General features: G+C 64.3%; 51 protein-coding genes (1 of these 51 running past the window's edge). 18 read left to right on the top strand and 33 right to left on the bottom strand.

Annotated elements, in window-relative coordinates; genetic code table 11:
• A protein-coding gene (locus ACQ4WL_RS26450) for a hypothetical protein (protein ID WP_436512550.1) crosses the window boundary here: on the top strand, positions 1-131 show its end. The gene continues 244 nt to the left of window position 1, outside the view; 131 of the gene's 375 nt are visible here — the last part of the coding sequence; its start codon lies beyond the left edge, outside the window; it ends in the stop codon at positions 129-131.
• On the opposite strand, the gene ACQ4WL_RS26445 is transcribed toward ACQ4WL_RS26450, so the two are convergent.
• On the bottom strand, positions 132-3,176 hold the full coding sequence (locus ACQ4WL_RS26445) for a sensor domain-containing diguanylate cyclase (RefSeq protein ID WP_436512548.1): 3,045 nt from the start codon (positions 3,174-3,176) through the stop codon (positions 132-134).
• 261 nt (positions 3,177-3,437) lie between these two features.
• Here ACQ4WL_RS26445 and ACQ4WL_RS26440 point away from each other — a divergent pair, with 261 nt between their 5' ends.
• The 5 genes from ACQ4WL_RS26440 to ACQ4WL_RS26420 all read left to right on the top strand — a co-directional run bounded on the left by ACQ4WL_RS26440 (position 3,438) and on the right by ACQ4WL_RS26420 (position 8,921).
• Complete coding sequence (locus tag ACQ4WL_RS26440) at positions 3,438-4,316, top strand: helix-turn-helix transcriptional regulator (protein ID WP_436512546.1); 879 nt, start codon at positions 3,438-3,440, stop codon at positions 4,314-4,316.
• Positions 4,317-4,429: 113 nt separating this feature from the next.
• Complete coding sequence (locus ACQ4WL_RS26435) at positions 4,430-6,544, top strand: TonB-dependent siderophore receptor (protein ID WP_436512544.1); 2,115 nt, start codon at positions 4,430-4,432, stop codon at positions 6,542-6,544.
• A 7-nt stretch (positions 6,545-6,551) separates the two neighbouring features.
• Positions 6,552-6,950 (top strand): cupin domain-containing protein, encoded by a 399-nt coding sequence (locus ACQ4WL_RS26430; protein ID WP_436512542.1) that lies wholly within the window; start codon positions 6,552-6,554, stop codon positions 6,948-6,950.
• Positions 6,947-8,191, top strand: coding sequence for a RhtX/FptX family siderophore transporter (locus ACQ4WL_RS26425; protein WP_436512540.1), 1,245 nt, complete (start codon positions 6,947-6,949; stop codon positions 8,189-8,191). Before ACQ4WL_RS26430 ends, ACQ4WL_RS26425 begins: the two co-directional genes overlap by 4 nt.
• Before the next feature lie 46 nt (positions 8,192-8,237).
• Complete coding sequence (locus ACQ4WL_RS26420; protein WP_436512538.1) at positions 8,238-8,921, top strand: helix-turn-helix domain-containing protein; 684 nt, start codon at positions 8,238-8,240, stop codon at positions 8,919-8,921.
• Here the strand turns inward: ACQ4WL_RS26420 and ACQ4WL_RS26415 are convergent.
• Complete coding sequence (locus tag ACQ4WL_RS26415) at positions 8,899-9,810, bottom strand: sterol desaturase family protein (RefSeq protein WP_436512536.1); 912 nt, start codon at positions 9,808-9,810, stop codon at positions 8,899-8,901. The two genes, ACQ4WL_RS26420 and ACQ4WL_RS26415, sit on opposite strands and share 23 nt — an antisense overlap.
• Before the next feature lie 81 nt (positions 9,811-9,891).
• Positions 9,892-10,605: a 7-cyano-7-deazaguanine synthase QueC gene (gene queC / locus ACQ4WL_RS26410; RefSeq protein ID WP_436512534.1), complete on the bottom strand. Its 714-nt coding sequence runs from the start codon at positions 10,603-10,605 to the stop codon at positions 9,892-9,894.
• A gap of 223 nt (positions 10,606-10,828) precedes the next feature.
• Here queC and ACQ4WL_RS26405 point away from each other — a divergent pair, with 223 nt between their 5' ends.
• Together ACQ4WL_RS26405 and ACQ4WL_RS26400 are read left to right on the top strand one after the other, a co-directional pair.
• Positions 10,829-12,748: an autotransporter assembly complex protein TamA gene (locus tag ACQ4WL_RS26405; RefSeq protein ID WP_436512532.1), complete on the top strand. Its 1,920-nt coding sequence runs from the start codon at positions 10,829-10,831 to the stop codon at positions 12,746-12,748.
• The gene (locus ACQ4WL_RS26400) at positions 12,748-17,172 is read left to right on the top strand and encodes a translocation/assembly module TamB domain-containing protein (protein WP_436512530.1); all 4,425 of its coding nucleotides are present in this window, start codon (positions 12,748-12,750) and stop codon (positions 17,170-17,172) included. Before ACQ4WL_RS26405 ends, ACQ4WL_RS26400 begins: the two co-directional genes overlap by 1 nt.
• Positions 17,173-17,286: 114 nt before the next feature.
• On the opposite strand, the gene ACQ4WL_RS26395 is transcribed toward ACQ4WL_RS26400, so the two are convergent.
• Together ACQ4WL_RS26395 and ACQ4WL_RS26390 are read right to left on the bottom strand one after the other, a co-directional pair.
• Positions 17,287-17,526 carry a hypothetical protein gene (locus ACQ4WL_RS26395; protein WP_034753464.1) on the bottom strand — a complete coding sequence of 80 codons (240 nt, stop codon included), beginning with the start codon at positions 17,524-17,526 and terminating at the stop codon, positions 17,287-17,289.
• 230 nt (positions 17,527-17,756) lie between these two features.
• Complete coding sequence (locus ACQ4WL_RS26390) at positions 17,757-20,252, bottom strand: alpha/beta hydrolase family protein (RefSeq protein ID WP_436512528.1); 2,496 nt, start codon at positions 20,250-20,252, stop codon at positions 17,757-17,759.
• A gap of 189 nt (positions 20,253-20,441) precedes the next feature.
• Between ACQ4WL_RS26390 and ACQ4WL_RS26385 the strand changes: the two genes are divergently transcribed.
• A complete protein-coding gene (locus ACQ4WL_RS26385) occupies positions 20,442-20,960 on the top strand; it encodes a CcdC protein domain-containing protein (RefSeq protein WP_436512526.1) in 519 nt (172 codons plus the stop codon).
• A 10-nt stretch (positions 20,961-20,970) separates the two neighbouring features.
• Here the strand turns inward: ACQ4WL_RS26385 and ACQ4WL_RS26380 are convergent, their stop codons facing one another.
• The 7 genes from ACQ4WL_RS26380 to ACQ4WL_RS26350 all read right to left on the bottom strand — a co-directional run bounded on the left by ACQ4WL_RS26380 (position 20,971) and on the right by ACQ4WL_RS26350 (position 29,858).
• Positions 20,971-21,744 (bottom strand): hypothetical protein, encoded by a 774-nt coding sequence (locus ACQ4WL_RS26380; RefSeq protein ID WP_436512524.1) that lies wholly within the window; start codon positions 21,742-21,744, stop codon positions 20,971-20,973.
• A gap of 39 nt (positions 21,745-21,783) precedes the next feature.
• Positions 21,784-22,803: a DUF4424 family protein gene (locus tag ACQ4WL_RS26375; RefSeq protein WP_436512522.1), complete on the bottom strand. Its 1,020-nt coding sequence runs from the start codon at positions 22,801-22,803 to the stop codon at positions 21,784-21,786.
• Entirely contained in the window at positions 22,803-25,634 is a 2,832-nt protein-coding gene (locus ACQ4WL_RS26370) for an ATP-binding protein (RefSeq protein ID WP_436512520.1), read from the bottom strand. Before ACQ4WL_RS26370 ends, ACQ4WL_RS26375 begins: the two co-directional genes overlap by 1 nt.
• 8 nt (positions 25,635-25,642) lie before the next feature.
• Positions 25,643-26,377 (bottom strand): hypothetical protein, encoded by a 735-nt coding sequence (locus ACQ4WL_RS26365; protein WP_436512518.1) that lies wholly within the window; start codon positions 26,375-26,377, stop codon positions 25,643-25,645.
• Positions 26,370-27,740 (bottom strand): hypothetical protein, encoded by a 1,371-nt coding sequence (locus ACQ4WL_RS26360; protein WP_436512564.1) that lies wholly within the window; start codon positions 27,738-27,740, stop codon positions 26,370-26,372. The genes ACQ4WL_RS26365 and ACQ4WL_RS26360 overlap by 8 nt, the downstream gene beginning before the upstream one ends.
• A 240-nt stretch (positions 27,741-27,980) precedes the next feature.
• On the bottom strand, positions 27,981-28,742 hold the full coding sequence (locus tag ACQ4WL_RS26355) for a DUF3108 domain-containing protein (protein WP_436512516.1): 762 nt from the start codon (positions 28,740-28,742) through the stop codon (positions 27,981-27,983).
• Positions 28,743-29,858: a DUF3108 domain-containing protein gene (locus ACQ4WL_RS26350; protein ID WP_436512514.1), complete on the bottom strand. Its 1,116-nt coding sequence runs from the start codon at positions 29,856-29,858 to the stop codon at positions 28,743-28,745.
• 149 nt (positions 29,859-30,007) lie between these two features.
• Between ACQ4WL_RS26350 and ACQ4WL_RS26345 the strand changes: the two genes are divergently transcribed.
• Complete coding sequence (locus ACQ4WL_RS26345) at positions 30,008-30,730, top strand: PhaM family polyhydroxyalkanoate granule multifunctional regulatory protein (protein ID WP_436512512.1); 723 nt, start codon at positions 30,008-30,010, stop codon at positions 30,728-30,730.
• Between the two features lie 21 nt (positions 30,731-30,751).
• On the opposite strand, the gene ACQ4WL_RS26340 is transcribed toward ACQ4WL_RS26345, so the two are convergent.
• The 6 genes from ACQ4WL_RS26340 to pdxR all read right to left on the bottom strand — a co-directional run bounded on the left by ACQ4WL_RS26340 (position 30,752) and on the right by pdxR (position 37,461).
• On the bottom strand, positions 30,752-30,967 hold the full coding sequence (locus ACQ4WL_RS26340; RefSeq protein ID WP_010394693.1) for a hypothetical protein: 216 nt from the start codon (positions 30,965-30,967) through the stop codon (positions 30,752-30,754).
• A 64-nt stretch (positions 30,968-31,031) separates the two neighbouring features.
• Positions 31,032-32,762, bottom strand: a complete 1,731-nt coding sequence (locus ACQ4WL_RS26335; protein WP_436512510.1) for a response regulator — start codon at positions 32,760-32,762, stop codon at positions 31,032-31,034.
• Between the two features lie 11 nt (positions 32,763-32,773).
• On the bottom strand, positions 32,774-33,493 hold the full coding sequence (locus ACQ4WL_RS26330) for a sensor histidine kinase (protein WP_436512508.1): 720 nt from the start codon (positions 33,491-33,493) through the stop codon (positions 32,774-32,776).
• 235 nt (positions 33,494-33,728) lie between these two features.
• The gene (gene mnmC1 / locus ACQ4WL_RS26325) at positions 33,729-35,357 is read right to left on the bottom strand and encodes an FAD-dependent 5-carboxymethylaminomethyl-2-thiouridine(34) oxidoreductase MnmC1 (protein WP_436512506.1); all 1,629 of its coding nucleotides are present in this window, start codon (positions 35,355-35,357) and stop codon (positions 33,729-33,731) included.
• The gene (locus ACQ4WL_RS26320; protein WP_436512562.1) at positions 35,357-35,920 is read right to left on the bottom strand and encodes a DNA-3-methyladenine glycosylase I; all 564 of its coding nucleotides are present in this window, start codon (positions 35,918-35,920) and stop codon (positions 35,357-35,359) included. The genes mnmC1 and ACQ4WL_RS26320 overlap by 1 nt, the downstream gene beginning before the upstream one ends.
• Positions 35,921-35,958: 38 nt before the next feature.
• Positions 35,959-37,461 (bottom strand): MocR-like pyridoxine biosynthesis transcription factor PdxR, encoded by a 1,503-nt coding sequence (gene pdxR, locus ACQ4WL_RS26315; RefSeq protein WP_436512504.1) that lies wholly within the window; start codon positions 37,459-37,461, stop codon positions 35,959-35,961.
• A gap of 106 nt (positions 37,462-37,567) precedes the next feature.
• On the opposite strand from pdxR, the gene ACQ4WL_RS26310 reads away from it, so the two are divergent.
• Together ACQ4WL_RS26310 and ACQ4WL_RS26305 are read left to right on the top strand one after the other, a co-directional pair.
• The gene (locus ACQ4WL_RS26310) at positions 37,568-38,029 is read left to right on the top strand and encodes an OsmC family protein (protein ID WP_436512502.1); all 462 of its coding nucleotides are present in this window, start codon (positions 37,568-37,570) and stop codon (positions 38,027-38,029) included.
• Complete coding sequence (locus tag ACQ4WL_RS26305; protein ID WP_436512500.1) at positions 38,030-38,683, top strand: FMN-binding negative transcriptional regulator; 654 nt, start codon at positions 38,030-38,032, stop codon at positions 38,681-38,683.
• On the opposite strand, the gene ACQ4WL_RS26300 is transcribed toward ACQ4WL_RS26305, so the two are convergent.
• The 6 genes from ACQ4WL_RS26300 to ACQ4WL_RS26275 form a co-directional block, all read right to left on the bottom strand.
• Positions 38,667-38,798, bottom strand: coding sequence for a hypothetical protein (locus ACQ4WL_RS26300; RefSeq protein WP_436512498.1), 132 nt, complete (start codon positions 38,796-38,798; stop codon positions 38,667-38,669). The two genes, ACQ4WL_RS26305 and ACQ4WL_RS26300, sit on opposite strands and share 17 nt — an antisense overlap.
• A 10-nt stretch (positions 38,799-38,808) precedes the next feature.
• Positions 38,809-38,940 (bottom strand): hypothetical protein, encoded by a 132-nt coding sequence (locus tag ACQ4WL_RS26295; RefSeq protein WP_436512496.1) that lies wholly within the window; start codon positions 38,938-38,940, stop codon positions 38,809-38,811.
• 10 nt (positions 38,941-38,950) lie between these two features.
• Positions 38,951-39,904: an AEC family transporter gene (locus ACQ4WL_RS26290; RefSeq protein ID WP_436512560.1), complete on the bottom strand. Its 954-nt coding sequence runs from the start codon at positions 39,902-39,904 to the stop codon at positions 38,951-38,953.
• Positions 39,905-39,997: 93 nt separating this feature from the next.
• Positions 39,998-40,435, bottom strand: coding sequence for a CHRD domain-containing protein (locus tag ACQ4WL_RS26285; RefSeq protein ID WP_436512494.1), 438 nt, complete (start codon positions 40,433-40,435; stop codon positions 39,998-40,000).
• 156 nt (positions 40,436-40,591) lie between these two features.
• Positions 40,592-41,149: a winged helix-turn-helix transcriptional regulator gene (locus tag ACQ4WL_RS26280; RefSeq protein ID WP_010394680.1), complete on the bottom strand. Its 558-nt coding sequence runs from the start codon at positions 41,147-41,149 to the stop codon at positions 40,592-40,594.
• 213 nt (positions 41,150-41,362) lie between these two features.
• On the bottom strand, positions 41,363-41,827 hold the full coding sequence (locus ACQ4WL_RS26275; protein ID WP_436512558.1) for a Csu type fimbrial protein: 465 nt from the start codon (positions 41,825-41,827) through the stop codon (positions 41,363-41,365).
• Between the two features lie 414 nt (positions 41,828-42,241).
• Here ACQ4WL_RS26275 and ACQ4WL_RS26270 point away from each other — a divergent pair, with 414 nt between their 5' ends.
• Positions 42,242-43,045 (top strand): response regulator transcription factor, encoded by an 804-nt coding sequence (locus ACQ4WL_RS26270; protein WP_436512492.1) that lies wholly within the window; start codon positions 42,242-42,244, stop codon positions 43,043-43,045.
• Here ACQ4WL_RS26270 and ACQ4WL_RS26265 read toward each other — a convergent pair.
• Complete coding sequence (locus tag ACQ4WL_RS26265) at positions 43,042-45,609, bottom strand: TonB-dependent receptor (protein ID WP_436512490.1); 2,568 nt, start codon at positions 45,607-45,609, stop codon at positions 43,042-43,044. The genes ACQ4WL_RS26270 and ACQ4WL_RS26265 overlap by 4 nt on opposite strands.
• A gap of 330 nt (positions 45,610-45,939) precedes the next feature.
• Positions 45,940-46,530 carry a nicotinamide riboside transporter PnuC gene (pnuC, locus tag ACQ4WL_RS26260; protein ID WP_436512488.1) on the bottom strand — a complete coding sequence of 197 codons (591 nt, stop codon included), beginning with the start codon at positions 46,528-46,530 and terminating at the stop codon, positions 45,940-45,942.
• 323 nt (positions 46,531-46,853) lie between these two features.
• Here pnuC and ACQ4WL_RS26255 point away from each other — a divergent pair, with 323 nt between their 5' ends.
• Positions 46,854-47,234, top strand: a complete 381-nt coding sequence (locus tag ACQ4WL_RS26255) for a substrate-binding periplasmic protein (RefSeq protein ID WP_436512556.1) — start codon at positions 46,854-46,856, stop codon at positions 47,232-47,234.
• A gap of 131 nt (positions 47,235-47,365) precedes the next feature.
• On the opposite strand, the gene ACQ4WL_RS26250 is transcribed toward ACQ4WL_RS26255, so the two are convergent.
• Positions 47,366-48,232, bottom strand: coding sequence for a pirin family protein (locus ACQ4WL_RS26250; protein WP_436512486.1), 867 nt, complete (start codon positions 48,230-48,232; stop codon positions 47,366-47,368).
• A gap of 118 nt (positions 48,233-48,350) precedes the next feature.
• On the opposite strand from ACQ4WL_RS26250, the gene ACQ4WL_RS26245 reads away from it, so the two are divergent.
• Entirely contained in the window at positions 48,351-49,256 is a 906-nt protein-coding gene (locus ACQ4WL_RS26245; protein WP_436512484.1) for a LysR family transcriptional regulator, read from the top strand.
• 46 nt (positions 49,257-49,302) lie between these two features.
• Positions 49,303-50,106, top strand: a complete 804-nt coding sequence (locus ACQ4WL_RS26240) for a metallophosphoesterase (protein WP_436512482.1) — start codon at positions 49,303-49,305, stop codon at positions 50,104-50,106.
• On the opposite strand, the gene ACQ4WL_RS26235 is transcribed toward ACQ4WL_RS26240, so the two are convergent.
• Both ACQ4WL_RS26235 and bla read right to left on the bottom strand, forming a co-directional pair.
• The gene (locus ACQ4WL_RS26235) at positions 50,103-50,276 is read right to left on the bottom strand and encodes a hypothetical protein (protein ID WP_436512480.1); all 174 of its coding nucleotides are present in this window, start codon (positions 50,274-50,276) and stop codon (positions 50,103-50,105) included. The genes ACQ4WL_RS26240 and ACQ4WL_RS26235 overlap by 4 nt on opposite strands.
• A gap of 19 nt (positions 50,277-50,295) precedes the next feature.
• A complete protein-coding gene (gene bla / locus ACQ4WL_RS26230; RefSeq protein ID WP_436512478.1) occupies positions 50,296-51,240 on the bottom strand; it encodes a subclass B3 metallo-beta-lactamase in 945 nt (314 codons plus the stop codon).
• A 140-nt stretch (positions 51,241-51,380) separates the two neighbouring features.
• Here bla and ACQ4WL_RS26225 point away from each other — a divergent pair, with 140 nt between their 5' ends.
• A complete protein-coding gene (locus tag ACQ4WL_RS26225; protein ID WP_436512476.1) occupies positions 51,381-52,196 on the top strand; it encodes a metallophosphoesterase family protein in 816 nt (271 codons plus the stop codon).
• On the opposite strand, the gene ACQ4WL_RS26220 is transcribed toward ACQ4WL_RS26225, so the two are convergent.
• Entirely contained in the window at positions 52,181-52,708 is a 528-nt protein-coding gene (locus ACQ4WL_RS26220; protein WP_436512474.1) for a dihydrofolate reductase family protein, read from the bottom strand. The two genes, ACQ4WL_RS26225 and ACQ4WL_RS26220, sit on opposite strands and share 16 nt — an antisense overlap.
• Before the next feature lie 41 nt (positions 52,709-52,749).
• On the opposite strand from ACQ4WL_RS26220, the gene ACQ4WL_RS26215 reads away from it, so the two are divergent.
• The gene (locus ACQ4WL_RS26215; protein ID WP_436512472.1) at positions 52,750-53,361 is read left to right on the top strand and encodes a TetR/AcrR family transcriptional regulator; all 612 of its coding nucleotides are present in this window, start codon (positions 52,750-52,752) and stop codon (positions 53,359-53,361) included.
• Here the strand turns inward: ACQ4WL_RS26215 and ACQ4WL_RS26210 are convergent.
• The 3 genes from ACQ4WL_RS26210 to ACQ4WL_RS26200 form a co-directional block, all read right to left on the bottom strand.
• A complete protein-coding gene (locus ACQ4WL_RS26210) occupies positions 53,345-54,022 on the bottom strand; it encodes a type 1 glutamine amidotransferase domain-containing protein (protein WP_436512470.1) in 678 nt (225 codons plus the stop codon). The two genes, ACQ4WL_RS26215 and ACQ4WL_RS26210, sit on opposite strands and share 17 nt — an antisense overlap.
• Positions 54,023-54,046: 24 nt before the next feature.
• Positions 54,047-55,204: an iron-containing alcohol dehydrogenase gene (locus ACQ4WL_RS26205; protein WP_436512468.1), complete on the bottom strand. Its 1,158-nt coding sequence runs from the start codon at positions 55,202-55,204 to the stop codon at positions 54,047-54,049.
• A gap of 82 nt (positions 55,205-55,286) precedes the next feature.
• A complete protein-coding gene (locus tag ACQ4WL_RS26200) occupies positions 55,287-55,895 on the bottom strand; it encodes a TetR/AcrR family transcriptional regulator (RefSeq protein ID WP_436512466.1) in 609 nt (202 codons plus the stop codon).
• Positions 55,896-56,132: the final 237 nt, after the last annotated feature.

The raw sequence follows: 56,132 nt of genomic DNA, 5'->3' as shown, positions 1-56,132 counted from the left end.
CCTTGTGCGTGGTACTGGCGCTGGCGCTGAGCACGCCCGTGCTGCTGCCGCTGCTGATACCCATCGCCATCGTCTGGTTGATCGTCAGCCGCAAGCACAAGCAGGCGCAAGCGCGTCAGCACAGCCTGTAATCACTGCGCCATGAACTTGCTGAGCACGCCGTCGCTAGCGCCGTCATTCTGTTCGATGCGGTTGCGCCCGCCCCGCTTGGCCCGATACAGCGCCTCGTCGGCGCGTGCCAGCACGGCTTCGGAATCGGCATCGGTACCGGCCATGGCGGCCATGCCGATGCTCACCGTGATGGTGATCAGGATGCCGCCATCGGTGGTCAGCGAACTTTCCGCCACGCGCCGGCGCAACCGTTCGGCAAACACGGCCGCCGCCGCCAGGTCGGTGCCCGGCAGCAAGATGGCGAATTCCTCGCCGCCCACGCGGCCCGGTACGTCGACCTTGCGCAGCGCCTGGCACATCAGCGCGCCCAGGTGCCGCAGCACGGTATCGCCCACCGCGTGGCCATACTCGTCGTTGACGCGCTTGAAGTGATCGATGTCGAGCATCAGCACGCTGGCGCAACTGGCCAGTTCGCGCTGCAGCCGTGCATGCTCGTTTTCCAGCGCCGCCATGAAGTGGCGCCGGTTCGGCAAGCCGGTCAAAAAATCGGTAGTGGCCAGCTGCAGCAATTCCGCGTTCATGCGCTTGCGCTCGGTGATATCGAGCGAAGACACCATGACAAAGTCCAGGCTGTCCGCATGGCCGGGCATCACCAGCAAGCTCAATTCATTTTGGCGCGCCGCACCATCGAGACGCACGAAGCTGCTCTCGCACTCGTACAGGTGGGCGCCACCAGCCAGCGCCAGCAGCGCATCGCCGAAACGGGGCAAGGCGCTGTCATCGAAATTCTGTGCCAGGCCCAGCGCGCCGCGGCGCTGGTCGTCCTCGTTGGCACGCACCTGCGCCAGTGCGGCGCCGTTCGCATCGATGATGCGCACCAGCCCCGCCAACTGCTGCAGCGCGTCTGGATTGGCCTGGAAGTAGGTGCCCAGGTCGTGCACGCCCGCTTGCTCAAGCGCATCGAGCGCGGCGCGCACGGCCGACCAGTCCTGTTCCCACAGGGCCACGGGCGCATGGTCGTACAGGCTGCGGAAACGCGCTTCGCCGGCGCGCAGGGCCAGCGCCACCTGTGCCTGTTCGATGGCCATGCCGGCCAGGTGCGCCGCCTCGCTCAGGCGTGCCAGATGCGCCGCGCCCGGTAAGGTGGGCTGGCGGTGATACGCCATCAGCACGCCAAGCAGCTTGCCCGAGCCGCCACGCACGGGCTCGGCCCAGCACGATTGCAGCTGAGCTCGCCACGCAAGTTCCATCGTCTCTTGCACATTGGCAGCGGCATGCAAGTCGCCCACGATTACGCGCTGGCCGTCGCGCAGCGCTTGCGCGGCGATGCCATGCACGCCCTGCAGGGTGTCGAGGTCATGGCCATGGCTGGACAGGTTGAAAAATGCGGGCAAGCTCGGCGCCGCGCCCAACACCAGGCGGTGGCGGCTTTCATCGAGCAGCAAGATGCTGCACAGCATGGCAGGATGGTCGGCTTGCACGCTCAGCACCACACTTTCCAGCACCCGTTCCAGCGGCGCGCCCGTGGCCAGCATTTCCAGCACCTGGCGCCGTGTGTGCTCGCGCCGCTCCATCTGGCTGCGCTCGCTGATATCGCGGAAGGTCCACAAGCGCGCCTGTTCGTTGCCCAGCTGCATGCTGCGCACATATTGCTCGACCACCCGTCCATCGCGCAGGTGCAGCACATCGCGCCGTTCGCGGTGGCCGTGCGGCGCGTGGGCGCGTGCCCCCAGGAAAGGCGCCGCCTGCTCCAGCTGGCTTTGCACATGGCGCACCAGCGCCGCGCCATCGGCTTGCCAGTCGAGCGCATCGGGCACTTGCCACAGGTCGCGGAAGCGCCGGTTCGAGGTGAAGATGTGGCCATCGATGTTGTCGACCAGAATGCCGTCGATGGTCGAATCGAGGATGCTGCGCAGCATGGCCTGGCTGCGCTGCGCTGCCTCGGCCATCGCCAGCACGCTCGCCTGGCCCTGCTCCAGCTGACCGGTCAGCTCGCTCGAGCGCGCCAGCGCCGCCTGGGCGCGGGTGCGGCCCGCCGCCAGCAGCCAGGCCGCCAGCGCCAGCACGACGCTGGCCAACACGCCAGTCAAGGCCACCAGGCGGGGCCGCGCCAGCAGTTCGCCATCGAAACCCGGCATGGTGCGCACGCGCAAGGTCCAGGCATGGCCGGCGATGCTGATCGCCTGCTGCGACAGCAGGCTGTCCGAGGCGGCAGACGACTGCGTGCCCGGCAAGCTGTCGTACATCAGGGCCGCCTCGGTCAGTTGCGCGCCATCATAGATTTCCAGGTCCAGCTGGCGCGCCCCCTCGCCGCCCACGCCCGCCATCAGGTCGCCCATGCGGAATGGCGCAAATACCCAGGCGCGCAAGGCGGCACGCCGCTGCTCCACGCTGGCATGCGGCAAGCCATTGTCATACACGGGCAGCACGACCAGGAAACCATGCGTCTGGGCGCTGCCACCATCTTGCAGCAGGTGGATCTTGCCCGTCATGGCGGCCTGGCCCGTGTCGCGCGCCTGTTCGAGCGCGGCGCGGCGCACGGGTTCGGACCAGATGTCATAGCCGAACGCCAGCAGGTTGCTTTCGCTTAAAGGTTCCAGATAAGTGATGGGCGCATGCCAGGCCCGCTGGCCCGGCGGACGCACGGCATAGCCGGGATAGCCCTCCGCGCGCACGCTCGCTTCGTGCCGCGCCAGCCCGGCACCGGGCAACAGCGGCAGGTAGCCGATGCCCTGGATGCCGGGGAAGTGCCGGTCCACCTGCTGCACCGCCAGATAGGCATGCAATTCGCTACGCGTGACGCCTTGCGAACTGGCATACAGTCCCTGCACACCGTGCAGCACCTGGATGTAGGTCTGCATGCGGACGACGATGTTGCCCATCAGTTGGCGCACGCGGAAGTCAAAATCGGCCTGCACCTGCTGTTCGCTGGCGTCGTGGGCATTGCGCCAGGCGCCATACGTCAGTCCCAGGCACATCGCCAGCACCAGCGCGGCCAGCACGCGCGGTCCCACCCAGTGCGACACTGACCGAGCAAACCACGACGTAGACGCGTGTGTAGGCATGACAGGCGGAAAAGCAGAACAGTTATCCAACCGCTACACGACCAGCAACATGACTGGCAGCGGGCTGCACGATTACCATCGGTATTCGATGAAAACGATAGTACGTTACAGCGAGCGCCCTTGCAATGCTGAATATTGTATTAAAAAGACTACAAATTGCGAGACTGCAACTGAGTTTTCCGAGCACAAAGTCGGCCCCATCGCAACTGATAATGATTCTCATTTATAATTACCATCCCGCTCTTCCTCCACGCCCCGACGATGCCCTCCCAGCCGCCCTCCCTCCATGACACTTCCTGGCAACTACCGCTGGCCACACCAAGGCTGGAACTCAGTGCGGGCACCCTGTCTTTTCCGGCGCCGGCGCACAGCATCGAACACAATGAGCCAGGGCTGAAACTGGTGCTGGTCCTGGGTGGCCAGCTCGATTATCAATTGCAAAGCGGCGGCGCCGTGAATGTCGAAGGTCCGGCCTTTCACATCAGCCTGAGCGACACGCCATTTTCCGTCAGCCACCGCTACGCTGCACGGCAACCGCTACAGTACCTGAGTGTGCGCATGCCGATGGAGGCCTTGCACGACACCTTCGGCACCGAGCTGGGGTCGCTGGCGCGGCGCATCGCCCCGGCCACGCGGCAAGCCATGGCAACGGCAAATGGACGCGCCTGCAAGGCCTTGCAGGCGCTGGGCCGGCAAATTATGCTGTGCCCGCTGACCGGGCCGCTGCGCCAGCTGTATTTGTCTGGCAAGGCGCTGGAACTGACGGCCGCCGTGATGAACGGCCTGGCCAGCACCGGCGCCCCGGCAGAGACGGCGCCCGGCACGCGCCAGCTGCGCTGCCTGCAGCAGGCGCGCGACATCTTGCTGCAGCGGCTGCACGCACCGCCGACCTTGCCGGAACTGGCGCGTCTGGCCGGCACCAACGCCAGCACCCTGAGCAAGGGCTTTCGCCAGCAGTTCGGCACCAGCGTCTTCGCCTACGTGCGCCAGCAGCGCCTGGAACTGGCCTACCGCATGCTCGCGTCCGGCAACATCAGCGTAGCCGACGCGGCGCACGCCTGCGGCTACACGGATTCGCATTTCAGCAAGGTGTTCCGCCTGCGCTATGGCGTTTCCCCCAGCGACCTGCGCTGCGCCTGACGCAATACGCGCAATCGCCAGGAAAACAGCGGCAATCCTTAACGCCCTGAAGATACCCTTCTTTACCATATTGAGATTGATTCTCAATACGAAAGGTCCGGTTTTTCATGGCAATGTTTCCACTCCCCCCACGCGGCGTCCGCTGGCCCCGGCATACCCTGCACGTCCTGGCCGCCTTCGGCTGCAGCCACCTGGCGCAGGCGGCCGAGGCGCCGGCACCTGAGGCCAGCCTGCCCGTCATCGCCGTCACGGCCACGCGCGAAGCGGGCGCCAGCATGGGCAAGACGGGCGCTTCGCTGAAGGAAACGCCGCAGTCGCTGAGTATCATCAGCCAGGAACGCATGCAGGAACAAAACCTGCAGACGCTCGACGACGTGCTGCAACAAGCGACGGGCACCACCGTGCAGCCGTTCCAGCTGCTGACCACGGCCTACTATGCGCGCGGCTTCAAGATCGATTCCTTCGAACAGGATGGCGTGCCCGTGCTGATGGGCAACATGGCCAGTCCGCAGCAAGACATGGCGATGCTGGAACGCGTGGAAATCCTGCGCGGCGCCAACGGCTTGCTGCATGGCAGCGGCAACCCTGCCGCCACCGTCAACCTGGTGGCCAAGCGGCCGCAAAAGACCTTCGCCGCGCAGGGCGCGCTGGCGGGCGGCAGCTGGGACCGCCGCCGGGGTGAAGCCGACATCGGCGGCCCCCTGAACGCCGCCGCCACGCTGCGCGCGCGCGTCGTCGCCACGCACGAGGAACGGGGATTTTTCTATGACGTGGCGCAGCAGAACAGCAGCAACCTGTATGGCGTGGCCGAGCTGGACCTGGCGCCGGGCAGTACGCTCAGCGTCGGTGCGCAGAAACAGCGCATCCGGTCGATCACCAACATGGCAGGCGTGCCGCGCTATGCGGACGGCGGCGACCTCGGCTTGCCCCGCTCGACCTATCTCGATGCGGCCTGGGACCAGTTCGACTGGGATACCCAGCGCGTCTTCGCCAGCCTGGAACAGCATTTTGCCAACGGCTGGCAAGCCAGGGTGCAAGCGAATCACCTGTCCGGCGACTCCTTCCTGAAATACGCAGGCGCGTATGGCGCCGCGCGCCGCGACCGGCACCCGTCCTCCAGCGTGATGGGCGCCGCCTACCGCTTCGACAATGGCCAGAACAGTGTGGATGCCTACGCCAGCGGCCCCTTCCGCCTGGGCGGACGCCAGCACGAGTTGTTGCTGGGCACCAACGTCCAGCACACGTCCAGCGAGCAGTTCTCGGCCAGCTTCCTGCCGCCGCCGAAGGGAACCTTTGACGTCTTCCACTGGAACCCTTACGCGCTGGCAGAACCGGCCACCAGCGCGTATGCCTCGCGCGGACCGACCAAGGTCAGCCAGTGGGGCGCCTACGCCATGGGGCGCTTCCAGGTGAGCGACGCGCTGACGGCCATCGCCGGCACGCGCCTGAGCCGCTGGAAACAGGAAACGCGCACGGCGCGCGTGGAACCGGACACCCAGCTGACGCCGTACGGCGGCCTGGTCTACGCCCTGTCGCCGCAATGGTCCGGCTATGGCAGCTACACGCAAGTGTTCCAGCCGCAAAGCCAGACCACCGTCGACGGCAAGACGCTCGATCCCGTGACGGGCAACAACCTGGAAGCTGGGATCAAGGGCGCGCTGGCGAATGGCAAGCTCGACGTTTCCCTGGCCGTGTACCAGATCCGCCAGAACAAGCGGGCCCAGGAAGACCCGAATTTCCCTTGCGCGGGCAACGTCTGCTATTACATCGCCGGCGGCGAAGTGCAAAGCCGGGGCCTGGAAGCGGAAGCGAACGGCCAGCTGACGCCCGAGCTGAACCTGTCCGCCGGCTACAGCTACAACACGACGCGCTACCTGAAGGACGCCGAATCGCAGGGCCAGCCGTTTGCCAGCTTCGCGCCCGCCCACATCCTGCGCGCGTGGGCCAACGCCACCCTGCCGTGGGCCGGACGCCGCCTGAGCGCCGGACTGGGCGTACAGGCGCAAAGCCGGTACAGCGTTACCTCGGGCGGCGTGACGCTGCGCCAGGGCGGCTATGCGCTGGCCAATGCCCGCCTGGGCTGGCGCATCGACCGCCATTTCACGGCCGCGCTCAATGTCAACAACCTGTTCGACAAACACTATTACCAGAGCCTGTCCGGCACGGCCTGGAACAACCGCTATGGCGAGCCGCGCAGCGTGATGCTGTCCCTGCGCGCCCAGTATTGAGGCCCCCATGAACGACGACAACTTCACCCTTTTCCCGCTCGACGGCCACCTGCTGGCCTTGCACGCCGATGCGCTGGCCCTGGCCATCCCCTACCATGCGCGCGGCAAGAGCCGCGCCGACTGGATCATCGGCGTCAAGCACGTCAGCGACGCCCAGTCCGTGCACGGCGACCATTGGGAACGCCACCCGCGCGGCGATGAAACCCTGTGCCTGCTCGAAGGCAGCATCGAACTGGTGCTGCAAGCGGATGACGGCGCGCAACGCCGCATCGCCTTGCAGGCGGGGCAAGCCTGCATCGTGGCGCGCGGCACCTGGCACCGGCTGAAAGTGCACGTCCCCGGACGCCTGCTGTTCATCACGCCCAGCATCGGCAGCGAACACCGCAAAGTGGGCGGTGCCGCATGAGGCCGGCACTGCAGCGGGCTCACCTGTGGCTGATGGTGGCGGCCCTGTACTTCACGCAGGGCGTGCCGCTGGGCCTGGCCATGGAAGCGCTGCCGGCCATGCTGCGCCGCGACGGCGCGCCACTCGACGCCCTGGCCTTTTTGCCGCTGGTGGGCTTGCCATGGGTCCTGAAATTTCTGTGGGCGACGCAGGTCGACAACCGCTGGAATGCTCGGTTGGGCCGGCGCCGCAGCTGGCTGCTGCCGATGCAGGCGCTGGCCACCGCCTGCCTGCTGGGCGCAGCCCTGCTGGGGCTGTCGGCCGCCACCGCACCGCTGATCGTCGCCCTGGCCGCTTGCGGTTCGCTGGCCAGCGCCACGCAGGACATCGCCACCGACGGCCTGCTGGCCGAACGCTTCGAGGGCGCCGCGCTGGGCCGCGCCAATGCCTTGCAGGTGGGCGGCACCATGGTGGGATTTTTCACGGGCGGCTCCGGGGTATTGATGCTGTCGGGCATGTTCGGCCAAGGCGTGGCGCTGCTGGCGCTGGCGGTGATCAGCACCGCCAGCCTGGCGCTCGTCGTGCTGTGGCGCGAAAATCCACTCGTGGCCGCGCTGCCCGCATCGGTCCTGGTCCCGGCTCCGGTATCGGCGCCGCGCCAGGCCAGCTTGCGCGGTTTTATTCGCCGCCCCGGTGCGCCGGCGCTGCTGGGCATCGCCTTTTTATCGTCGATGACGGCCGTGGCCGGCTATGGCCTGTCGAAACTGCTGCTGGTCGACGCCGGCTGGCCACTGGAAGAGGTCGGCAAGGTGGGCATGGCCGGCGGCATGATCACCGTGCTGCTGGGCTGCGGCGGTGGCGCCTGGCTGATCGGCCGCCATGGCCCGCAGCGCATCTTCCTGCTGGGCCTGTGCGCCTCGGCGGCCGCTGCCGGCCTGTGGCTGTGGCTCGCTGCCATGCCCGCGCCCCTGCCGTCCAGCCTGGTCTGGCTGGCGACGGCGCTGGGCTGCTTTGGCGCCGGCTGCGCGTCGGTATCGATGCTGACCATGGCGATGCAGTTTGCCCGTCAGAGCGGCCAGGCGGGCACGGACATGACGGCCGTGCAAAGCATGCGCGACGGCGGCGAAATCCTCACCTCGTCCACCTTGACGGGCGTGGCGGCCAGCGCCGGCTATGGCGGCAGTTTCACGCTCGGCATCGTCTGCGCGCTGCTGGCCATGTGGCTGGCGCGCCAGTTGGCGCAGCAAAGCCAGCTGGCCTGAGCGCGCTGCTGTACAGTACTGGCGATTGCAGACACAGGAGCATCGCTTGCACGACGACCGCTGGCAGGGAAGCTTATGGCTGGCGCCGGACTTTGCCATCCTGCATGGCGCAGTAGGCGCCACGGACAGCCACGCCCATTACGCGCACCAGCTGATGTTGAGCACGGGTGCGCCCTTCACGGCAGAGCTCGACGGCATCGTCTACACGGCGCGGCACTTGCTGATCGAGAGCCTGCACCCGCACGCCATCCTGAGCGCGCCAGCCCCCATGCTGACCATCTATGCGGAACCGCAACGCCTGGGCGGGCCGGCCTTGCTGGCGGCGGCCGGCAGCGCAGGCGCGCCCAGCCTGGACAGCCTGGCCGCCGCGCTGCAGGCACAGCCACGGGAAATCCTGGCCGACGCACGCGTGCAGCGCGCGCTGGACCAGGTCGATGCGCTGCTGTCGGGCAAGGTCAGCGCGGCCACCGTGGCCGAGGCGGCGCATTTGTCGCTGAGCCAGCTGGAACGCCTGTTCAACGCCCAGCTGGGCTTGCCCGTGCGGCGCCTCGTGCTGTGGCGCCGCTTGCGCCTGGCCATCCGCTATATTTTGCTCGGCAGCACCCTGACGGATGCGGCCCACGGCGCCGGCTTTGCCGATGCCGCGCATTTTTCGCGCACCATGCGCAGCCTGTTCGGCGTGCGCGCCGACCGCAGTTTGCGCCAGCTCAACGTGAGGCTGCTCGATTGAGTGCCTGCTTCAAGCCGGCCGGCAGCTCGGGCGCGCGCACGCCCTCTTCCGCGCGGAACGGTTCCAGCAGTTGTGCCCCATACGCGAGCGGGTAATCGGGACGGCTGCCGATGCCCAGGTCCTCGCCCCGCATGCGGTAGCCGGGTGCATCGAAGGCGGTGCCCAGCAAGCGATCCCAGCAAGTAAAGAACAGGCCGAAATTCACGTCGCCGGCCGTGCCGTATTTCATGTGGTGAAAACGGTGCAGGGGCGCCCAGGCAAACACGTGACGCAGCGGCCCCATGCGCATGTCGACATTCGCGTGCTGCAGCAACAACTGGATCGCCACGGCAAACGCCAGCACGGCCATGACACGCTCCGGTATGCCCAGCAGCAACAAGGGCAGCATGCCGCCCGCCGCTTCCAGCAGCAGGTGCAGCGGGTGCTTCATCCAGCCATTAAAACCGTACAGGCGCTGCACGCTGTGGTGCACGGCGTGCAGCTTCCACAGGAAATAATAGCGGTGGCTCAGGTAATGCACGAGCGTGATGCCGCAGTCGGCGATGAGGATCGCCAGCAGCAATTGCCCCCAGAACGGCAACTGGCCGGGCCAGAACGGCCCCAGCGCCAGGTGTCCTGCCAGCAGGGGAAAAGCAGCCAGCCCCAGCAGATACAGTGCTTCGTTGACGAGTGCGTGCAGGCTGTCGCGCCAACCATCGCCGTAATCGTGGTTCCACGCGCCGTCATACGGCAAATAGCGTTCGGCAAGAAAAGAAGTGAGCAGGGCCAGCAGCAGCAAGGGCGGCAAGACCCAGAGAGAATAGTGGCACACCGCCATCAGGTAACTGGCGGCGCCGATGAAGCCGGCCCAGAAGACGGGGCCGTACAGCGCGGCAAAGAGGGATTTCATGGCAAGGTGCTCCTGTGGCAAAAACCACAGCATGGCTTGCACTCCTGCCGCGCCGCTTGAAGAAACGGCGCAATCTGTTGTTTACTTGGCCGCCTTGCGCGCAGCGTATTGCTGGTAGCCATTGGCGCGCAGGGCGCAGGCGGGGCAAGTGCCGCAGCCATAGCCCCAGTCGTGCAGCTCGCCCCGCTCACCCAGATAGCAGGTGTGCGTACCGCTACGTATCAGGTCGACCAGCGGTTGGCCGCCCAGGTCTTCCGCCAGGTCCCAGCTTTGCGCCTTGTCCAGCCACATCAGGGGCGTTTCCAGTTTCAAACGCGTGTTCATGCCCAGGTTCAGGGCCACTTGCAGGGCCTTCATCGTGTCGTCGCGGCAATCCGGGTAGCCGGAAAAATCCGTCTCGCACATGCCACCCACGAGCACCGTCAGGCCGCGGCGATACGCCACGGTGGCGGCCACTGTCATGAACAGCAAGTTGCGCCCAGGCACGAAGGTGTTCGGCAAGCCGTTTTCCTGCATGACGATCTCGACGTTCTGCGTCATGGCCGTATCGGAAATGGCGGAAATCAAAGACAGGTCTATCATGTGATCCTGGCCCAGGCGGCTGTCCCACTCGGGCGACTGCTGGCGTATCTGCTCGAGCACGCCGGGACGCACCGTCAGTTCGATTGCATGCCGCTGGCCGTAATCAAAGCCGATGGTTTCCACGCGGCTATAGTGTTTCAAGGCCCAGGCCAGGCAGGTGGTGGAATCTTGTCCACCGCTAAAGAGCACCAGTGCGGAGTCCGTTGCTAGCATAATTTCTTTCTTTTCAGTTTTACTCTGTTGCAATCGTGCGCGAGGAAACGTAATTCCCAGCGCAAAAAATACTTATTCGTCCGCCATCAGTTTACCTATTCCGGTAACATGCAGTCAGCATTTACTCATCTGGAGCATCATGTTTTCTGCACGACCCATACGGCATACAGCTGCCGGCAAGGCGATACGACCACGAATTTTGGCACAAGTAGTGACAAAAGTAATGGGGCAACTGACACTGGCGGCCGCCGGCAGTGTCATCTTGATATGCCCGCTCGCCCAGGCCCGCGCGCAGGAAGCTACGCAAGAGCTCCCGCAAGACGCCGTTGCAGACACCCCCGTCAGCACGGAAGCGGCGCCCGCGCCGCTGCAGTACGAGGTCAAGGTCAACGCGCCCGGCGGTCTCGATGAGTTGCTCGAAAAAAACCTGGACCTGGAACGTTTCCGCGGCAACCCGCGCATGGACCGCGAACAATTGCAGCGCCTCGTGCGTGATACGCCTGAGCAAGCCAGGAACCTCGTCGCCACGGCCGGTTATTACACGCCCGTCGTCACGGTGCGCGTCGATACGACGGGCGCCAGGCCCGTCGTCATCGTCGACGTCGATCCGGGCGCACTGGTGACCATCGACAAGGTCGAGCTGGAATTGCGCGGCTTCGATCCCACGCCGCCGCTGGCCGCTTCCGAAGCGTATGATACGGAAGCGCTCAAGCGCAGCTGGCCGCTGAAAACGGGCAGCGTGTTTCGCCAGGCCGACTGGGAAGCGGCCAAGCGCGCGCTGCTGCGCGAAGTGGTGCAGACGCGCTATCCGCGCGCCCAGCTGGTCGATACGCAAGCCGTGGTCGATCCGGAAACGCACAAGGTCTCGCTCCTGGTGGTGCTCGACAGCGGCCCCGAGCTGCGCTTCGGCGAACTGCGCATTGAAGGCTTGAAACGCTACGATGCCAGCATCATCCGCAACCTCGACAAGATACGTCCGGGCGACTACTACAGCGAATCGGCGTTGCAATCGTTGCAGGCGCGCCTGCAGGACACGGGCTACTTTGCCAGCGTGGAAGTGAGCGCCGACATGAGCAGCATCCTCAGCGAGCAGATCGCAGCGGGCCAGGAAAGCCAGCAAGCCGAGGCCGAAGCTGCCAGCGCCGGTGCCGCCACCGCAACCAAACCCGTCAACCGCGGCCCCGCGCCGCTGCTGCCGCTGGTCGTGCGCGTAACGGAAAACAAGCAGCAGAACGTCAGCGCCGGTCTCGGTTTCAGTACGAATACGGGGAATCGCGCCCAGCTCAACTATGACAACCTGAATGTGTGGGGCACGCGCTTCAAGAGCGCGATCACCATGGAAACGAAGAAACAGACGGCGCACGCCAACTTCTATTTCCCCACCACCGAACGCGGCTACAACGACAGCGCGGGCGCCTCGTTCGAGCGCAGCGACATTTCCAACGAAATCACGGCCGTCACCACCATCTCGGCCAAGCGCAACTGGGGCGGCACCAAACTCGAACGCAGCCTGACGTTCGAGTTCCTCAGCGAAGACAAGACTGTCGTCGGCCTGGAACAGACGCGCAGCAAGAGCTTGCCCCTGACCTATGCCATCACCAAGCGCAGCCTCGACAGCCTGCTGTTCCCCACCAAGGGCTATGTCATCAATGCCCAGGTGGGCGGCGCCCTGCTGCCCGTGCTGACGGACGAGCGCTTCGTGCGCGTGGCCGGCAAGGCCGTGTATTACCGTCCGCTCGGTGAAAAAGGCGAGCTGATCGTGCGCGGCGAAATGGGCGCGCTCGGTTCGAAGGAAAAACGCGGCGTGCCGGCCGTCTATCTGTTCCGCGCGGGCGGCGACCAGTCGGTGCGCGGCTATGCCTACCAGGAGCTGGGCGTCAAGGAAGGCGACGCCACCGTCGGCGGGCGCTACATGGCCACCGCCAGCGCCGAGTACCAGTACTGGTTCAAGCCGAAATGGGCGATTGCAGCCTTCTATGACGCCGGTAACGCGGCCGATACCGTCAAGGCGCTGACACCGAAATCGGGCTATGGCCTGGGCGGGCGCTACAAGAGCCCCGTCGGCCCCATCAATGTCGACGTCGCGTATGGCCACGCCGTCCAAGCTTACCGTTTGCACTTTTCTCTGGGATTCACTTTCTGATGTCCGATATGACTACCGAGGCGCCAAACGCCGTCCCTCCACCGCCAGCGAACAAACCGCGCCGGGCGTTGCGCTACCTCCTGATCGCCGTCGCCAGCCTGGCCGTGCTGCTGGGCGGCGCCTTCTGGTTCCTGGGCCGCGAATCGACCTTGCAGATGCTGGTGCAAAAAGTGGCCAGCGCCAGCGGCGGCGAGATCGCAGTGTCAGGCGTGTCCGGCTCGCTGTACAAGCGCATGCACCTGGGCCACGTCAGCTACCGCAGCAAGACGCAGCACATCACGGCCGACAACATCGACATCAACTGGTCGCCGTTCCAGTTCTTCTCGGAAGGCATCGCCATCAGCGAACTGCACGTGGCCAGCCTGTCCGTGGCAAGCACGGCGCCCTCCGACGAACCATCGACGATGCCCACCAGCCTGGCTTCGCCCTTCAAGATCGGCATTGCCGACGCGCGCCTGGACAAGGTGACCTTGGTCAGCGCGGGCGGCAACACGGTGTTTGAAAAGATCCATTTCAGCTTGTCGGGCGACAAGACGCAATGGCAGCTGGAAGACGCCTCGGCCTTGACGCCGTTCGGCCAGGCCACCGCCAGCGCGACGATGGCCGCCACGCAGCCGTTCAAGCTGTCAGGCAAGGCCGGCTTGACGCAGCTCAACGCCGCCGCCGGTGAAAAACCCGCTGCCCTCGTTTTGCAACTGGGTGGCGACTTGAACGTGCTGAACGTGACGGCCAAGGGCAGCGCGGGCGCGGCCACGGCCGACGCCCAGCTGGCGCTGGCGCCGTTCGACCCCGTCATCATCCTGCGCTCGGCCAGCATCCGTGGCCGCAACATCAATCCGGGCAAGTTTGACGCCACCCTGCCGCAGGCGGACCTGAGCCTGGAACTCGACGCCGCTATCGATACGCGGCCCAACGCGCAAACGGTGTCGGGCAAGCTGGCCATCCTCAACCACGCCACGCCGGGCCCCATCGACCAGCAAAAGCTGCCGCTGCGCCAGTTCGAGGCGCGCCTGGGCGGCACCCTGACGGCCACCACGCTGGAATCGGCCATCATCGATTTCGGCAACGCGGGCAAGTTCACGGGCAGCGGCAAGCTCAACCGCGACGCCGCCGACGCACCCATCGGCACGGCGCAACTGACCTTGCACACGGACAAGATCGACTTGCAGCACATTTACAGCAGTATCAACAGCACCAAGATCGTCGGCGACATCGTGCTCGACAGCGACGGCAAGACGCAAACCCTGCGCGCCAAACTGGGCGAAGCCAAGCTGCGCCTGGACGTGGAAGCGACGCTCGCCGATTCGCTCGTGCAATTGCGCAAGGCAACCTTGCAAGCAGGCAAAAGCAGCGTCAACGCGACGGGCCAGATCAGCCTGAAGGACGAGCAGCCATTCAAGGCCGTGGCCAGCACCAGCCGCTTGAACCCGGCCGACTTCGGCGCCTTCCCCGTGGCCGACCTGAACCTCGACGTGCGCGCCTATGGTCACGTGGCGCCAACATGGCTGGCGAATGCGGACTTCACCGTGCGCCCCAGCAAGCTGCTCGACCAGCCCCTGTCCGGCAAGGGCAAGCTGACGGCCGATGCGGACCATTTCAGCGGCATCGACGTGCAACTGGCGCTGGGCAAGAATAATCTCACGGCCAAGGGCAACTTTGGCGGCGCCGGCGAAAAACTCCACTGGAATGTCGATGCGCGCCAGCTCTCTGCCCTGCAGAGCGACTTGCTGGGCGCCGTGCAAGCCAGCGGCGTGGTGCAGGGCACCCTGCAACAGCCGCGCACGACGTTCGTTGCCGATGCAAAGGGATTGGGTCTCAGCAGCGGCAAGCGCCCTGCGCCGGACAGCGCCATCCACGCCAGCGGCGACGTGGGCTTGACGGGGCCGAAGCAGGCAGCGGAATTGAAAATGACGGGTTCCCTGCAAAAGATCAACCCGGCCGCCTTTGGTACATCACTACCCAACGGCAACGTGAATGCGGATTTCACCGGCAGCGGCCGCTTGAGCGGCGACTGGCAGGTGGCCCTGAACCTGGGTCTGCGCGAATCGACCCTGCAAAACGCGCCGCTGGCCGGTTACGCCAAGTTGTCGGCCAACGCGAAACGGGTCGACAGCGTCGATGCGGAATTGCGCCTGGGGCCGAACAGCCTGCTGGCCAAGGGCGCGCTCGGTGGCGCCACCGACAAACTGACGTGGAAACTCGACGCGCCGCAACTGTCGACTCTCGGTCCCCGCTTTGCCGGCGTGCTGCACGCGGCCGGCTCCGTCTCGGGCAAGATGGACGCGCCCGCCGCGCAACTGACGCTCGACGGCCGTGACCTGACCTTCTTTGGCGACCAGCAATTGAAGTCCATCAAAGGCAGCGCCAGCGTGGGCGCCGGCCAGGGCGCGCTCGCCCCCATGGTCAGCAGCCTGGACATCACGGGCTACAGCACGCCCACCTTCAAGCTGGCCAGCGCCCGCCTGGGCACGACGGGCACGCGCGGCAGCCATAACGTCAGTTTGACGGCGCGCAATGACGATTTCGATGCCACCGTGCAAATCCGCGGCAGCCAGAGCGGCTCCAACTGGACAGGCATGATCGACAGCCTGCAAAACAAGGGCCGCTATGCGCTGGTGCTGCAAGCGCCCGTGCCCGTCAAAGTGGCGGGCCCTGCCGGCAGCGGCGTGGCGGGCCTGGGCCAGCCCGAGCAGATCAGCGTGGGCAATACCGTCATCAAATTGCCAGCAGGCAGCATCAGCATGCAAAGCCTGGTCAAGAACGGCCCCCGCTGGACCAGTTCCGGCCAGGCGGCCGGCGTGGCGCTGACCTATCTGGCGCAAGTGATCCCCGCGCTGCAGGCCAATGCGCGCAGCGACCTGACCCTGGGCGCGCAATGGTCGCTCGACATGCAAGTGCCGACGGCGAAACAGAAAGACCCTTCCCTGGCCGGCATGCTGCACCTCTACCGCGAAAAAGGCGACGTGACGGTGGGCGTGGAACAGCCGCTGGCGCTGGGACTGCGCACCCTCGATGCGCGCATCGACGTGGCCAACCAGCAGCTGCGCCTGGCCGTCAAACTCGATGGCGCCCGTGCGGGCCAAAGCGACATCAATGCCACCGTGCAAATGCTGGGCGGGCGCATCAGCAACGACAGCGCCCTCTCCCTGACGGGCACCACCAATATCGATACACTGGCGTGGCTGGCGCCGCTGACGGGCCAGCCGGGCCTGGAGCTGGGTGGCGCCTTGAAATTGGCCCTGTCCGGCAGCGGCACCATCGGCGCGCCGCAATTGAATGGCGACATCAACGGCAGCAAGCTGCTGGTGAACTGGGCCGACCAGGGCTTGAAATTGCGCAATGGCGTGCTGCAAGCCAAGCTGGCCGGCGATCAATTGCAATTGCAGCGCCTGAGCTTTGACGGCGGCGATGGCAAGGTGCAGGCAGATGGCTGGGTACGCTTTGCAAATGGCGAAGCGAGCCTGGAACTGAAACTGATGGCCGACCGCCTGCTGGCGCTGTCACGCCCCGACCGCACCCTGATCCTGTCGGGCAACAGCACCCTGGTGCGCAACGACAAGCGTTTCAGTTTCGACGGCAAGTTCAAGGCCAACCGCGCGCTGATCGAACTGGCGCCGCAAGATACTCCCACGCAAAGCAGCGACGTGGTGGTGCTGGGCAAGGAAGTCAAGGGCAGCAAGGAGGCGCCTTCGCTCCCGCTGAATATCGACCTGGAATTTGACCTGGGCAATGCCTTCCACCTGCGCGGCATGGGCATCGATGCCGACCTGGCCGGCAATGTGCGCGCCAGAGTCATCAACCGCGCCGCGCCGCGCGTGACGGGCAGTATCAAGGTCGTCAACGGCTTGTATGCGGCGTATGGGCAGAAGCTGTCGATCGAACGGGGCTTGATCGCCTTCACGGGCGCCTACGACAACCCGTCGCTGAACATCCTGGCCGTGCGCAAGCGCCCCGAGGGCGAAGCGCTGTCGGAAACGAATGTGGAAGCGGGCGTGGAAGTGCGCGGCACGGCCCAGGCGCCGACAGCCAAGCTGGTGTCCACACCGAGCGTCTCGGACAGCGACAAACTGGCCTGGCTGATCCTGGGCCATGGCGCGGAAACGGCGGCCGGCGATGAAATGGCCCTCTTGACGACGGCGGCCGGCGCACTCTTCGGCGGCTCCGGCGGCGGCTTGCAGGGCAAGCTGGCCAATTCGCTGGGCCTCGACGAAGTGGGCCTGTCGCAGGCGCAAGGGCTGGAAAGCACGGTCGTCACCGTCGGCAAGCGCCTGTCCTCGCGCGCCTACCTGACGTTCGAGCAAGGCACCAGCACCGCGACGAGCCTGGTGAAACTGCGCTACAAACTGAACCGCCGCATCACCTTGCAATTCCAGACGGGCACCAACAATGCGCTGGACGTGTTGTATACGTGGGCGTTTGATTAGAGTGGCGGCCAACAATGTTGTCGGATTACGCGTGGCGTTGCCGCGTTAATCCGACACCACCAGAAACAACAAAGGGCGCCTCGGCGCCCTTTTCTTTGCTCTGCTGCAAACAGCTTATTCAGCCACGTCGAGCCCCCGCTCGATCATGCCTTCGACATACGCGCGCAGATATTGTTCCAGCGCGGGGCCGGACAGCACGTTGGCCGTCAGCGCGCCGTGCGGCGAGCCTTTCAGCACGCCATCGTGGTACACGCGCGCAATCCAGGCCACGTCCGCGCCCTGGGTGTAATCGAGTTCATAGTCAAACGATTCTCCGCTGACTTTGCGTGTGTAGACTTCCTTGACAATTGCCATCTGAAACAGCCTTTCTTGAGATTAACTGGGGTGCGGGTGCGGCACCGGATCGTCCTGCGGCACCGGGTGCGCGGGCCCCGGATGGTGCCCGGGCGCTTCTTGCGGCTCCGGCGCCGGCATGGGCTCATCGACGGGCGCCGGGTCGGGCGCGCGGTGGGCGTGGATGACGGACATGGCTGGCCTCCCTGCAGACAAAGGAAGACCATACCACGAGATGCGCGCCGCTGCCCTTATTTGCCTGCCGGCTTGATGTCGGCGGCCGGCGGCGCCGCGTTCTTCACATATTTCTCCAGCCAGTTGTTGCTTTCATACAGCATCTGCATGATCGATTCGCGCGCGCGGTAGCCGTGGCTTTCGTTCGGCAGCATCACCAGGCGCGCCGTACCGCCCAGTCCCTTGACGGCCTGGAACATGCGCTCGCTCTGGATGGGGAAGGTGCCCGAGTTGTTGTCCTGCTCGCCGTGGATCATCAGCAATGCATCCTTGATCTTGTCCGCATAGTTAAACGGCGACATGGCCTGGTAGACGGCTGGCGCCTGCCAGAACGAACGCTCTTCCGACTGGAAGCCGAACGGCGTCAGGGTCCGGTTGTAGGCACCGCTGCGGGCGATGCCGGCGCGGAACAAGCGCGTGTGCGCCAGCAAATTGCCCGTCATGAAGGCGCCATACGAGTGGCCGCCGATGGCAATGCGGTTACGGTCGGACACGCCACGGCGCACCACTTCTTCGACGGCCGCCTCGGCGTCGGCCACCAGTTGCGGCAGATAGGTGTCGTTCGGCTCCTGCTCACCGGTTCCCACGATAGGAAACGATGGGTTGTCGAGCACGGCATAGCCCATGGACAGGAAGGCGGCCGGCCCCCAGTAGCTGACGGCATTGAATTTGTACGGAGAACCAGTGGTCTGGCTGGCCGCACTGGCCGTCTTGAATTCCTGCGGGTAGGCCCACATCAGGGTCGGCAGCGGGCCGTCGCGTTTCACGTCGTAGTTCGGCGGCAACATCAATGTCGCCGTCAGGTCGACACCGTCGGCGCGCTTGTAGCGGATCAGCTCTTTCTGCACGTCCTTCAGTTGCGGCAAGGGATGGGGAAAGTGCGTGAGGGGCGTCAATTGCGCGGCGCCCTGCTGTTTCAGGTTGCGCACAAAGTAATTTGGCTGCACGGCAGGCGATTCGCGCGTCGACAGCAAACGGCTGCCGTCCTCGTCCAGCACGGCCACCACGTTTTCATAATACGGCGCGGCGCTCTGGAACAGGCGTTCCTTCTGTTTCGTCGCCAGGTTCAGGCGGTCGATGAAGGGGCGGTCGCCTTCCTTCGAGGCGCCCTGGCCGTCGAGCAGGATGGAACCGTCGACGGCGATGAGCAAGCGCGGCAAGCCGGCCGCATCTGCGCGCATGACGGGCTGGCCCGGATCGTTGTAGCGGTCTTCGAAGGAACCGGCGTACACGAGGTCGGCCGGCGTGGCCGGCTGATCCGGGGCGATTTTCCATTGCTTGACGGCGCGCGTCTTGTACCACGCCTCGCTGAGCAGGGCCAGGTCGCCGCGGCCCCAGGCCACGCCCGCATAACGCGAGCCCAGCCTGGCCAGCACGGCCGGCTTGGAAGTGAACGGCGCCGCCTGCGTGTAGACGATGTCGCGGATCTCGACCGCCTTGGCCGGGTCGCCGCCATCCTGCGCTTCGGCCCACACCAGGGTAGCGGGCGCATCGACGCGCCAGCTGACGGAGCGCACGCCGGCGGACACGGCATCATTACCTGGCGGCAGCCCTTCCTCCAGCGGCAGGGCCGCCACCGCGTGCTCCACCGTGCCATTCAGGTCGCGTACGTCGATCTGGTGAGCAAAGTCATGCGCCGGCACGATGTACGAATACGGACGCACGATGCGGGTCGTCAACAGGTGCTTGCCATCGGGTGAGGCCGACACGCGCGAAAACTGGCCGGGCTGGCCCACCAGGCGCTGCTTGCCCGCCATGTCCAGCAAGGCCAGCTGGACGGTAATGTAGTGTTCGAACAGCTGCGCATCCTGTTCGTTTTTCAACAGGTCGGGATAGGTGCGCAATTGCTTGACGCCGCCGCCCGGCACGCTGTCCTGGATGGACGGGCCCGTCGGGATGCCGCTCGCCACGGGCGCCGCGCCCAGCTTGGCCGGCTTCAGCTGCACCAGCAAGGTTTTGCTGTCGGGCATCCAGGAAAAGCCGCGGCCATACACGGCCGACAGCGATTGATTGCCCAGCTTGCGTGCCGCTTTCGTCTGCACGTCGAGCAGCCACAGTTCCACGCCCGATTCCTTCACGCCTTTGGCAGGATCGGCATAGGCGATATGCGTAAACGCCAGGTAGCGCTGGTCGGGCGACCAGGCCAGGTCGGCGATGCGGGGTGACGGGGGCAAGCCGCTGACCTTGATTTCCTTCTGCGTATCGATGTCGAGCAATCCAAGTCCCGTGTGGAAATTGAAGCGGCTGGCCGCATACGTGCGCGGATTGATGCGCAAGCCCGCCAGCTTCAGTTCCGGCTGCGCCACTTCGCTGATGCCGGGCAAGGATGGCGTGGGCAGCACGGCGGCCAGATTGCGTTTTGGGCTCAGGCTCAGGGTCGGCGCGCGCGGCGCATCGACGATAGCTTGCAGGGGCGCTGGCGGGGCTTGATAAGCGCCATCTTGCGCCATGGCCAGGGAAGACGAGGCCAACAGGCCGACAGTGATGGGCAGCAAAGGCAAACGCGTAGACATGAAACTCCAGTGTATGAAGGTGGCGACAACAAGCGAGCGCACCGCGCCGCTCATGGCGGCGCTTTGTGACAAGGCATAGTGCGTTCATGCCAAGTAAATGTCAACAAGCAACTTTTACCGTTTGACAAGCATCGCCGCCCGTCCCCATCTGGCTTACAATCGCTGTTTTACCCGCACCCGAATGCCTACATGGAAACCACTACCCTCGCCCTGCTGTTCCTGGTCCCGCTGCTGGTCTGGCGTATTTATTCGCGCCTGAAGAAACTGGTGGCGCGCCAGAAATCGCAGCTGTGGCGGCACTGGACGGTGGCGATCGCCTTGCCCGCGCTGCTGCTGTTCCTGGCGACGACGACGAAATTCGACGTCCTGCCCCTGTCCAGCCTCGGCGCGGCGGCGCTGGCCGGTGGCTGGCTCGGCGTGCTGGGCTTGAAGCTGACGCGCTTCGAACAAGTCGGCAAGGATTTTTTCTTTACCCAGCACCGCTACCTGGGCCTGGCCATCACGATGCTGTTCATCGCCCGCTTGCTGTACCGCGGTATGGAAATCTATATGAACTCGCGCCTGGACGTGCCTGTGCCGCCGCCACCGTTCGGCCAGAGCCCGCTGACCATGGCCGCCTACGGGCTCGTCATCGGCTACTACGCCGTGTATGCGTGGGGCCTGCTGCGCTGGCGCCAGCGCAACCAGCCACTGCAGGCGCCCGAGTAAGCCATATCCGTCAATAGTACTGGCACAGGCCTTCGCAGCTTGTCACCGCCAGCGCCTGGCGTATCGTCGCCAGCGCCGGTGCCAGGCCCGGATCGAGATCCTTGTCCGCATCAGCCAGGCTGGTCAGCAGGCGCTCGCGCAAGGGCGGCGCCATCAAATTGGCATTCGCCGTGGCGTGCTGCGCGGCCGCTTCCAGCATCATTTTCTTTTGCGCCACGTTCCAGAACGGCACCTGCACGAACTGCACTACGCCGGTGTACACAACGCCAGCATTCTTGCTGAACGCGCGTGCGCGCAGACGCTCGGGGCCGCTCACCGCGTCCGCTGGCTGGGCGCTGAATTCCTGTTCCATCAGCGCTATCAAATGGCCATGGCAATGCATGCCGAAAGCAAACAAGGTGCTCATTTCATCGCCATAATTGGCCAGGTTCTGCGTCACCTGTTCCTTGCGCGCCTGCTGCAGCTGCGGACCCGACAGCGGCAACGGCCATGCGAGGCCAAACGCATAGTATGTTTTTCCCAAGCGCATGGCCTTTTCGCACACGGCCACGCTCTGGTTCACGTCCTGCAGCGCGGCGACGGGCGCCTGGAACAGGCGCGGGCCGTCGGCGATATGGGCAAACAGCTGCGCCACGGCAGGGTCCCGCAGGCGCGGCAAGCCACCTTGTGGCGTCGCCTTGGCCATCAGCGCTTCCAGGCGCGCACTGGCTTGCTGGAAATCGGTATAGCTGTCGGCCCAGGCGGCGGGCGCGGCAAGCAGCGTACCCAGGAACAGGATACGCATGTGGCGATGAAGAATAACTGTTGGCAAGGCGATATCTTTCTATTTCTTCAGCAAATAATTGGTACGCAGCGCCGGCGCTTCGCCCGTATTCTCGCTGCCATTCTCGACATTGCCGAAGTACACGTTCAGATCCTGCTGCGGACGGAAATTGCGCAGCCTGACTTGCAAGGTGGTGGGATTGATCTTGGTAAACGTGCCAGGGAAGCACAGGCTGATCAACTCATCCGGCTTGCCCTTGACCAGGTTCAGGGTAAAGTCCTCGATGCCATTCTTCCAGGTGTTGCCAGTCTTCAGGATGTACGAGACCCACTTGGCATTGACGAAGCCGCCCTCGCCCTGTTGTGCCGCCAGGCGGTTCCACGTCTTGTAGAAAGCCTTGTCGCCGCAATATTTTTGTTCAAACTCCTTGCCTTCGCCCAAGTAGGAGGCACCCGGACCGGCGGCCACGAAGGGGGCATATTGATGGCGCACGCGCACCGTTTTACCGGCAGGGAATTTCTGCCGCCACTGATAGACCACCGTCACGGACCAGGCCGGCACCCATTCTTCGTCTTCGGACAGCTTGGCCAGCAAGCCTTCGGCGATCATGGCTTTTTGCTGCGCGGCGCTCAAGGGCGCCACCTTTTTTTCGAATGGGCTGAACGAGGGGAAATATGCGACTTGCGCGTCTGACAGGCCCAGCTGCGTCAAGCGCGTCGTCACGTCACGGCCGTCGAGTTTGGCGAGCAGCACGGTCTGGTAATCCTTGCGCTTGCCGTCGACCTCGATCGAAAACTGCCGCGGCTGGCCATAGTACGTGGGCGACTGGTGGTAGCCGGCCTCGTAGGCGGGCAGCGGAAAGATGATCGTCTCTTCCACATCTTTCGCCGATTCATTGAGAAATTCGTATTCGACCTTGATCAAGTCCGTGCTGACCGTCAGCACTTCCTTTTTCATGGCCACGGCGTCGGTCTTGCCGACGATAATGCCGCCGGCACTGACCGAACCGATGCCGTCATTGGCCATCGCTGGCGCCGAACACGCCAGCGCCAGCACGGCCGACAGCAGCAAGCGGCGCATCACGCCACCTTGCCCGCTACGGGCTCGACCCGGCGCTGCAGCACGAAAATCGGTTGCGCCCATTGGCTATCCTTTTTCTTCTTGCTGGTGATCAAGGTCAGCTCCGATGGATCGTAGACATCCGTGTTGTGCGTCAACGGCGTCGTCATCAGGTATTGCGCTTGCGTGTTTTTCAGGAACTCGCCGACCAATTGAATGTTGCGGATATCGAGGTGGGCAAACGGTTCGTCGATGAAGACGAAGCCGCCGGAACCGTCTTCCGATTTCAGCAAGCCGATCAACAGCACCAGCGACTTCATCACCTGCTGGCCACCCGACGCTTCGCCATCGTTCATGCCGATGACACCCTTGCCGTCGAACTTGAAGCGCACATGCAAGCCCGCCTGCGACAGCTGCACGTCGTCGTTTTCCAGGCGCACGGGGTCGGCATGCACTTCGATGCCGGCCAGTTCGCCCAGCTCCTTGATGTTCTTGCTGTAAGTCTTGATGGTGTAGCGCAAGCGTTCCATGTAGGCGCCACGGGCGTTGCCCGTCGCTTCGATGGCGCGGTTGTTCTGGTAGCGGCGCTCGTCCGTTTCCGACTGGCGGCCATGCAGCTGGTCCGACAGGCGGTGGTGCTGGTCGATGACGGTGGCGTCGAGTTCCCAGTCGTCGCGCGCCAGGCTGTTTTGCAGGCTGGCCACGCGCAAGTCCACCTGGTGCGCATTCTGGTGCTCGGCGACGAGCGCCGCGCGGCGCGCAGGGCGGCGCCAGCTTTTCGGCAAGTGGCGCCACGCATGGCGCAAGGCCAGCAAGGCGCGCGCATGCTCGGCACGCTGTTCGATCTGCTTTTTGTAACCGAGGCGCGAACCCGCTTCCGCTTCCGACAAAGCCAGGCGCGCATTCTGCCACACGGTATCGGCACGCGTGCGCGCCACGGTGGCGTTCTTGATGAGATTTTGCAACTCGCCCAAACGCCCGCCCACTTCCAGACGCTCTTCCTTGAGCGGCTTCGAATTGCGCAGCGCTTCGGCGAATTCTTCCTGGCGTGCGCTGAGCTCCTTGGCCGCGTCGACGCCGGCGATGCGCGCCTTCAGGGCGCCCACTTCGGCCGCCAGTTTCGAGATCGCCAGGGTCAAGGTGTCTTCCTGGCCTTCCAGGCCCGGCAAGGAGCGCAGCAGCGCTTCCAGGCGGCCGCTGCGGCCAGCCTGGCCGAAGCGGTAGCGCGACGCTTCCACGAACAGCGAACGGCCGCCGCGGCGTTCGCGGTGATACGCCTCGGGCGTGATCCACTCTTCGTGGTTGCCCAGTTTAAAACCCGCTTCGACGGAATCGACACGCGCAATGCGCGACAGCTGCTCGATCAGCCAGCTTGGCACGGGCGCGGAAAATTTCACCACGGCCAGCAAGCTCTCGTCTTTCGCCACCGGCGCCGTGACCAGCTCGGGCACGATGAAGTGGCGGTAGCGCTCCTTCTCGGCCAAACGGTAGGCGGCGGGCGCATCCTTGGCCTTGTCCAGCAAGACCACCGAAGCGTAACCACCCAGCACGCCTTCGACGGCACCCTGCCAGCGGCTGTCCGTCACTTCGACGATATCGGACAGCATCGCGTGGCTGATGCCCGCATCGCGCAGCGCGCGGCGCATGCCGCGTACATTGTCCGGTTCCGGCATGGCCGTCTTGCCTTGCAGCGCGGCAATCGTCGCCTGCTCGCCCGCGATGCGCGCCGACAGGGCGTCGCGCTGCTGGCGCTGCTGCAGCAATTGCGCTTCCTTCTGTTCCAGCTGCACCGCCACTTCGGCGATGTCGCTGCCCGAGTCCGCTGCCAGCTTGTGCAAACGATCCTTTTGTTCCAGCAGGCTGTCCAGCGGTTTCAGTTTTGTATTGATCAGCAATAGGCGACTCTGAAGGCCAATCGATTCCTGTTCCAGCAGGGTTTCGTTCATCTGCGCGTCGGACAAGGCCTTCGCCTGCGCCGCCAGCGCATTGCGTTTATCGGTCAGCTGCTGGTCCGCCTGCGCCATCGGTTTGCGCGCATCGCGCAATTGCCGGCTGGCCTGAGCCGCCTTTTCGCGCGCCTCGTGGTATTGCAAGCTGGGCAGCACTTCTTCCAGCAGGTTGCGGCGCTCTTTATGCAACCCTTCCCACTGGTGGTAATTGGCTACGCGCAGGCGCAAGCCTTCCAGGTTGGTCTTCGACGCCTCGAGTTCCGTCTCGAAGCGTTTCAGCTCCACTTCCGTATCGCGCTGGTGGCGCTTGGCTTCGTCGTAGGCGTCCAGCACTTCCTTGTCGCCGAAGACCTGGAACACCAGGTCGAGCAACTGGCGCGGCGCGTATTCGCACAATTTGTCCGTCTCGCCCTGCTCCAGCGCCAGTACTTTCGACATGGCCGGCGACAGGCCCGCATTGGCCAGGCGCTTGCGGTAGTTTTCCACGCCGAGCCAGTCGTTCGCGTCCGTGATGTCTTCGATCTGCACATTGCCCGGACGCATCAGATACTGGCGCTTCCAGTCGCCGCCATTCTTCTGGATCTGGCAAAACAGGGTCACTTCATCGTCGCTGAAGAAGCCGGAACTGCGGAACGGGCGGTTCGACAACTGCTTGCCCACGTTCTTGTTGTCGACCACGGCGCGCAGCCAGGCCGTCTGCTGGCCCGAATGGCGCGCATAGTGCTTGTACGTGCGCCCCATCGAGCAATCGAGGCCAAACAGGGTGCGCAAGGCGTCGAGCAAGGTGGTCTTGCCCGAGCCGTTCTGCCCCGCGATGGTGATGATCTTCGCGTCGAGCGGAATATTCTTGATGCGCTGCCAGTAATCCCAGTGCACCAGTTCAAGTGATTTGATATGAAACATGGGCGCTTTCAGTGAGGAAGGTCGGACGCAGGCTCGTCGCCGGCGTCTGGCAAGTCGCCGATGTCGGCGGACAGGTCGTCTGCCAGGTCGGCATCGGGGTCGATGGCCACCAGGCGTGCCGGTGCGCGCTTGAAGACGTCGGCCAGGGCGCCATTGATGATGCGCTCTTTCAAGACGTCCGTGTCCATCATCAGGTCCAGCAGCGGACCTTCCAGGATAAAATCGCCGCGCCGTTCGATGAAGCCCAGCTTGGCCAGGGTACCCAGATTCATGTCCATGCGCGTCTTCTTGCCCAGCTTGTCGCCGAAGTCCGACAGCAGCGCCTTGTAGGAAATGCCGATCGACGCGTCTTCCGCGCGCGGCAGCGGCTTTTCCGTGCCGAACATATCATTTTGATCGTCATCGGCATGCTGGTGCGTTTCCTGGCGTTCGCGCTTGGGCAGGATGATCTGCGCCCACAGCACCACCAGCAAGGCCACGCCATCGCGTGCCAGGCCGAAGTTATTGTTTTGCCAGACGTCGCGCGCGCCGAAAACCTTCGGCTCGATGGTGCGCGTCAGGGCCAGGGTGACATGGTCGGCATACACGTTGTCGAGCAATTTCAAGCCGCAGGCCAGCAGGCGCGCATCGATCTCGGCGCGGAACAGTTCGTCGGACAGCACACGCTTGACGAGCTTGTCGTCGCGGCGCAGGGTTTGATGCGTGAGCAGGCGCGCAATCAGGATTTGGGAATCGTCATTCATCGGCGGTGCCGCTATCTAAATCAAGTGAAACATTCAGTGAAAGCGAGGCGATCGACATGGCCGCCACGTGGGGGTCGGTCAGTTGGACCATCTCGTCGGTCGGTGTAAAGGTAATCGGCAGACGGGCCAGTTCGGCCGTCGAGCCTTGCAAGCTCGCTTCGGACACATCACCCAAGAGCGGCAGCATCGAGGCGCGGTAGGAGGCCACGGCAAAGCTGGCCGGCAGCAGCGAGTCCTGCACGGGAACCGATTTCGGTCCCTCTTCGCCGATGCTGGGGAAATTGCCCAGGCTGGCGAAGTTCGACAGGCGTTCGAGCAAGTCATCGAGTTCGAGTTGCATGGCGGGTCCGTCGCTGATGGTGGTGGGCGCGTCCTCGCCGCTGGGCAAGCCCGTGTTGATGACGCCTGCCGCCCGTTCGGACAGCAGTTCCGTTTCGGCCACGTCGATCATTTCGGCCGGCGTGGAGAACAGGGGCACGACAGGCTGGTCGATGGCGCCGTCGGCCAGGCTGGCCAGGTCGTCGTGCAGCAAGAGCCAGCGCTTGATGTCCGTGGTCGACAGGCCCGACTGGCCCAGGTGCACGCGCTGGCGCTCGATCTGGTTCAGGGCGCGCGAAAACATGCCTTGCATGTTCAGCAATTTACTTTGCGCGCGGCCGATCGCCTGCGCCGCCTTGTGCGTGGCGCTGTCCGCGTTTTCATCGGAAGTAATCGCCACGAGAATCTCGGAACCCTTCTCGACCCAGTCGCACGCCATGTTCCACTTCGCTTGCGCCGTGCGCAAACGAAATTCGGAGCCGGAGGCGATGGCGTCGGAAAACTCTTCCGTCAAGTCCACCAGACGCCCCAGTAAATGCTGGAGTTGCTCGACCGACACGCCGCCGACGGCTTGCGCGCCGGCCACCTGCGACAGCAGAAAACCCATTTCCGCTTCGTCTTCCGTCTGGCCCAGGCCAAGCAAGCTGTCGATGGCGGACAGCACATTGCGCGCCATCGGCGTGACGCGGTACACGCCCTGCTGCGCATCCCAGGCCAGCAACTGGTTCGAGCGCAGGCGCAGCAAGACCGTCTCCAGGCTTTCCGGCAACAGATACGCCAGTTTCGTGTTGATATCGGCGCGCGTATAGGCGGACGTGGCCGCATCGGACGCCAGCTCGCGCAACACCAGCAGCCGCACCAGCACGCCATCGAAACCGCCGTGGAACAGGGCCGTAAACACTTGCAGCAAGGGCTGCGCCCGCTTCAAGTGAAAAACTTGCTCGATCTCGTCGGCCGAAATATTGGGCTGGAAATGCGCCTGCAAGGAATCGTGATGCTCTTGCTCTGTCTGATTTGCATCCGTAGCCACGGCTGCACTTGCCATTATATCAATCATTCTTTTCCGGATGAGTGTTCAGCGGGCGGCGCAGCGGGCTAACGCGGCGCTGCGGGGCGGGGGCGTCAGTATATCAGTTCTGACATGCAATTCGACTGATCGCCGGAGGCGGCAGTCCGGGGTCAGACCCGCCTGGGGGAATGCCGTCCAATGGAAGGCATTCCAATCCGTCAGGACTGACCCCAGCACTTGCTTTGGGAAAGAGAATCGCCCGACAACAGCAAGCACTTACTTTTTGACGATCTTTTGCAAGGTTTGCTCGACGTAATCGCCGTCTTCATCGGCGAACGTCACCTTCACCGGATACCATTCCAGCGACGGCGCCAGCCACAGGTCCACTTGCTGGCCCTTCTTGTCCGGCGGCGGCGCCTTGACCAGGTGGATGGCAGCCACGTCGCCCAGGCCCGTGGCGATCTTGTCCTCCTTGACGACCTTGAAGGTCCACGGCTCGGCGTCGTGGCGACCGGCCACGAAGAAGCTCCATTCCGAACCGGGCGTGAATTTTTCGGGCGTGGCGCGCGCCACGCTGACCAGTTGCCAGACGGTGCTGTTGCGGTCCTGCTCGCCACCTTTCAACGGATAGCTGTCATCGCCTTCGCTGAAGACGATAGTCTTGCTGTCGCGCTTGAAGGTGGTCGTGGCCGCTTCCTTGCGGAAGCGTTTTTCCACGAACTGGACAGGCGCCAGGCCGTAATCGTCGACCGCGCCTTCGCTGCGCTGCTCCAGGATCTTGCCGAACAGGGCAGCCCTGGTTTCGGCCAGCAGCGAGTACTTGCCGTCGCCCACGCGCCAGTTGCTGACCGATTCGCCAGACAGCCCGATGCCGCGCTGCTTCGCCTTGATCGAGTAGACGAGGTCTGCCGATGGCGCCAGCTTGTACGGGCGCTTGATGGCGGGATGCTCCACGGGTGCGTCGGCCATGGCGGGAGACACGGTGGCGGCCAGCACGCTGGCGAACAAAACGCGTTTCAAAGTGGTCAAAGTAGTCATTTATTTTCCTGTAGCGTCATTGACGCGAATTTGGGTCACGGTTTGCGTGGTCAGCGCCCCGCTCGCTTCGGTATTGCGTATTTGTACCGGATACCATTGCATGGACGGCGCCAGCCAGATATCGAGCTGCGACGAATACGTGCCGGGCTTGGGCGGGCGGCGCAGATGCCAGGTCACCAGGCGACCCATCCTGGTCTCCAGTTCTTCCTCGCCCACCAGCTGGAAGCGGAACACGGTCGCTTCCTTTTCCTCGCCGACGAGAATGTCGATATTGCCGGCCAGCTGGTTGACGTCGGCGCGGCCGATGGCGGCCAGCTGGAACGGCACGCTGGCCTTGTCTTGCGCCCCTTCCTGCCATGCCGCCGTGGCCGTCGTGGCTGAAAACGTGATGCTCTTGGCGTCGCGCTTGAAATGCGTGGCCGTTTGCGCGCGGCCCTTGCGTTTCTCCGTGGCCGTGACGGGCACGATGCCGCTGCCATCGATCACACCCTCGCTGGTCAGCACCAGCAAGTTGATGCGCGTGATCAGCATGCTCAAGCCCACTTCCAGTTTCAGCTGGTAGGTATCGCCTTTGTTGTCCCACGCCATGGCGGCAACGCCCTGCCACTTGGTGCCATCCGCATCGCGCCGGTCCACATGCAAGTCGAACTGGGCCGAGGCAGGCACATTCGTCTTGTAGCGCCGTGCCTGCTCGACGGCCGGTGGTGGCGGTGCAGCCGCTGGCGCGGGTGCAGCCGCCACGGCGGGCGCGGGCGCCGTGATGGCCGGGGCAGCCACGGCGGCCGGTTCGGACGTGGCGGGGCCTTCCGGCACGTCGCTGGCAGGCGCCGTCCACTGGGGCGCTTCGCTCGACGCCAACTCCGTCGGTGGCGGCGGGGGCAGCGGCCTGGGCTTGGGCATGGGGAGCTCGGGCGGCGGCGGTGGCACCACTGGCAGGGGCCTGGGCGGCTCGGCGATCAACGCCATACTGACCACCTGCGCATGATTTTGCCCCAGCGGCACCATGCGGGCATGCGAGGTGAGCCATTCCAACGCCACGTAATGCAGTGCGCCGATGACCGCGACAAAGATGACGGTACGGCGGCGCGGTGGCGAAAAGAAGGAGTCAGGCATCATAGGCCGTAGTGTAACGCTTCCACCCCACTTCCCGCTTCTTGCCCGCGCTCAACTCCTGATGTTTTATGTAAGAAAATGTTGGCAGCGTTGCGTCAGTTGCAAGCTGATATCTGCTACGCTAGGGACATCCACCTATCAGGAGATTTCGCATGGCAAATCCGCAAATGCCCCAAATGCCGGGCGCAGCAGTTGTGACCGATACCCTCGACTTCGTCAAGAACCTGTGGGGCAGCATGAGCGTGCCCGGCATGGGCATGCCCGGCATCACGGCGCCCACCATGTCGGTGGAAGAGCTGGACAAGAAAATCAGCGACCTGAAAGCCGTCGAAGCCTGGCTGAACCTCAATACCAGCATGCTGCGCGGCAGTATCCAGGCGCTGGAAGTACAGCGCGGCACCATCGCCACCCTGAAATCAATGGGCGCTTCGCTGGCGGCGGCCATCACCCAGCCAGGCGCCAGCGAGAAAACCGTCTTTGAATCGGTGCCCTACGCTTCCGCGTTTTTCCAGCAAGCCACACCTGCGGCGCCTGCACCAAAACCGGCTCCCGCACCTGCGCCCGCACCGGAGCCGGAGCCGGCTGCGGCCGCGCCCGACGATGCCGGCAGCCAGGCCGCAGCCCAACTGGCCAATCCAAATGCTTGGTGGAATTTGTTACAAGATCAGTTCAAGCAAGCCGTGTCGACGGCGATGTCGCCCGACGCTGCCAGTGCGGCAGCGGCCAGCTTTGGCGGTGGCGCCAAGGCCAAGCCAGCGGCCAGCAAGTCCGCCAAGCCGGCAGAAGCAGGCACGGCAGCCAAGGCCAAGGCCCCGCTGCGCAAGGCGCCCGCGAAACGCGCAGCGCCCAAGGCTAAAGCACCAGGCAAGGCCTGACGCATCAAGCCGGCGATATGATCAGGCGATACGATGAATGCGGATCGCCTCGATCATGTTGTCGGCCTGGCGTTTTACGTCACCGATCGTGATCAGGCCTTCGTCGGCCAGCGCCTTGGCGTGCTCGTACGAAGACTGGAATGTTTCCAGCGTGTCTCCCTTGGCGGCGACCGGGCGTACCCAGGCAATACTGCCGACCTTCATTTTTTTGTACACTTCATTGACCACATCACGCATAGTTTCTTCCTTATTGTTGTAAAGCAACTCAAGCACGGGCGAACCCACGCTGGCCCCTAGTTTATCATCCGGCACGCTCGCGCACGGATTTTCCCCCTTTTTCCGGCGCCGGCGGCGCTTTTTCCGGCACCACGACGGCCTCTTCCGGCCCGGGCGGCGGCGTCAGCTGCACCAGTTGCTCCATCAATTGCGCAAAGCGCTGCTGTCCTGGTGCAATTTTGTCTACATACAACAACACTTCCATGGCTTCGGCTGCCAACTCCGCCTGGTAGCCGCGCTGTTCCAGGAAAGACACGATGATTTGCGCGGAATTGAAGAGGATGCGCAGGTTGTTCGGCAGCTTTTCGCGCGCCGCCCGCATCCAGGCGACCGCTTCGTTGAGCTTGTCCGTCTTCCACAGCAGCACGCCCTTGTTCATCAAGTCCGACGCTTCCTTGCGCGAAGCGATGATCAGGCTGGTGCCTTCGTCGCCCATCTTCGCCTTGTCGAAGATCTTTTGCACCTCGTCCTGCACCACCTGGTTGTCGTGGTTGTTCTTCACCACATAGCACAGCAGGCCGGCCGGCGCATCCTTCACGCCGACAGCGAACAGTAGGGTCGCCAGTTCCATGCAGATACTTTTTTCGGGCCGCGCCGGGTCTTCTGCCAGCATGGCTTCGAGTTCATCGCCGCACTTGCGCGCGCGCCGGTAATCGCCCGTTTCGTGGTGCACCATGCCTTCCGTGATCTTCGCGCGCAAGCCGATTTGCTCGGGCGGGAATTCGCGCTGCGCCAGCAGCAGCCATTGCAGCGCTTCCTTGGCATCCTTCTTCAAGCCGCACACGCGCGCCAGTCCCAGGTAGGCGTCGGGCGTCTTCATGACGGAAAATTCACCGATGGAAATACACTTGCGAAAAGCCTTTTCCGCCATGCTGACATTGCCGACTTTTAAGGCGGCCAGCCCCAGGTTGCGCTGGCGCGGCACGGAATTGGGCGACAGGCGTGCCGCCTTTTCCAGTACGCCGCAGGCTTCCTCGTGCTGGCCCATCAACTGGTAGGCGACGGCCATCTGGTCGTAGGCGTCGATGTAATACTTGTTTTCCACAATCACGCCCTGGAAGATCTGCCGCGCCGCCTCGTGCTCGCCGTTATTCATGCGGATCTTGCCCAGGCCCGCCCTGGCCCAGCTGTAATCGCGCTCGGCCAGCACTTTCTCGTACACGGCACGGGCCTTTTCCGGCTCGCCGCTTTTCAGCAGCAGGGATGCCTTCATGCGCAGCAATTCCAGCTCGTGCAGCTTGTTGAGCTCGATCTGCGCGTCGCACAATTTGGCCGCGCGCAGGTAGTCCTTTTCCATGCAGGCCTGGTCGATTTCGCGAAACACCTGCTTCTTGTGCCATACGCGGTTCAGCCGCGTCAGCAGCACGCCTTCCGTGATCGGCTTGATCAGGTAGGCGTCGGGCTGGTGCTCGGCCGCGCCCATCACCGATTCCACGCTTTTCTCGGCGGACACCATCAACCACACGCTCGATGGCGCCGTCAGGTTGCGCACGCGCGTCTCTTCCAGCACTTGCTGGCCATTCTTGCCTTCGCCCAGGTTGTAATCGCACAGCACCACGTCATAGCGCGTCTTGGCCAGCAGCTTCATGGCTTCGCCGCCGCTGGCCGCCTGGTCGATATGGCGCGCACCCAGGTTGCGCAGCGATTCGCGCAGCAGGATGCGGATGCCGATGAAGTCGTCGACCAGCAGATAATGCTTGTCGGCCCAGTCGGTGCTGCCCGCTTCGGCGGCGGTGGCGTGGCTGTCTGTCGTCATGAATTCCTCGTTCAGGGCAGGCGCAAGATGAAACAGCCGCCGCCCAGCGCGCCGCCATTTTCCAGGGCGATGCTGCCGCTACGGCCCCGGTGCTTGTGCATCTTCGCCACTTCGCTGGAGAAATACAGGCCCAGTCCCGTGCTGTTGGTGGAAAAGTTCACGCCGGCCGCCATGCCATCCATGGCTGCGCTGCCCGCGTCGAGCAGCGCCTGCGAGTAGCCGTCGCCATTGTCGTCCACGCGCAGCTCGAGCATGTCGTCGTGCTCCCGCACCGACAGGCGGATCGTGTCCTGCGTGTAGCGGATGGCGTTGTTGATGGCATGCGCCAGCACGCCGATGACCAGGTCTTCATCGAGAGTCCAGATCAGCTCGGCCGGGCAAGCCGTCTCCAGGCGGATGCCTTTCGAGGCCAGCAGGATCTTTTCCTGGTCCACCACCTGGTCGACCACCTGGCTCACCAGTTGCGGCTGCACATCGAAGGGGTAGCCGGGCTTGCCCACTTCCTTGTACAGGGCCAGCAGCTGGATCAGGTTATCGTTCAGGCGCTTGGTCTGGTACAGCATCTGCGCCATCTGCAGGTAGGCGGGGTCGGCCTGGGGCGCGGGCTTGGCCTGCTCGGCCGCCAGCAAGGATTCCAGCGTGCCGCTGACCACGCTGATCGAGTTTTTCATGTCGTGCACGGTCGACGCCAGGAACAGGAAAAGCTCGGGCGAGCTGTGTTGATCTTCCACCGGATATCTCCTTGGGGCCGCAGCTTCAATATTGCCAAGGATAAATTATACCGCCAGCATGCAGACGGCAGCCAGCCGCGCGCAAAGACCGTGACCTGACGCAACAATGCCGCCCCCGCTTTTTCCCGAAGACCGCCTCGCCGTGCGCGGCGCGAGGATCGAACAGCAGTTTTGCAGCAGCACGCGTCCACTGCGGCGAAATGATGTTGCGTGAAAAAAAACGCCATGGACTTTTTCAGGCGCTCCGGCGGCGCTCGCGCAATAAAAACCGCGCAGGGTCCAACGCGGCCGCCAATTGACTCTCCAGCGGCAGCGGCTCTCCCTCCAGCTGGCAAGCCAGCAGTTCGGCTGCCAGCGGCGCCCAGATCAGGCCGCGCGAGGCATAACCGAGCAAGCCAAACAGGCCGGGCCAGCGCGGTACGTCACGCAAGCGTTCGCAGCGGCCCGGTACGCCGGGATCGGGCAAGGCGCCCGCCAGCGGCAGGCGGTCCGGCGCCATGCAGCGAAAACCCGTGCGCCCGGCCAGCGGCGCCTCGAACGGGGTCACGCCCAGAATATCGGCGATCTTCGCGATATTATCGTGCTGGCTGGCCACGCGCAGGCTGCTGTCTGCATCGGCATCATAGGTCGCACCCACGCACACGACGCCCTGGTGCGCCGGCGTCATGTAGGCTTCGCGGCAGACGACGAACGGTAACGATGGCAAGCTGCCTTCGGCCAAGTGCGTGACCTGGCCGCGCACGGCGCCCAGCGGCAGGCCGGCCGCCTGTTCGAAATCCACGGCACCCGTGCCTGCCGCCAGGATGACGGTGGGTGCAGCCGCGATCAGGGCGCCGTCCGCATCGCGCACCAGCCATTCCTCATCGCCGCGCTCCAGGCGCAGGGCGCTGCTGGCAAAGTGCCGCGTCAGCAAACTGCCGCAAGCATCCAGCATGGCCGCGCAGACGGAGGACGGTCGCGCCCAACCGCCCTGTTCGAACCACCAGGCGCCATCGGGCGCCGGCGCGCCCAGCATGGCGCTCGCCTCGGGCGCTTCGAGCCAGCGGGCGAATTCGCGCGGATACACGCCACTGGCGGCGATCTGCCGCTGTACCTGCGCATGCGCGCTATCGCGCGCCAGGTGCAGCACGCCGCTTTGCGCGCCATCGATGGCGGCGCCGATGCCGCCCAGGTCATGCCAGCGGCTCAGCGAGTACAGGTAGGCGGCGCGCACCAGGCGCGTGGCGATATTGTCATCCTTCGACATCAGCGGCATGAAGATGCCGGCCAGGTTGCCCGAGGCCTCGCTGGCCGGCCGCGCATGGCGCTCGACCAGCGTCACCTTCCAGCCGCGCGCGGCCAGCCGTTCGCAGGCGGCCGCGCCGGCCACGCCCGCGCCGATGACGATGGCGCGCCGCTCGGGCGCCGCAACCGCTACGTGCTCTGCGCGCCGCGCATAAAACACGGCGCGCAGGCGGCTTTCGTCAAAAACAAAGCCGTTTTTTTGCAGCGCCGCGCGCTGCGCCTCGTCCAGGTGCACAGCCTGCAGGCGGGCGCCGTCCATCATCAGGCGCGCCAGCACCGGCGTGGTTGCCGGCACCCAGGCCAGGTGCACTTCATCGACGCGCGCCGACAATTGCGCCAGGCAGGCATCGGGCTCGCCGATCAGCACATCGAGCGTGACGAGGCCATCGTGCGAGACCATGCGGTGCAAGCCCGGCACGCAAAGCGGCCACTGTGCGCGCCACTCTTCGGGCAAGTGGCTGGCGTCGACGGGACGCGGCGCCAGCGCGATGTAATGCAGGCGGCGCCCGCCATGCGCCGCACAGGCGGCGCGCAAGCGCGCGCCGTCAAAATCCGTGTCGAGCAGGACCAGGGGGCGCATCAGTGCCCCGCACGGCAAAAGCAGGTCGGCGCATGGTCGTTGACCATGCCGATGCCCTGCATATAGGCATAGATGATGGTCGAACCGACGAACTTGAAGCCCAGTTTGGCCAGGTCTTTCGACAGTTTGTCGGACAAGGCCGTCTTGGCGGGAAATGCGCCCGGCTGCCAGCTGTTGACGATGGGTTGGCCATCGACATACGCCCACAGGAAGCTGTCCAGGCTCTGGCCTTGCGCGCGCAGGCGCAGATAGGCTTGCGCATTCGTGATGGCCGCCGCCACCTTCAGGCGGTTGCGCACGATGCCGGGATCGAGCAGCAACTGCGCCACCTTGTCCGGGCCATAGGCGGCGATCTTTTCCGCGTCCCAGCCGTCAAAGGCGGCGCGGTAGGTGTCGCGCTTGTTGAGGATGGTTTCCCAGCTCAGACCAGCCTGCGCACCTTCCAGGTTCAGCATCTCGAACAGCCTGCGCTCGTCGTGGCAGGGCACGCCCCACTCCGTGTCGTGGTAATCGAGATAGCGGGGATTGGCCGGATTGGCCCAGGAGCAGCGGATGGTGGTCATGGTCGTGTTCTTCATGTGCGGGCAACCGCCAGTATAGTTTATCGGCCGCGCAGGACGCGTCCCAGTTCCTGCAAGCCGTGCGCCATCTCGGGCGGGGGAATGGCGGCAAAGCCCAGCAGCAGCCCGGGCGGCGTGGCGCACTCGGGCCCCGCCGCCGGATCGGCATAGTGGCCCAGCGGACGCAGTTCGATGCCCCGTTCCAGCCCCGCGCGCGACACCGTTTCTTCATCGTGGCCGCCGCGAAAATACGCGCACAGTTCCAGGCCGCTGTCGGCCGGGCCGCACGCGAGCTGGTCGTCGAGTTCGCGCGCGAGGCCGCGCAGCAGCAGGTCGCGCCGTTCGGCATTGCTGTCGCGCGTGCGGCGGATATGCCGGCCAAAGTGACCCTCGGCGATGAAGTCGGCCAACGCCATCTGCGGCACAATGGCCGTGTGGCGGTCCATCACGGCCTTGGCCTGCACCAGCGCCTCGGCCAGCGCGGGCGGCGCCACCATGTAACCGAGGCGCAGGCCGGGGAACAGTACTTTCGACAGGGTGCCCACATACACCACGCAGCCATCGCGGTCCAGGCTTTGCAGGGACGCCAGCGGCGCGCCCGTGTAGCGGTATTCGCTGTCGTAATCGTCTTCCACCAGCCAGGCCTTGTTGTGCGCGGCCCAGGCCAGCAGGGCCAGGCGGCGCGGCAAACTCATGCTCACGCCCAGCGGCATCTGGTGCGACGGCGTCACGTAGGCCAGCTTTGCCTGCGGACAGTGCGCCACGCCATACGCCACGTCCAACCCCTGCGCATCGACGGGAACGGGAAAGACACGCGCGCCGGCCGCGCGCAGCGGGCCGCTGGCGCCCCGGTAGCCGGGCGACTCCATCCAGGCCGCGTCGCCCGGCGCCAGCAGGATGGTCGACAGCAAGAACAGCGCCTGCTGCGAGCCCGAGGTGATGACGATCTGCTGCGGCGTGCACTGGACGCCGCGCGAGGCCTTCAGGTACACGCACAGCAGTTCGCGCAGCGGCAGGTAGCCGGCCGGGTCGCTGTAGCCGAACTGGTGGTCGGGCCGGCGCCAGCGCCGCGCTTCGAGGCGGTTCCACACGTCGAACGGGAAATGGTCGATGCGCGGCATGCCGACGCGAAAAGCACGCAGCGGCCCCCGGTGGAACGCCACCTGGCGCATGGCCGCCACCACGCCCTGCCCGCGCGCCGACAAGGGTCGCAGCAAGCCGGGCGCATCCATCTTGCCGGCCGGCGCGGCCACAGGTACGGGCAAGGGAACGTCGCGACTGACAAAAGTGCCGCGCCCCACGGCGCCATCGAGATAACCTTCGGCCGCCAATTGCGCATACGCATTGAGCACCGTCTGGCGCGACACGGCCAGCAGGCGGCAAAAATCGCGCGTGGGCGGCAGCTGCATGCCGGGACTCATGCGGCCGTCGAGGATGGCGGCCTTGATGGCCGCATACAGCTGGCGAAACAGCGGCTCGCTGGCGCCGCGCTGCAGCGGCAAGGCGGCAATGATCTGGTTCAGGTGCGTGGCAGGCATGGGCATGGGGCATCTTTAAATTGGTAGCTTCAAGATAGCACTTATTGGCTGTTTTAAATAGCCAAAACTGGCGCTAAGATGGCGCATCCCCTTCCACTCTTGCGGAGCATCCATGCATCAGTTTTTCGCCACCGTGGCCTGGCAGCGCGACGGCCAGGATTTCGCCGACCAACGCTACAGCCGTGGCCATGCATGGCAATTCGACGGCGGCCTGACGGTACCCGCCTCGTCGTCGCCCTTGTCCGTGCCGCTGCCCATGTCGGTGGCGGAAAATATCGATCCGGAAGAAGCGCTGGTGGCCGCCACGTCGAGCTGCCACATGCTGTTTTTCCTGTCGCTGGCAGCGCAGCGCGGCTACGTCATCGACGACTACCGCGACGAGGCCGTCGGTGAACTGGGCAAGAATGCCCAAGGCCGCATGGCCATGACGCGCATCGTGCTGCGTCCGCGCATCGCCTTCGCGGGAACGCCGCCCTCGCCCGAGGCGCTGGCCGCCCTGCATCACGATGCGCACGCGCGCTGCTACATCGCCAACTCGCTGACGGCCGATGTGGTGGTGGAAGGAGCGGCCTAGATGTACGCGCCCGCCAGCTTCCGCGAAGAGCGCCTCGATGTGCTGCATGGCCTGATCAACGCGCATCCGCTGGGCGCGCTGGTGCGCCACGGCGCAGATGGTTTATGCGCCGACCATCTGCCGTTCGAGATCGCCGCGCCCACGCCCGAGGCACCGTTCGGCATCCTGCGCGCCCACGTGGCGTGCGCCAATCCCGTGTGGCGCGCCGCCGATGCGGACGATGACTGCATGGTGATCTTCCAGGGGCCGCACGCCTACATCACGCCCGCCTGGTATGCGGAAAAGCAGCGCAGCGGCAAGGAAGTACCGACCTTCAATTATGCGGTCGTGCACGCGCACGGCCCCCTGCGCGCCATTGACGACGCAGCGTGGCTGTTGGGATTGGTGGAGCGCTTGACGGCGCGCCATGAGGCAGATCAAGCCGCGCCGTGGCGGGTGAGCGATGCGCCAGCCGCCTATATCGACAAGCTATTGAAAGCCATCGTCGGCATCGAGATTCCCCTCATGCGCATCACGGGCAAATGGAAGCTGGGGCAGAACCGCAGCCTGCAAGACCAGGCCAGCATGGCGCACGGCCTGGCGCTCGATACCCAGCCGGGCGCGGCCCGGGCGCTGGGCGCGCTGATCGCCGCCAACGTCACGCCAGCCAGCTGACGGCCGCCGAAAACATCAAAAACGACAGTGCCGTCGACACCAGGATGATGCGGGCGATGCGCGCTGCGCTGTGCTCACGATGATGCGCAAGGCGCGCGGCGAGGCCCGGGGCCACTCGGCCACCCTCACGCCAGCCAGCTGACGGCCGCCGAAAACGTCAAAAACGACAGCGCCGTCGACACCAGGATGATGCGGGCGATGCGCGCTGCGCTGTACTCACGATGATGCGCAAGGCGCGCGGCGAGGCCAGGGGCCACTCGGCCACCCTCACGCCAGCCAGCTGACGGCCGCCGAAAAGGTCAGGAACGACAGCGCCGTCGACACCAGGATGATGCGGGCGATGCGCGCCGTGTTGGCGCCGAAGCGTTCCGACAGCAGCGAGACGTTGCTGGCGCTGGGCAGGCAAGCCACCAGCACCATGCAGGTCAGCGCGAACGGATCGAGCGGCGCGCCCAGGGCGATGGCCGCGTGGCCGATGCTCCACACCAGCAGCGGATGCAGCAGCAGTTTTTTCAGCGCCACCGGCACATATTCGCGCATTGGCGCCGGGTCGCTGGTGCTCATTTGCGAACGGGCCAGCACGGCGCCGATGGTAAACAGGGCGACCGGCGAGGCGGCGTCGGCCAGCAGGCCCACCGTCTGCATCAGCGGTTTCGGCATGGCCAGTGCCAGCCACGACGACAAGGCGCCCAGCACGATCGCCCACGGCATCGGGTTGCCCGCCATGCCCTTCATGGCGTTGACGGCGGCGGCGCGGCTGCCGTGCGCGCCCCCGCTGCCGATGCGCGACAGCGCGATGCACAGCGAGCTGGTAATCAACATGTCGACCACGATGGTGACGATGACGGGGCCAGACGAACGGGGCCCGAGCAGGGTCAATAGCAGGGGCACGCCCATGAAGCCCGTATTCGGGAAGGCCGCCACCAGCGCGCCGAAGGCGGCGTTGTTCCAGTCGATGCGATGGCTGAGCGTCATGGCCATGGTGACGCCCACCATGATCAGCGCGCACAGCAGATACACGCCAAACACGCTGGCGTCGAGCAGCTGCGCGATGGGCGTGGCGGCGCCGAAGCGGTACAGCATGCACGGCAGCGCGAAGTACAGGACAAAACTGTTCAAGCCGCCGATGGCGGCCAGCGGCAGAAGCGTGCGCCGCACGGCCAGGTAGCCGCACATCACCAGGGCGAAGAAGGGAAAGGTGATGGCGAGGATGGTCAGCATGGAGCGCCATTGTAGCGCGCCGCACTGGCTGGCCGCCTGGTGCAGGCCGCTCACGCGGCCCAAGGAGGTTTCGGGGAAAACGCCGCTGGCCAGCTAGGGTTTGAGCTGGGCGCGGATCTCGCCTGCCGGGTAGGCGGCGCTGTGCACGTTTATGTACAGCTTGCCGGCCCGGTAGCTCGCGTACTGGGGTGGCGTGAGCATGGCGCCGGCCGGCACGGCAAACATGCCTTCGGCGGTTTTCATCAGCGGCACGATGACGGGGCCGTTGGCGCCGGCGGGCGCTTCATGGATATGTGCGACGGTGGCCAGCATGCCCGTGTAGCGCACGCCGCCGCTGACGCTGCGGTCGTGGCCGACGCGGATCGTGCTGCTGCCGCTGGCCGTGCTGGTGTTGGCCGGCACTTCCTGCGCGCCCGTCAAGGTGACGTCATGGCCGCCCGGATGATGCGGACCATGGGAACAGGCGCCCAGCAGGGCGGCCAGCGCCAGCACGCTGGCGGCGCAGCGAACGTGTTGTTGCGATGTGCTCATCGCAGGTCTCCTTCAACAGATAGCGGATCACGGATGGCGTCCTGCCCCGCACAACCGGGCATACGCCGCACTTGTGTTGCATAGTGCGACAGTAGCGCCAGGTCGCGCCGCCCGCTTTGCTTTTCGCCAAACTTGATGCTCGCCTGCCGGCGCGCCTCACGCCAGATGGCCTTCCGCCACCCAGCCACGGTTGGCGGGTGCGGCCTTCGGCTTGGGCGCAATGCCGCTGCTTTTCTCCGCATCGAGGATGATGCTGCGCATGCTATCGCTGGCGGCCGGCCCCGGCGCAAACGCGTAGTACTCGTCATTGATGGGCAAACCCGTCATGGCGTCGACCAGCACCGGATCGGCGGCCAGGCCCGTGTCGCGACTGGCGATGACGAGGCTGGCGCCCTCCGGCGCGAAGTTTTCATTGCCCCATGCAATAAAAGCCAGCAAGACAGGCTTGAAGGCGCGCCCGGACTTGGTCAGCACATAGTCGTAGCGGGGCGGCTTGGCGCAATACAGGCGGCGCGTCATCAAGCCGCCCTCCACCAGGTCGGCCAGCCGGCGCGTCAGGATGGTGGGCGCGATCTTGAGGCTTTTTTCAAATTCGTCAAAGCGCGTCTTGCCGTAAAACGCTTCACGCAGGATGAGGATGCTCCACCATTCGCCCACCTTGCCCAGACTGCGTGCAATCGGGCAGGGCAAATTATTAAAGTTGGTATGTTTCATGACCATCTCCTCACGTTGATTCAACACAACAATCAAGAATATTTCAATTACAACACGGAAACTTAATTACTATCATTTTGCAAATGACCTTCACGCCACGGTAGCGGCTTGAAAATACGCAAAAACTCACACTTTCCTTGTTCCAGTACAAGGCCAGCAGCGCCAGCGCGCTTTTCATCAGGGAAGCAAGACCGGCCTTCACGCAGCGCCGGTTTAAAAGTAAACGGTGGCCGTGATGGTCGACGTAAAGGTGTCGGGCGCCGGTGTCGCTTGCGGCGAAATATTGCCGTACACCGTGATCGGCTGCAATGCGCCGTTACCGGCACCGCCGACGGTATTCGTGCCCTGCGTATCGCCCCACAAGGTGCTACCGGCCGACTGATACAGGTCCAATTGCACCGTCTCCAGGTTGCCGCCGGTGCCGCTCAAGTAGCGCGTGGTGCCGCTCGAACCCATGCCCGAGCCGGCCGTCAGGCCCACGTTATACGGCGTGGTATTGGTGCAGGTCACACTCACGGTCGTATTGACGTTCACGGCAGTAGCCAGTACACCCTGGCTTTGGCCAACGTCGAGATTGGCCGCCGCAATGGTGCAATTGGCGATGATTTTCAGGGTGACATCAAAGGTCGCGGTGTTGCTGCCGCTCAGATACACGGCCGCGTCGGCTACGCCAGGCATGAGCGCCGTGGTGGCAACAGCGACGCTGGCGGCAACGATAAGGCGGGGGGAAATAACTCGCAACATGATACCTCCTGATGATGGAACATCATTAATGAGCCCGTCAATATGAAGGACGTCGAGGATAGTCACGGTATTGCCGGCGTTTTTTGGGGCACGCAAACCAGGACAACAAAATATCAGCGCCGAGCGCCAGGAACCTGAGGGCTTCAGCTTTTTTGCCGCATTGGCAAAACAGATTCTTTAACAATCGACATTGCTTTAAGTCAATCCATGAGTGAATTATTAGCGATCTTGGAAATCGCCGCTTCTTCTTGCGGAGAAACCTCTTTTGAAACACGAGAAAAGCAGAAAAAAAAGAAAAAGCGAGGCATAATAAGCCACAACTTGCTTTTTGGTTAACTCATCCATGCCATGCCATTGACCAGCGAAACCGTCAAAAAAAACATCTTGATCGTGGACGATTCCGCGTTCGAGCAGCGCATGCTGATGGAGCTGCTCAGCGAGCAACCCTACCGTTTCAGCATCGCGTTCAATGGCTACCAGGGCTACCAGCTGGCATTGGCCACGCTGCCCGACCTGATCCTGCTCGACGTGCGCATGCCCGAGATGGATGGCTACACGGCATGCCGTTTGCTCAAGGCCAACCCCGAAACGGAACAGATACCCGTGATCTTTCTCAGCGGCGCCGATGCCGCCAAGGAACGCATCATGGGCTTGCAGGTGGGCGGCGTCGATTACATTTCAAAGCCGTTCACGCCGGAAGAAGTGGCCGCGCGCATCCATATCCACCTCGGATTGATGCGTAAAAGCAACAGTGCCTTGCCCGCCACGATGCCGATCAGCGACAAGCTGCAGCATCCCGACCTGGTGTTCGTGAATGCGGTCAAACAGCTCATTCTCGACAACCTGGGCAGCCTGCCCAACCTGTCCGACATCGCCCGCAGCGTGGGCACTTACCGCGAAAAGCTGAGCCTGATGTTCCGCGAGCAAACGGGCATGACCGTGTTTTCCTTCATCCGCGAAGCGCGCATCGCCCGCGGTGTGGAATTGCTGCAGCAGACGGATATCGACGTGCAGGGTATCGCCCTGCTGATCGGTTTTCACAACGCGGGCAACTTCGCCACCGCCTTTCGCGAACGCATGGGCGTCACGCCCAGCGCCTACCGCCAGCGCCTGCAGGAGCAGACAGGACAGCGGCAGGCGGCGAGTGGTTAGAACTTGTAGTTCAGCTTGAGCGATGCAAAGCGTCCACGCGGATCGGCCTGGGTAAAGTCAAAGCCGGTGGAGGCATAGTCCCAGGGCGCACGTTTGTTGGCCAGGTTTTGCACGATGAAAGTGACATTCGCCTTTGGTGTCACCTGCCAGCTGCTGGTCATGTCAAAGGTGCTGAAGGCAGCCACCGATTCGTCGAGATGCTTCTGCTGCGCATAATTGCCCACGTAGTTCCAGGTCAGGGTCGACGACCATTTCCCCTGCTCCCAGGTGGCCGACGTGACACCGCGCCATTTCGGGATGGAACCGAAATAATTGGTGCCGGCACCGTCCGTCAGCGGCGCGCCATCGGACAACGGCTCGGCAAAACGCAACACGCGGCTCAGCTGGCCGGCCAGGGTCAGCTTGCCCCAATCCTTGTCGACGAAGCGCTGGCGCAGGTCGATATCGATACCCGACACTTCGCGCTGGCCCTGATTGCGGAACTGGCGGTACAGCGTCGTGATGCGTCCATCGGCACCGCGCGTGATCTGTTGCGGCGCCGCGTTTTCATTCTCGACAATGGTGGTGGCGCTGGCCGTGCCGATCACGCCATCTTGCTTGATGCGGTAGTAATCGAGCCCGATGCTCGAGCTGCTGGTGGGCGACACCACCACGCCCAGGTTCAGGTTGTTCGAGCGCTCGGGACGCAGGTCCGGATTGGCGATGGTCATCACCGTCACGCCGCGCGACTGCGTTGGCGTCAATGGATCGCGGGCATCGATCACCCCGGTATAGCTGACGGCCGTGCTGTCGGTGATTTCCGGCAGCGACGGCGCACGGAAGGCGCGTGAAACGGTGCCGCGCAGCAATAACCATGGCGCCGCCTGATAGCGCGCGCTCGCTTTCGGCGAAAACGCATTGCCGAAATCGCTGTAATGGTCGGCACGGCCCGCCACGTTGACGGACAGGTCTTTTACGACGGGCACATTGAATTCGGCGAACAGGGCCGACACATTGCGCGAGCCGTCGATGATATTGAGTGCGGGGCGCAATTCCGTGCCCGACAGCACGGCCGTCGAGGTTTGCGAATCCATCTTTTCGCGGCGCCACTGGGCACCGGCGGCAAAGGCCAGCGGGCCAGCGGGCAGGTCCCAGATATCCTTGGCCGCCGAAAAGTCCAGCGTGTCGAGCGTCGATTCGGCCGGACGCAGGGTCGACAGGCGCAGGCGGTTGCGCACCGCTTCGCTGTTTTGTGACTGGTCAAAGAAATTGTAGCTGCCCTCGGCCAGCACTTTCTGGAACTCATAGCGGTTGACGAAGTTCTGCACCGTTTCTTCCAGCTTGCTGCTGGAATGGGCCACGGCCGTATCCCAGTCCCAGCCCGCCGAAGTGCCCCTGGCGCCGGCCAGCGCGCGGTAGAAGGTGACACGGTCCTGCTTCAGGCGCGGCCCCAGATCGAACAGTGTGGCCGTGAACGGCAAGGGCGTCGTGCCCGGATTGTTCGGATGGCCCACGGGCAGCACCACGGGGATGGTGTCGAGCAGCTTGGTGCTGTTGTTCCACACGCGCGTGGCGTTATTCACCGTCAGTGGCGCGCTGAAGGTCTGGTCGGCGCGCGAATAACTGTGCAGCAAGTCGACATAGGCTTGCGTGTCCGCGTTCAGCTTGAGCGTGCCGCGCAGCGACGAGTGGATGCGCTCGATGCCCGGGATCAGCGTTTTATACGGCGCCGGATTGTAGGCCAGCACCTGGCCACTGCCATCAGGATTGATGTTCTTGTACGGCACCAGCTGCAGCGGGCCGCGCACGCCGCCGAGCGTCTGCGAGGGATCGTTGCCGGCGTAATTCGTGGCGGTCCAGCCCAGGCTGCCGCGCTGCTGCTGGCGGTAATCGGCATCGCGCAGCCATGCCACGTCGCTTTGCTGCAGCTTGTCACGCTGCTGCGCATCGACCGAGAAAACCACGCTGTAGCCATCTTCCTCGAGCTTGCCGAACCCCGTTTGCAGCGCCGCGCTCTTTTCATGCTGGCCCGTGCCTTGCGTCGAGCCGCCCCATTGCGCCGTGATGTCCGTGCCCGTGAATTCCTTGTACAGGATGATGTTGACCACGCCGGCCACGGCGTCGGAGCCATACACGGACGAGGCGCCATCCTTGAGCACTTCGATGCGCTGCACGGCCGCCATCGGCAGGCTGTTCAGGTCAACGAAGGTTTGCTGCAAATCCTGCGCCGTGGCATAGCTGGCCACGCGGCGGCCATTCACCAGGATCAGGGTATTTTGCTGGCCGATGCCGCGCAGCGACAGGCCCGAGGTGCCGGCCGAGAAACTGCCCGTATATTGTTCGTTGTAGCTGTTGCCGCTGTTGGCGGAAATGGCGCGCAGCACCTCCGACACGCTGGTCTTGCCGCTGGCTTTTAATTCCTTGGCGTTGATGACCTGCACGGCACTGGCGCCCTCCTTTTCGCTGACGCGGATGTTCGATCCGGTGACGTTCACCCGCAGCATGTCGTCCTCGGCGTGGGCAAGGGTGGGGAAAACGGGAAAGGCGGCGGCGATGGCAAGACTGATGGCGAGTGGTTTGAACATGGTTTCCTCTTATTGGGATTGCAGCCTTTTTCAGTTAAAAAAGGCCGAGCAGGGGCACGCGGACCGGGTGGGCCAGCGGGCAAAACGACGACGGGGGTGTTAAGGAATTACGGGAGGCGTGGACGGGCACGCACCGGCATCGACTGCGCCATGCATTGCATGGTCAGCTGGTGCGGGGCGGCGAAAAAACAGGCAGAAAGGGTAAAACGCAACATAAAAGACACCGGTAAGCGGGGAAAGGCCACTATATCTCGGCGTCTTTATGGCGTGAACGAATTAAAAATTGATTGTATATACGATTTGAATCTAAGGACTTGGCGTTGGACAATATCAGGCGTCAACCATCGCCGCCGGCGCCAGTGCCGCGCGGCGTGCCTGCACGCTCCACCAGTACCAGGAAATCAGGGCGTTAACCCAATAGGCCGCATACAGCACGGCCGTCAGGTGCAGGCCGCGGCTGTAGTAGAGCGGCACGGCCACGGTGTTGACCAGCAGCCAGAAGACCCAGGTTTCGATGCGCCGGCTCATCAGCAGGAATTGCGCAATGATGCTAAATACCAACACTGCCGAATCGATGAAGGGCGCGTAGGCATTCGTAAAGCGGTGCAGCAGCATGCCGTAGATGACCACGGAGGCGATGCCGGCCGGCACTACCCAGGCCAGGCTGCGCCAGCCCATGCGCGTTATCGGCAAAGGCTTGCCGCCGGCGCCGCGCCGCCATTGCAGCCAGCCGATGACGCAGGTGACGATGAAAAACAGCTGCAGCATCACGTCGGCATACAGATTAACCTGGAAAAACAGCACGGCAAACAGCACGCAGCCGACGATGCCGATCCACCATGAATGAATATTATTGCGTCCGGCCAAAATGATGGAGGCAGTCATCAGTACATTGGCGGCGATCTCGAGCGGGGCAGTCAAGCGGTCTTCCTTTGCGGAGCAGTGGTGGCACCGCGCCACTATAGCCGATTACACTGTACGGTGTTCACGGCGCCGGACGGCGGCGCAGGGAATCGGCAAAAAGCGTGCGAAAATCCACCAAAAGCACCGTTGTACCTGCCCAGGAGACCCAGCTCCCCTTGACTTCCACAGGTACTCCGGCAAATTGAACATCAGTGACACACCATGGAAACACCTCCCGTATGCGTATGCGCCATGTCCTGTTCTTGGCAGTGCTCGGCCTCTGCGCCCTGCCCGCCCTGGCCTGCCGCATGTCGATGGCGCTCGATCAATGGCCTCCCTAGCTGTATCGCGACGCGCAAGGCAAATATACGGGCCTGGACCTGGAGTTGCTGAAAGCCATTTTCAAGGAAGCCCGCTGTACCCTGGTCACCCTGCCGGAACTGCCCACCGCGCGGCGCCAGTTGCTATTCCAGAAAGGCGAGCTGGACCTGCTGCCCGCCGCCTCCGACACATCGGAACGCCATGCGTATGCGCGTTTCAGCATGAGCTACCGCGACGAAACCGTGGGTATCTTCGGCAAGGCCGGCACGCCTGCCGTGCACCTGATGCTCAGTGCGCGCACCACCGGCGCCGCCGACCGGGCGCGCCTGAACGCCGCCAACACGCACCTGGAACAGCGCGGCGTGCTGGCAGCGATACGCAACCGCCACGAAGCGCCGTAGCGACGCTCAAGCCCTGGCGGCCGCCTCGAGGATTTCCAGCGTGGTTTCGCGGCCATGCTCTTGCACGCCCTGCGCTGTGTGCCGCGGGATGCGGCATGGGTTGCTGCTTGGTGCCTACGGCACAGAGTGAATTACGTCGCGATGCGGGCGAAGCGGCCGCTGTTGAAATCCTCGAACGCCTGCGCGATTTCCGCTTCGGTGTTCATCACGAACGGACCATGGCCGACGATGGACTCGTCAATCGGCTCACCACTCAGCAGCAGTACCACGGCATCATTGTTCGCTTCGACGGTGATGCTGTCGCCATCGCGCTCGAACAGCGCCATCTGCGCCTCGCGCACCACGCTTTCGCCGTTGACCAGCAGCGTGCCATGCAGGACGATCAGCGCCGTGCTCCAGCTGGCGTGCACCGGCAACTGCGTCAGCTTGCCCTGAGTCAGGCGCAGGTCCCACACCTGCATAGTCGAGAACGTGCGGGCCGGCCCGTGCCGGCCATCGAAATCGCCGGCGATCACGCGCACCGAGCCGGCGCCGTCCGGCAGCGCCACCGTGGGAATCGTGTCGCTGGTGATGGCCTGGTAGCCGGGCGCCGTCATCTTGTCTTTGGCCGGCAGATTCACCCACAGCTGCACCATTTCCAGGGTGCCGCCCGACTGCGTGAAGGCAGGCGAGTGAAACTCTTCATGCACGATGCCGGCGCCGGCCGTCATCCACTGCACGTCGCCGGGGCCGATGACGCCGCCCTGGCCCGTCGAATCGCGGTGCGCCACTTCGCCCTTGTAGACGATGGTCACCGTTTCAAAGCCGCGGTGCGGGTGCGAGCCGACGCCGGGCGGACGGGTGCCGGACGCAAATTCGGCGGGGCCGGCATAGTCGAGCAGCAGGAAGGGGCTCAGCTGCTTGCCATGGCCGTTATACGAAAACATCGAGCGCACGGGGAAACCGTCGCCGACCCAGTGCTGGCGCGGTGCGCTGTAGATACCTGTAACTGTATTCATCTCGATCTCCTGTAGGGTGTGCATGACGATGGAGACAGAATACGCTTGCAACGATGGAGGCGGTAGACGGTAAAATAGGCCATCAGTGTTCCAAAAATAGAACGATCAGGGAGGCGGCATGCAGGATCTGAATGACTTGTATTACTTTGTGCAGGTGGTCGACCATGGCGGCTTCGCGCCGGCCGGGCGCGCGCTGGGCATGCCGAAATCCAAACTGAGCCGACGCATCGCCCTGCTGGAAGAGCGCCTCGGCGTGCGCCTGCTGCAGCGCACGACGCGGCATTTTTCCGTCACCGACGTGGGTCAGACGTTTTACGAGCATTGCAAGGCGATGCTGGTGGAAGCGGAGGCGGCGCAGGATGCGATCGAACTGACACGGGCCGCGCCACGTGGCACGGTGCGCCTGTCCTGCCCCATCGCCCTGCTGCACTCCCTGGTCGCGCCCATGCTGGCCGGCTTCATGCGCGAGCATCCGCAGGTCACGCTGCTGCTCGAAGCGAGCAACCGCCGCGTCGACCTGGTGGCAGAAGGCATCGACGTAGCCATCCGCGTGCGTCCACCGCCGCTGCCCGACAGCGACCTGGTGCTGCGCGTGCTGGCCGAGCGCAGCCAGTGCATGGTGGGCAGCCCGCTGCTGTTCGCCGGCGCACCGCTGCCGAAGGCGCCGGCCGACCTGGCCGACTGGCCCAGCCTAGCCCTGGGCATGCCGCAGCAGCACTACCAGTGGGATTTGCACGGCCCCGACGGCGCGCGCGCCCAGTTGCGCCACACGCCGCGCTTCGTCACGGGCGACATGCTGACCTTGCGCGACGCGGCCGTGGCCGGCGTGGGCGTGGTGCAGCTGCCGACCATGATGATCACCGAACAGGTGGCCGATGGCAGCCTGCTGCCGCTGATGGAACAATGGCGGCCGCAGCGTGAAATCATCCACGCCGTGTTTCCCTCGCGGCGCGGCCTGCTGCCGGCCGTGCGTGCGCTGATCGACTACCTGGCGCACAGCTTCGCCGCGCTGGAGGAAGAGTGAGGCTTTTCAGGTACGATGGCGTACTCTCGAATCGCCTGGATAGCGCATGCGTTTATTGATTTTATCGGACCTGCATCATGAGTTATGGCGCGAGGATGCGCCGCAAGGCGACCTTGCGCTCAGCCGTCCCGACGCCGTGATCCTGGCCGGCGACATCGACACGGGCACCCGCGCCGTCGCCTGGGCCGCCAGCACGTTTGCGGGACTGCCGGTGCTGTATGTGCATGGCAACCACGAAGGCTATGGCCACCATCTGGACAAGGTGCGCCAGGAACTGCGCAGCGCCTGCGCCGCCACGGCCAACGTGCATTTTCTCGACGCCGATAGCCACATCATCACCGACCAGGCAGGCAACACCGTGCGCTTCCTGGGCGCCACCCTGTGGACGGATTTTCGCCTGCTGGGCGACGATACGCGCCAGGCGGCCATGCGCGACGCGCAAGCCTTCATGAACGACTACAAGCGCATCCGCCTGGCCAACATGGGCTTTCGCAAGCTGCGCGCAGCCGACACGGCCATGTTCCACGCGCAGCAAAAAGCCTGGCTGACGCGCGAACTGGCGCAGCCCTTCGATGGCGCGACAGTCGTCATCAGCCACATGGCGCCGTCGCTGCTCTCGGTCGATGATGCGTATGGCAGCGAGGCGTGTTCGCCCGCCTACGCTTCGCGCCTGGACGAGCTGGCCGCGCAGGCGGACCTGTGGGTGCATGGCCACCTCCACGTCTCGCGCGATTATCAGCTGGGCCAGTGCCGCGTCGTAGCCAACCCCTGCGGCTACAGGACGCGCAGCGGCACGCCGCAAAATCCCGGTTTCGATCCGAACTTCATCGTCGAGCTACCGGCTCGCTAATCGTCAGGTTTGAGCCGGCCCGCCAGCCATTGCTGCAGGCGGTGCTTGCCGGCCCGGCGCGCCGCGCGCGGCGAGGCCTCCGACTGGTGCGCACCGGCGCCGCCGCGCAGCCTGGCGGCCGCCACCAGCCGATTGCGCGGCTTGGGCGTGGCTTTCACTTTGATTTTCATGGCGCATGCGCCAACGTTGCTATTTTGTCGCAGCCGCTTTTTCTTTCGCGATGCGCGCATCGAGCTTGGCTTCATTTTTTGCAGCGTAGTGGCTGCACGCCTGCGTATCGATGAAGGGATTCGGCGTGACGCCTTCCAGCAATTGCGTCAGCTTGCGGTCGCCGCCGGAGTGGTCGGGGTGGGCCGAGATCAGGATGTCGCACGGCAGCCTGGCGAAGTCCTGCATGACGCGGCGGAAGGCCGGCGTCAGGTCCGCATGGCGTTCATCGGCCAGGTAATGAAAATCGTCGGCCGCCACCGGCGTAAGGCTGGCGCCGAACACCACGCTCAGGCATTCCTTGCGCTCCGCATCCTCGCACGAGACCCAGGTCCAGCTGGTGCTACCCGGCGTATGCCCGGGCGTGTAGCGCGCCGTGACGGTGATGTCGCCCAGCTGCAGGGTTTCACCATCGGCAATCTCGCGCACATTTTCCACGGCCGGCATGGCATCGATTTCGCCCGCTTGCGGGTCCATGGCGAGCACCGCTCCCGCGCGCAGCGCCTCCGCTCCCAGCGGGCTGGCGACCACTTGCGCGCCGCTGTCGCGGGCCAGGGCGGCGATGCCGCCCGAATGGTCGAAATGCGCTTCCGTATTCAGGATGAATTTGATATCTTGCAGGCGAAAGCCCAGTTCGAGGATATGCTCCTTGATGGCAGCCACCGATTGCGGCAGCGCGCCATCGATCAGGATCAAGCCTGCGCGCGTATCGATCAGCACCACGCTCAAGCCGCCCACGCCCACGTAATAGGTGTCGCCGTGGATGCGCGCCGGTTGCTGCGGGCGGTTCCACTGCGCCGCATAAGGCGAGGCAATCGGCTGCGTCAGGGGATCGATGGCGGGCGTGGCGGCATGTGCCGTCAACGGCAGCGCCATGGCGGCCAGTGCGACGCTCAGCAAGGTCTTGGGAATGAAGAAAGGCGGCATGCGGCTCCAGGAGTGAGTGTGTGGTAATCGATGCCATAGGGTAACGTCGCCACCCTCGCGCGGTCAAGCAGACGGGCGCAGCGACTTGCGCTACGATAGAGGCCCATAGACCTGCCGCGCGCCTTGCCGCGCCCACTGCCATGCGTTTGCTGATCCTGTCCGACCTGCACCTGGAAGTCTGGGGTGAAGACACGCCCGCCATCGACCTTGCCACCAGCCGCCCCGACGTGGTGATCCTGGCCGGCGACATCGCCACGGGCAACCATGCCATCGCCTGGGCCGCACGCACCTTCGGCGCCCTGCCCGTGCTGTACGTGCACGGCAATCACGAGGGCTATGGGCACCAGCTCGAACACATGCAGGACGCCGTGCGCGATGCCTGTGCCAGCGCCAATGCGCAGGGCGCCAACATCCGCCTGCTCGACGGCGACGCCGTGGAACTGGACGGCGTGCGTTTCCTCGGCATCACCCTGTGGACGGATTTTTTACTCTTCGGCGCCGAGCGCCAGGAAGAAGCCATGCAGGCGGCGCAAGCCTACATGCCCGACTACAAGCGCATCAGTACGGGCGGCGATGCGCCCCGCCTGCTGTGCGCCAGCGACACAGCGCAGCTGCACGCGCAGCACAAGGTCTGGCTGGAACAGCAACTGGCGCAGCCCTTCGATGGCCAGACGGTAGTGATCACGCACATGGCGCCCTCGATGCTGTCGGTGGACGAGCAATACGCGGCCAACCTGGGCTCGCCCGCCTTCGCCTCGCAGCTGGACGAACTGGTGGCGCAGGCGGACCTGTGGGTGCATGGCCACATGCACGCCTCGCTCGACTATCGCGTGCAAGGCTGCCGCGTCGTCTGCAACCCCTGCGGCTACAAGCGGCCGGACGGCACGCCTGAAAACGAACGCTACGATTCCGGCTTCATCGTCGACATCGCCAGCGCGGTTCAATGCTTTCGATAGCGCAGCTGCGCCACGCCGCTGTGCAGCTGGCGCGTGCCGTCCAGGCGCCAGTCGCTGCGCGGTAAACCATCCTCGAACAGGCGCACGCCCTTGCCCAGCACCACGGGTAGTACGGACAGGGTCAGGCTGTCGATGACGCCTTCGCGCAAGCCGGCGCGGATGACGGCGCCGCCATCGAGATACACGTGGCGGCAACCCTCCTTTGCCAGCCCCTCGAGTACTTCCCGCACGCTGCCTGCGCGGCGCTGCTCGCCATGCCGTGGCGTGAAGTCGCGGTGGCTCAGTACCACCACGCGCTTGCCCGCATACGGCCACGGCTCAAAACCCACCACGGCGTCATAGGTGGTGCGCCCGATCAGCAAGGTATCGACTTGATCCATCAAGGCCGTGTAGCCGGTGGCGTCAGGCGAGTCGGGTGCCAGCTCGGCCAGCCAGGACAGGTCGCCGTTTTCTCCGGCGATGCAGCCATCGATGCTGATGCCGAGAAAAACGCTGACAGAAGTTTTTTGCATGGATGCTCCTTCAATTAATTCTACAGTGTAGAATTATGCCCATGAAACCGCCAAAACTTCAAGCTATTGAACATCCCGTGCGCCGCGCGGGCCGTCCCCGCCGCATCGCACCCGCGCTGGACAGCGCCAGCATCCTGCACGCTGCCCTGGCCCTGCTGGAAGAACAAGGCGAAGCGTTTTCCATGCGCGCGCTGGCGCAACGCCTGGGCGTCGATGCCATGGCCGTGTATCACTACTACGCAGGAAAAGATGAGTTATTGCTGGCCTTGATGGTGTGGCGTTTTGCCGCACTCGATCCGCGCCAGCCTCCGTTTACGCGGCGCCAGGCGCCTCGGCGGCGCCTGCTTGCGCTGTGCACGCTGTACCTGGAAATGGTCAGCGCCACGCCCCACTTCGTGCGCCTGATGGCGCGCGGGCTGGTAGAACAAGCCGATGTGGCCGAGCGGTTTACGGCGCTGTTCGAGCAGGCCGTGGAAGGCCTCGATCTGCCTGAAAAAACCCGGCTGCGCGGGCGCGATGCGCTCGTCGATTTCCTGCACGGCCATGCGCTGGCGGGCAGGCCCGCCAGCGAGACGCAATGGCACGCCTCGGTCGGTCTGATCCTGGCGGGCATGGAAGCCCGGCTCTACCCTGCCATCAGGCCAGCAGCTTGAGCAGCGCCTGCGCGGCCACTTCCGATGACGCGGGATTCTGGCCCGTGACCAGCAAGCCATCGGTGACCGCGTACGGCTGCCAGTCGCCCAGCTTGGAATAGATGCCGCCGTTTTGCTTGAGCATGTCCTCGACCAGGAAAGGCACGATGACAGTCAAGCCGACGGCGTCTTCCTCGGTATTGGTAAAGCCCGTCACCTGCTTGCCGCGCACCAGCGGCGTGCCATCCAATGCCTTCACGTGGCGCAGCACGCCCGGTGCATGGCAGACAGCGGCGACGGGCTTGCCGGCGGCGATCATCTGTTCGATCAGCGCGATCGAGTGCGCATCTTCGGCCAGGTCCCACAACGGGCCATGACCACCCGGGTAGAACACGGCGTCAAAGTCGGCTACCTTCACGTCGGCCAGCTTGCCCGTGTTGGCCAGCACGGCTTGCGCCGTGGCGTCCAGCTTGAAGCGGCGCGTGGCATCCGTTTGCGAATCCGGTTCGTCGCTTTTCGGGTCCAGCGGCGGCTGGCCGCCGCTGGGCGAGACCACCGTCAGCTTGGCGCCAGCTTCCTGCAAGGCATAGTAGGGCGCGGCGAATTCTTCCAGCCAGAAGCCGGTTTTCTTGCCGGTGTCGCCCAGTTGATCGTGCGAGGTCAGTACCATCAGGATATTCATGTTGTTTCCTTTTATGTCAGAGGGTTACAGTGCTGCTTCGAGAATACGGCGGCTGCGCGCGAGGTCGATATCGCGGTGTTCGCCGAGGGAGGTCATGTCGTGTGCTGCCAATTGTTTCAGTACCGCTTCCACCGCTTCCTGGCCCAACTGGTAGGCCGACAGGCGAGTCGGCAGGCCCAGGTCTTCAAAGAAGGCGCGGGTGCGGGCGATGGCGGCGGTTATGCGCTCGTCGTTGCTGCCCTCGGTGATGCTCCAGACACGTTCGCCATACTGTAGCAATTTTCCACGTTTCTGTTCGCGCTGCACGTCCAGCAGTGCGGGCAGCACCAGGGCCAGGGTGCGCGCATGGTCGATGTCGTACAGGGCCGTCAGTTCGTGGCCTATCATGTGGGTAGCCCAGTCCTGCGGCACGCCGGCGCCGATCAGGCCATTCAGGGCCAGGGTGGCCGTCCACATCAGGTTGGCGCGGGTATCGTAGTCGTCGGGCGCGGCGATCGCTTGCGGGGCGATCTCGACCAACGTCTGCAGCAGGCCTTCGGCAAAGCGGTCCTGCACCTTCGCCTGCGCCGGATAGGTCAGGTACTGTTCCGTGGTGTGGACAAAGGCATCGACCAGGCCATTGGCCACCTGCCTGGCCGGCAAGGTAAAGGTCTTGCTCGGGTCAAGTACGGAAAATTGCGGGTACAGCAGCGGACTGCGAAAACTCAGCTTGTCATGCGTGGCTTTTTTCGTCACCACGCCGCCGTTGTTCATTTCCGAACCCGTGGCCGGCAAGGTCAGCACTGTGCCAAACGGCAGGGCTTGACGCACATTGGCGCCGCCGCGCTCGGCAATTTCCCACGGCTCGCCATCGTACAGGGCGGCCGCGGCGACGAACTTGGTGCCATCGATCACGGAGCCGCCACCGACGGCCAGCAGGAAGTCCAGCTTGTCGCCACGCACCTGCGCCACGGCACGCATCAAGGTTTCATAGCTGGGATTGGGTTCGATACCGCCAAACTCCTGCACCGTGCGCTGGCCCAGCGCAGCGCGCACTTCGGCCAGGGTGCCGGTCTTTTCCGCGCTGGCGCCGCCATACATGATCAGCACGCGCGCATCGTGCGGCACCAGGGCGGACAATTTGGTGACGGTATCAAGACCGAAGACGATACGGGTCGGGTTATGGAATTCAAAATTTTTCATGCTGTCGCTCCTTATTATTAGACTGGTCGTCTAGAATGCTATTCAAAAAAACGCGGACGTGGTGCGTCCGCTTGCTTGCTGTCTATCGGTAGCTTTCCGGCGACAGCTGCAGCATGGCCAGGGTCGCCTGCCAGGCTGTTTGCAGGGCGCTGGCGTCGCGCCGCAGCTTGGTCAGCATGGCCGCGCCCAGCCACAACTGGTACAAGGTGGCTGCCATCTGCGCCGGATCGGCCACCGATGGCAGCGAAGCGTCCACCCTGCCCCGTGCGATGGCCAGGGCCAGCCTGGCGATGATGCGGTGGGTGCCATCGAGCAGCGCCACGCGCATCGGTTCGGACATGTCCGCCACTTCGCTGCTGAGCTTGACCACCAGGCAGCGGCAGTCGCAACCGCTGCCATCGAGGCTTTCGCTGGTCCAACTGGCCCAATACGCCATCAGCGACTGCGCCGCGCTCTGGCCCGGCTGGCCCAGCACGTCTTCCATCCCGGCCAGGTAGCCGGTGACGTAATCTTCCAGCATCGCCTCGCCGAACAATTCCTTGGACTTGAAGTAATGGTAGAACGAACCCTTGGGCACGTCGGCGGCCGACAAAATCTCGTTCAGCCCCACGCCGGCAAAGCCCTTGCGCGTGATGATGGCCTTGCCCTGGTCGATAATGTGCTGGCGCACATCGGTGTATTCAGCTTTCATGCGAGGCATTGTAGCACAATTAGACCAGTCGTCTAGTTCAAATTAAACCCAGAGAAAAATTCTGGGGTCAGACCCTCAAGGCCGCTAACGCTGAGGCTTGCGCTAACGGCGCGGGGGTCTGACCCAATCCACCCAAGTTAAGGAGCAAGCCCGCGCAATTGCTGGCAAATCAATGAAATAGTGCTTGACGTGGCACTGGCTTTGCGCGGCCGCCGCCTTGCTGACCTCTCTTTTTTC

This window comes from Janthinobacterium kochi (assembly GCF_051380715.1).
Classification (GTDB): Bacteria; Pseudomonadota; Gammaproteobacteria; order Burkholderiales; family Burkholderiaceae_D; genus Janthinobacterium.
This window is presented reverse-complemented; position numbering and strand designations above follow the sequence as displayed.

Excerpts from the sequence above, each read along its gene's own strand:
- ACQ4WL_RS26445 (WP_436512548.1), bottom strand. The coding sequence starts at position 3,176 with ATGCCTACACACGCGTCTACGTCGTGGTTTGCTCGGTCAGTGTCGCAC.
- ACQ4WL_RS26440 (WP_436512546.1), top strand. The coding sequence starts at position 3,438 with ATGCCCTCCCAGCCGCCCTCCCTCCATGACACTTCCTGGCAACTACCG.
- ACQ4WL_RS26435 (WP_436512544.1), top strand. The coding sequence starts at position 4,430 with ATGTTTCCACTCCCCCCACGCGGCGTCCGCTGGCCCCGGCATACCCTG.
- ACQ4WL_RS26430 (WP_436512542.1), top strand. The coding sequence starts at position 6,552 with ATGAACGACGACAACTTCACCCTTTTCCCGCTCGACGGCCACCTGCTG.
- ACQ4WL_RS26425 (WP_436512540.1), top strand. The coding sequence starts at position 6,947 with ATGAGGCCGGCACTGCAGCGGGCTCACCTGTGGCTGATGGTGGCGGCC.
- ACQ4WL_RS26415 (WP_436512536.1), bottom strand. The coding sequence starts at position 9,810 with ATGAAATCCCTCTTTGCCGCGCTGTACGGCCCCGTCTTCTGGGCCGGC.
- queC (WP_436512534.1), bottom strand. The coding sequence starts at position 10,605 with ATGCTAGCAACGGACTCCGCACTGGTGCTCTTTAGCGGTGGACAAGAT.
- ACQ4WL_RS26405 (WP_436512532.1), top strand. The coding sequence starts at position 10,829 with ATGGGGCAACTGACACTGGCGGCCGCCGGCAGTGTCATCTTGATATGC.
- ACQ4WL_RS26400 (WP_436512530.1), top strand. The coding sequence starts at position 12,748 with ATGTCCGATATGACTACCGAGGCGCCAAACGCCGTCCCTCCACCGCCA.
- ACQ4WL_RS26395 (WP_034753464.1), bottom strand. The coding sequence starts at position 17,526 with ATGGCAATTGTCAAGGAAGTCTACACACGCAAAGTCAGCGGAGAATCG.
- ACQ4WL_RS26390 (WP_436512528.1), bottom strand. The coding sequence starts at position 20,252 with ATGTCTACGCGTTTGCCTTTGCTGCCCATCACTGTCGGCCTGTTGGCC.
- ACQ4WL_RS26385 (WP_436512526.1), top strand. The coding sequence starts at position 20,442 with ATGGAAACCACTACCCTCGCCCTGCTGTTCCTGGTCCCGCTGCTGGTC.
- ACQ4WL_RS26380 (WP_436512524.1), bottom strand. The coding sequence starts at position 21,744 with ATGCGTATCCTGTTCCTGGGTACGCTGCTTGCCGCGCCCGCCGCCTGG.
- ACQ4WL_RS26375 (WP_436512522.1), bottom strand. The coding sequence starts at position 22,803 with ATGCGCCGCTTGCTGCTGTCGGCCGTGCTGGCGCTGGCGTGTTCGGCG.
- ACQ4WL_RS26370 (WP_436512520.1), bottom strand. The coding sequence starts at position 25,634 with ATGTTTCATATCAAATCACTTGAACTGGTGCACTGGGATTACTGGCAG.
- ACQ4WL_RS26365 (WP_436512518.1), bottom strand. The coding sequence starts at position 26,377 with ATGAATGACGATTCCCAAATCCTGATTGCGCGCCTGCTCACGCATCAA.
- ACQ4WL_RS26360 (WP_436512564.1), bottom strand. The coding sequence starts at position 27,740 with ATGGCAAGTGCAGCCGTGGCTACGGATGCAAATCAGACAGAGCAAGAG.
- ACQ4WL_RS26355 (WP_436512516.1), bottom strand. The coding sequence starts at position 28,742 with ATGACTACTTTGACCACTTTGAAACGCGTTTTGTTCGCCAGCGTGCTG.
- ACQ4WL_RS26350 (WP_436512514.1), bottom strand. The coding sequence starts at position 29,858 with ATGATGCCTGACTCCTTCTTTTCGCCACCGCGCCGCCGTACCGTCATC.
- ACQ4WL_RS26345 (WP_436512512.1), top strand. The coding sequence starts at position 30,008 with ATGGCAAATCCGCAAATGCCCCAAATGCCGGGCGCAGCAGTTGTGACC.
- ACQ4WL_RS26340 (WP_010394693.1), bottom strand. The coding sequence starts at position 30,967 with ATGCGTGATGTGGTCAATGAAGTGTACAAAAAAATGAAGGTCGGCAGT.
- ACQ4WL_RS26335 (WP_436512510.1), bottom strand. The coding sequence starts at position 32,762 with ATGACGACAGACAGCCACGCCACCGCCGCCGAAGCGGGCAGCACCGAC.
- mnmC1 (WP_436512506.1), bottom strand. The coding sequence starts at position 35,357 with ATGCGCCCCCTGGTCCTGCTCGACACGGATTTTGACGGCGCGCGCTTG.
- ACQ4WL_RS26320 (WP_436512562.1), bottom strand. The coding sequence starts at position 35,920 with ATGACCACCATCCGCTGCTCCTGGGCCAATCCGGCCAATCCCCGCTAT.
- pdxR (WP_436512504.1), bottom strand. The coding sequence starts at position 37,461 with ATGCCCATGCCTGCCACGCACCTGAACCAGATCATTGCCGCCTTGCCG.
- ACQ4WL_RS26310 (WP_436512502.1), top strand. The coding sequence starts at position 37,568 with ATGCATCAGTTTTTCGCCACCGTGGCCTGGCAGCGCGACGGCCAGGAT.
- ACQ4WL_RS26305 (WP_436512500.1), top strand. The coding sequence starts at position 38,030 with ATGTACGCGCCCGCCAGCTTCCGCGAAGAGCGCCTCGATGTGCTGCAT.
- ACQ4WL_RS26290 (WP_436512560.1), bottom strand. The coding sequence starts at position 39,904 with ATGCTGACCATCCTCGCCATCACCTTTCCCTTCTTCGCCCTGGTGATG.
- ACQ4WL_RS26285 (WP_436512494.1), bottom strand. The coding sequence starts at position 40,435 with ATGAGCACATCGCAACAACACGTTCGCTGCGCCGCCAGCGTGCTGGCG.
- ACQ4WL_RS26280 (WP_010394680.1), bottom strand. The coding sequence starts at position 41,149 with ATGAAACATACCAACTTTAATAATTTGCCCTGCCCGATTGCACGCAGT.
- ACQ4WL_RS26275 (WP_436512558.1), bottom strand. The coding sequence starts at position 41,827 with ATGCCTGGCGTAGCCGACGCGGCCGTGTATCTGAGCGGCAGCAACACC.
- ACQ4WL_RS26270 (WP_436512492.1), top strand. The coding sequence starts at position 42,242 with ATGCCATTGACCAGCGAAACCGTCAAAAAAAACATCTTGATCGTGGAC.
- ACQ4WL_RS26265 (WP_436512490.1), bottom strand. The coding sequence starts at position 45,609 with ATGTTCAAACCACTCGCCATCAGTCTTGCCATCGCCGCCGCCTTTCCC.
- ACQ4WL_RS26250 (WP_436512486.1), bottom strand. The coding sequence starts at position 48,232 with ATGAATACAGTTACAGGTATCTACAGCGCACCGCGCCAGCACTGGGTC.
- ACQ4WL_RS26245 (WP_436512484.1), top strand. The coding sequence starts at position 48,351 with ATGCAGGATCTGAATGACTTGTATTACTTTGTGCAGGTGGTCGACCAT.
- ACQ4WL_RS26240 (WP_436512482.1), top strand. The coding sequence starts at position 49,303 with ATGCGTTTATTGATTTTATCGGACCTGCATCATGAGTTATGGCGCGAG.
- ACQ4WL_RS26235 (WP_436512480.1), bottom strand. The coding sequence starts at position 50,276 with ATGAAAATCAAAGTGAAAGCCACGCCCAAGCCGCGCAATCGGCTGGTG.
- bla (WP_436512478.1), bottom strand. The coding sequence starts at position 51,240 with ATGCCGCCTTTCTTCATTCCCAAGACCTTGCTGAGCGTCGCACTGGCC.
- ACQ4WL_RS26225 (WP_436512476.1), top strand. The coding sequence starts at position 51,381 with ATGCGTTTGCTGATCCTGTCCGACCTGCACCTGGAAGTCTGGGGTGAA.
- ACQ4WL_RS26220 (WP_436512474.1), bottom strand. The coding sequence starts at position 52,708 with ATGCAAAAAACTTCTGTCAGCGTTTTTCTCGGCATCAGCATCGATGGC.
- ACQ4WL_RS26215 (WP_436512472.1), top strand. The coding sequence starts at position 52,750 with ATGAAACCGCCAAAACTTCAAGCTATTGAACATCCCGTGCGCCGCGCG.
- ACQ4WL_RS26210 (WP_436512470.1), bottom strand. The coding sequence starts at position 54,022 with ATGAATATCCTGATGGTACTGACCTCGCACGATCAACTGGGCGACACC.
- ACQ4WL_RS26205 (WP_436512468.1), bottom strand. The coding sequence starts at position 55,204 with ATGAAAAATTTTGAATTCCATAACCCGACCCGTATCGTCTTCGGTCTT.
- ACQ4WL_RS26200 (WP_436512466.1), bottom strand. The coding sequence starts at position 55,895 with ATGAAAGCTGAATACACCGATGTGCGCCAGCACATTATCGACCAGGGC.